The sequence below is a fragment of the Arthrobacter sp. genome, assembly GCF_030540645.1.
Lineage (GTDB): Bacteria > Actinomycetota > Actinomycetes > Actinomycetales > Micrococcaceae > Specibacter.
In genome coordinates, this window is record NZ_JAUNVV010000020.1 from 1 (window position 1) to 45,906 (window position 45,906).

At 62.4% G+C, this 45,906-nt stretch carries 43 protein-coding genes and 1 pseudogene; 10 read left to right on the forward strand and 34 right to left on the reverse strand.

What is annotated here, in order from left to right:
• Positions 1 to 45 precede the first annotated feature (45 nt).
• The 3 genes from Q4P21_RS05770 to Q4P21_RS05780 form a co-directional block, all read right to left on the reverse strand.
• Entirely contained in the window at positions 46 to 741 is a 696-nt protein-coding gene (locus tag Q4P21_RS05770; RefSeq protein ID WP_303387857.1) for a histidine phosphatase family protein, read from the reverse strand.
• A 90-nt stretch (positions 742 to 831) separates the two neighbouring features.
• Positions 832 to 1,698, reverse strand: a complete 867-nt coding sequence (htpX, locus tag Q4P21_RS05775) for a zinc metalloprotease HtpX (protein WP_303387858.1) — start codon at positions 1,696 to 1,698, stop codon at positions 832 to 834.
• A gap of 79 nt (positions 1,699 to 1,777) precedes the next feature.
• A complete protein-coding gene (locus Q4P21_RS05780; protein ID WP_303387859.1) occupies positions 1,778 to 3,064 on the reverse strand; it encodes an MFS transporter in 1,287 nt (428 codons plus the stop codon).
• Between the two features lie 83 nt (positions 3,065 to 3,147).
• Between Q4P21_RS05780 and Q4P21_RS05785 the strand changes: the two genes are divergently transcribed.
• Together Q4P21_RS05785 and Q4P21_RS05790 are read left to right on the forward strand one after the other, a co-directional pair.
• Positions 3,148 to 4,050: a hypothetical protein gene (locus Q4P21_RS05785; RefSeq protein ID WP_303387860.1), complete on the forward strand. Its 903-nt coding sequence runs from the start codon at positions 3,148 to 3,150 to the stop codon at positions 4,048 to 4,050.
• A complete protein-coding gene (locus tag Q4P21_RS05790; RefSeq protein WP_303387861.1) occupies positions 4,047 to 4,433 on the forward strand; it encodes an ankyrin repeat domain-containing protein in 387 nt (128 codons plus the stop codon). Before Q4P21_RS05785 ends, Q4P21_RS05790 begins: the two co-directional genes overlap by 4 nt.
• Positions 4,434 to 4,563: 130 nt before the next feature.
• On the opposite strand, the gene Q4P21_RS05795 is transcribed toward Q4P21_RS05790, so the two are convergent.
• Together Q4P21_RS05795 and Q4P21_RS05800 are read right to left on the reverse strand one after the other, a co-directional pair.
• Entirely contained in the window at positions 4,564 to 6,033 is a 1,470-nt protein-coding gene (locus Q4P21_RS05795) for a catalase (RefSeq protein WP_303387862.1), read from the reverse strand.
• Between the two features lie 5 nt (positions 6,034 to 6,038).
• Positions 6,039 to 6,503, reverse strand: a complete 465-nt coding sequence (locus tag Q4P21_RS05800) for a Fur family transcriptional regulator (RefSeq protein WP_303387863.1) — start codon at positions 6,501 to 6,503, stop codon at positions 6,039 to 6,041.
• Between the two features lie 152 nt (positions 6,504 to 6,655).
• On the opposite strand from Q4P21_RS05800, the gene Q4P21_RS05805 reads away from it, so the two are divergent.
• Positions 6,656 to 7,291: a DUF2461 domain-containing protein gene (locus tag Q4P21_RS05805; RefSeq protein ID WP_303387864.1), complete on the forward strand. Its 636-nt coding sequence runs from the start codon at positions 6,656 to 6,658 to the stop codon at positions 7,289 to 7,291.
• Between the two features lie 17 nt (positions 7,292 to 7,308).
• On the opposite strand, the gene Q4P21_RS05810 is transcribed toward Q4P21_RS05805, so the two are convergent.
• Together Q4P21_RS05810 and Q4P21_RS05815 are read right to left on the reverse strand one after the other, a co-directional pair.
• The gene (locus Q4P21_RS05810) at positions 7,309 to 8,097 is read right to left on the reverse strand and encodes an oxygenase MpaB family protein (protein ID WP_303387865.1); all 789 of its coding nucleotides are present in this window, start codon (positions 8,095 to 8,097) and stop codon (positions 7,309 to 7,311) included.
• A 77-nt stretch (positions 8,098 to 8,174) separates the two neighbouring features.
• Entirely contained in the window at positions 8,175 to 9,590 is a 1,416-nt protein-coding gene (locus tag Q4P21_RS05815) for an FAD-dependent oxidoreductase (RefSeq protein ID WP_303387866.1), read from the reverse strand.
• Positions 9,591 to 9,815: 225 nt separating this feature from the next.
• Here Q4P21_RS05815 and rarD point away from each other — a divergent pair, with 225 nt between their 5' ends.
• Positions 9,816 to 10,778, forward strand: a complete 963-nt coding sequence (rarD, locus tag Q4P21_RS05820; protein ID WP_303387867.1) for an EamA family transporter RarD — start codon at positions 9,816 to 9,818, stop codon at positions 10,776 to 10,778.
• A gap of 15 nt (positions 10,779 to 10,793) precedes the next feature.
• On the opposite strand, the gene Q4P21_RS05825 is transcribed toward rarD, so the two are convergent.
• The 4 genes from Q4P21_RS05825 to Q4P21_RS05840 all read right to left on the reverse strand — a co-directional run bounded on the left by Q4P21_RS05825 (position 10,794) and on the right by Q4P21_RS05840 (position 15,865).
• Positions 10,794 to 11,615 carry a universal stress protein gene (locus Q4P21_RS05825; RefSeq protein WP_303387868.1) on the reverse strand — a complete coding sequence of 274 codons (822 nt, stop codon included), beginning with the start codon at positions 11,613 to 11,615 and terminating at the stop codon, positions 10,794 to 10,796.
• Between the two features lie 80 nt (positions 11,616 to 11,695).
• Positions 11,696 to 12,622, reverse strand: coding sequence for a hypothetical protein (locus tag Q4P21_RS05830; RefSeq protein WP_303387869.1), 927 nt, complete (start codon positions 12,620 to 12,622; stop codon positions 11,696 to 11,698).
• Between the two features lie 394 nt (positions 12,623 to 13,016).
• Positions 13,017 to 14,378, reverse strand: a complete 1,362-nt coding sequence (gene gabT, locus Q4P21_RS05835) for a 4-aminobutyrate--2-oxoglutarate transaminase (protein WP_303387870.1) — start codon at positions 14,376 to 14,378, stop codon at positions 13,017 to 13,019.
• Positions 14,379 to 14,434: 56 nt separating this feature from the next.
• Positions 14,435 to 15,865 carry a gamma-aminobutyraldehyde dehydrogenase gene (locus Q4P21_RS05840; RefSeq protein ID WP_303387871.1) on the reverse strand — a complete coding sequence of 477 codons (1,431 nt, stop codon included), beginning with the start codon at positions 15,863 to 15,865 and terminating at the stop codon, positions 14,435 to 14,437.
• 141 nt (positions 15,866 to 16,006) lie between these two features.
• Here Q4P21_RS05840 and Q4P21_RS05845 point away from each other — a divergent pair, with 141 nt between their 5' ends.
• Positions 16,007 to 17,455 (forward strand): PucR family transcriptional regulator, encoded by a 1,449-nt coding sequence (locus Q4P21_RS05845; RefSeq protein ID WP_303387872.1) that lies wholly within the window; start codon positions 16,007 to 16,009, stop codon positions 17,453 to 17,455.
• Between the two features lie 62 nt (positions 17,456 to 17,517).
• Here the strand turns inward: Q4P21_RS05845 and Q4P21_RS05850 are convergent, their stop codons facing one another.
• The 20 genes and pseudogenes from Q4P21_RS05850 to Q4P21_RS05945 all read right to left on the reverse strand — a co-directional run bounded on the left by Q4P21_RS05850 (position 17,518) and on the right by Q4P21_RS05945 (position 39,269).
• Positions 17,518 to 18,966: an FAD-dependent oxidoreductase gene (locus tag Q4P21_RS05850; protein WP_303387896.1), complete on the reverse strand. Its 1,449-nt coding sequence runs from the start codon at positions 18,964 to 18,966 to the stop codon at positions 17,518 to 17,520.
• A gap of 43 nt (positions 18,967 to 19,009) precedes the next feature.
• Positions 19,010 to 20,299 carry a uroporphyrinogen-III C-methyltransferase gene (gene cobA, locus Q4P21_RS05855; protein ID WP_303387873.1) on the reverse strand — a complete coding sequence of 430 codons (1,290 nt, stop codon included), beginning with the start codon at positions 20,297 to 20,299 and terminating at the stop codon, positions 19,010 to 19,012.
• A gap of 96 nt (positions 20,300 to 20,395) precedes the next feature.
• Positions 20,396 to 21,292, reverse strand: coding sequence for an ABC transporter permease (locus Q4P21_RS05860; protein ID WP_303387874.1), 897 nt, complete (start codon positions 21,290 to 21,292; stop codon positions 20,396 to 20,398).
• Positions 21,285 to 22,076, reverse strand: a complete 792-nt coding sequence (locus Q4P21_RS05865; protein ID WP_303387875.1) for an ABC transporter ATP-binding protein — start codon at positions 22,074 to 22,076, stop codon at positions 21,285 to 21,287. The genes Q4P21_RS05860 and Q4P21_RS05865 overlap by 8 nt, the downstream gene beginning before the upstream one ends.
• Complete coding sequence (locus Q4P21_RS05870; protein WP_303387897.1) at positions 22,073 to 23,131, reverse strand: ABC transporter substrate-binding protein; 1,059 nt, start codon at positions 23,129 to 23,131, stop codon at positions 22,073 to 22,075. Before Q4P21_RS05870 ends, Q4P21_RS05865 begins: the two co-directional genes overlap by 4 nt.
• Before the next feature lie 233 nt (positions 23,132 to 23,364).
• Positions 23,365 to 24,351, reverse strand: coding sequence for a GTP pyrophosphokinase family protein (locus Q4P21_RS05875; protein WP_303387876.1), 987 nt, complete (start codon positions 24,349 to 24,351; stop codon positions 23,365 to 23,367).
• Positions 24,352 to 24,487: 136 nt separating this feature from the next.
• Positions 24,488 to 25,225: an NUDIX hydrolase gene (locus Q4P21_RS05880; RefSeq protein ID WP_303387877.1), complete on the reverse strand. Its 738-nt coding sequence runs from the start codon at positions 25,223 to 25,225 to the stop codon at positions 24,488 to 24,490.
• Positions 25,226 to 25,230: 5 nt separating this feature from the next.
• Complete coding sequence (locus Q4P21_RS05885; RefSeq protein WP_303387878.1) at positions 25,231 to 26,337, reverse strand: AAA family ATPase; 1,107 nt, start codon at positions 26,335 to 26,337, stop codon at positions 25,231 to 25,233.
• A 1-nt stretch (position 26,338) separates the two neighbouring features.
• A pseudogene (locus tag Q4P21_RS05890) lies at positions 26,339 to 26,727 on the reverse strand (nicotinamide riboside transporter PnuC).
• 84 nt (positions 26,728 to 26,811) lie between these two features.
• Positions 26,812 to 27,741, reverse strand: a complete 930-nt coding sequence (locus tag Q4P21_RS05895) for an urea transporter (protein ID WP_303387879.1) — start codon at positions 27,739 to 27,741, stop codon at positions 26,812 to 26,814.
• A gap of 174 nt (positions 27,742 to 27,915) precedes the next feature.
• Positions 27,916 to 29,292: a sulfate adenylyltransferase subunit 1 gene (locus tag Q4P21_RS05900; protein ID WP_303387880.1), complete on the reverse strand. Its 1,377-nt coding sequence runs from the start codon at positions 29,290 to 29,292 to the stop codon at positions 27,916 to 27,918.
• On the reverse strand, positions 29,292 to 30,245 hold the full coding sequence (gene cysD / locus Q4P21_RS05905; RefSeq protein ID WP_303387881.1) for a sulfate adenylyltransferase subunit CysD: 954 nt from the start codon (positions 30,243 to 30,245) through the stop codon (positions 29,292 to 29,294). The genes Q4P21_RS05900 and cysD overlap by 1 nt, the downstream gene beginning before the upstream one ends.
• Positions 30,242 to 30,955, reverse strand: a complete 714-nt coding sequence (locus tag Q4P21_RS05910) for a phosphoadenylyl-sulfate reductase (RefSeq protein ID WP_303387882.1) — start codon at positions 30,953 to 30,955, stop codon at positions 30,242 to 30,244. Before Q4P21_RS05910 ends, cysD begins: the two co-directional genes overlap by 4 nt.
• Entirely contained in the window at positions 30,952 to 32,703 is a 1,752-nt protein-coding gene (locus Q4P21_RS05915; protein ID WP_303387883.1) for a nitrite/sulfite reductase, read from the reverse strand. The genes Q4P21_RS05910 and Q4P21_RS05915 overlap by 4 nt, the downstream gene beginning before the upstream one ends.
• A gap of 266 nt (positions 32,704 to 32,969) precedes the next feature.
• A complete protein-coding gene (locus Q4P21_RS05920) occupies positions 32,970 to 33,692 on the reverse strand; it encodes a sirohydrochlorin chelatase (protein ID WP_303387884.1) in 723 nt (240 codons plus the stop codon).
• A 93-nt stretch (positions 33,693 to 33,785) separates the two neighbouring features.
• Positions 33,786 to 35,090: a dihydrolipoamide acetyltransferase family protein gene (locus Q4P21_RS05925; RefSeq protein ID WP_303387885.1), complete on the reverse strand. Its 1,305-nt coding sequence runs from the start codon at positions 35,088 to 35,090 to the stop codon at positions 33,786 to 33,788.
• Positions 35,091 to 35,099: 9 nt separating this feature from the next.
• Positions 35,100 to 36,113: an alpha-ketoacid dehydrogenase subunit beta gene (locus Q4P21_RS05930; RefSeq protein ID WP_207343316.1), complete on the reverse strand. Its 1,014-nt coding sequence runs from the start codon at positions 36,111 to 36,113 to the stop codon at positions 35,100 to 35,102.
• On the reverse strand, positions 36,110 to 37,150 hold the full coding sequence (pdhA, locus tag Q4P21_RS05935; RefSeq protein ID WP_303387886.1) for a pyruvate dehydrogenase (acetyl-transferring) E1 component subunit alpha: 1,041 nt from the start codon (positions 37,148 to 37,150) through the stop codon (positions 36,110 to 36,112). The genes Q4P21_RS05930 and pdhA overlap by 4 nt, the downstream gene beginning before the upstream one ends.
• A gap of 83 nt (positions 37,151 to 37,233) precedes the next feature.
• Positions 37,234 to 37,719, reverse strand: a complete 486-nt coding sequence (locus Q4P21_RS05940; protein WP_303387887.1) for a CBS domain-containing protein — start codon at positions 37,717 to 37,719, stop codon at positions 37,234 to 37,236.
• Between the two features lie 8 nt (positions 37,720 to 37,727).
• Entirely contained in the window at positions 37,728 to 39,269 is a 1,542-nt protein-coding gene (locus tag Q4P21_RS05945; RefSeq protein WP_303387888.1) for an MFS transporter, read from the reverse strand.
• A gap of 247 nt (positions 39,270 to 39,516) precedes the next feature.
• Here Q4P21_RS05945 and Q4P21_RS05950 point away from each other — a divergent pair, with 247 nt between their 5' ends.
• A complete protein-coding gene (locus Q4P21_RS05950) occupies positions 39,517 to 40,863 on the forward strand; it encodes an NAD(P)/FAD-dependent oxidoreductase (RefSeq protein ID WP_303387889.1) in 1,347 nt (448 codons plus the stop codon).
• 5 nt (positions 40,864 to 40,868) lie between these two features.
• Here the strand turns inward: Q4P21_RS05950 and Q4P21_RS05955 are convergent, their stop codons facing one another.
• The 3 genes from Q4P21_RS05955 to Q4P21_RS05965 all read right to left on the reverse strand — a co-directional run bounded on the left by Q4P21_RS05955 (position 40,869) and on the right by Q4P21_RS05965 (position 43,652).
• Positions 40,869 to 42,089, reverse strand: a complete 1,221-nt coding sequence (locus Q4P21_RS05955; RefSeq protein WP_303387890.1) for an ABC transporter permease — start codon at positions 42,087 to 42,089, stop codon at positions 40,869 to 40,871.
• 1 nt (position 42,090) lies between these two features.
• On the reverse strand, positions 42,091 to 43,050 hold the full coding sequence (locus Q4P21_RS05960; RefSeq protein ID WP_303387891.1) for an ABC transporter ATP-binding protein: 960 nt from the start codon (positions 43,048 to 43,050) through the stop codon (positions 42,091 to 42,093).
• Positions 43,051 to 43,223: 173 nt separating this feature from the next.
• Positions 43,224 to 43,652, reverse strand: a complete 429-nt coding sequence (locus tag Q4P21_RS05965; protein WP_207343322.1) for an Hsp20/alpha crystallin family protein — start codon at positions 43,650 to 43,652, stop codon at positions 43,224 to 43,226.
• Positions 43,653 to 43,864: 212 nt separating this feature from the next.
• Between Q4P21_RS05965 and Q4P21_RS05970 the strand changes: the two genes are divergently transcribed.
• The 4 genes from Q4P21_RS05970 to Q4P21_RS05985 form a co-directional block, all read left to right on the forward strand.
• A complete protein-coding gene (locus Q4P21_RS05970) occupies positions 43,865 to 44,170 on the forward strand; it encodes a MerR family transcriptional regulator (protein WP_303387892.1) in 306 nt (101 codons plus the stop codon).
• Positions 44,171 to 44,241: 71 nt separating this feature from the next.
• Positions 44,242 to 44,886: a trimeric intracellular cation channel family protein gene (locus tag Q4P21_RS05975; RefSeq protein WP_303387893.1), complete on the forward strand. Its 645-nt coding sequence runs from the start codon at positions 44,242 to 44,244 to the stop codon at positions 44,884 to 44,886.
• A gap of 42 nt (positions 44,887 to 44,928) precedes the next feature.
• Complete coding sequence (locus tag Q4P21_RS05980; protein ID WP_303387894.1) at positions 44,929 to 45,348, forward strand: hypothetical protein; 420 nt, start codon at positions 44,929 to 44,931, stop codon at positions 45,346 to 45,348.
• A 79-nt stretch (positions 45,349 to 45,427) separates the two neighbouring features.
• On the forward strand, positions 45,428 to 45,906 hold a 479-nt coding region (locus Q4P21_RS05985), incomplete at its 3' end, for a hypothetical protein (RefSeq protein ID WP_303387895.1).

Below are 45,906 nucleotides of genomic sequence, written 5' to 3' on the forward strand. Positions count from 1 at the left end.
ATGTCAGACGCAGCAATGTCTGACGCAGTGGCGGCGCCTGTGCCCTTAGCCGTTTTCATGTCGGTCGACGAGTGCTTCCGTCGTCAGTTCCGCAGTGGGACCGTCCGCATCCAAGCCGGTCAGGCCACCTGCCGGGGCACCGGACCATTGTTGAATCTGCCAGCCTCCGGGTGCCACGCTGCCTTTTGGTTCTCCGTCGAGCACCACAAAACCGGTGTTGGAGAGGTCGTGGAACTGAGTGGACGCCCAGTCCATGTTCATCCCCCGGTGCCCTGCCCAGAAGCGGATCATTGCCCCGTGGCTGACCATGGCTACGGCTTGATGAGCTTGGGCGGCCTCTTCAACCACGGCGTCAAAGCGTTCAAGCACGTCATATCCGGTGTCAGCTCCTGGCATCCGTACCGACAAGTCGCCCGTCAGCCAGGACTTCAGTGCTGCAAGGTACGCCTCGATCGAGGGGATGTCACCCTTCATTTCAAGCTCGCCGGCACTGATCTCGCGCAGCCCGTCCCGCACCAGCGGGTCAAGGCCGCGGGCGGCTGCCAGCGGGGCAGCGGTCAGTGCCGTGCGGGTGAGGTTGGAGATGTAGAGAGCGTCGATGCTCTGCTCGGCAACAGCATTGGGCACCGCAGCGGCCTGCAGTTCGCCCAGCCGGGTCAAACCGGGTCCCGGGACCGCGGTGTCCAGGAGGCTGTGGACGTTGTTGGGTGTCTGGCCGTGCCGGATCAAAATCAGTCGCATGCTTCCATTCTGTCCTATCGGGCTGGGGGCTGCGCGGGAATTGGGGGCCGGTGTGGCGGTTCAAGCGGGGTGCCTCGTCCTGCCGGACAGTCAGGACAGGGTCCTGCCAGCCATCTTTTCCAAGCGTGCAATACGCTGTTCCATCGGCGGATGCGTGGAAAAGAGCTTGGCCGCTCCTGCACCCTTGAACGGGTTGGCGATCATCAGGTGGCTGCTGTTGACCAGGTTTTGCTCTTGCGGCAGGGGTGCCCGCTGAACCCCAAGTTCCAGCTTCCGCAACGCGGAGGCCAAGGCCAGGGGGTCGTCGGTCAGGTGGGCACCGTCCTCGTCCGCATCATATTCACGGGTGCGGCTGATGGCCAGCTGGATCAGGGAGGCAGCCATCGGTGCCAGCAGCGCCATGGCGATCATGGCCAGCGGGTTGGCGTTGCGGCGGTCTCCTCCAAAGAACAGCATCATTTGAGCCACCGAGGTGATGATGCCGGCCACGGCTGCCGCCACGGAGGAGGTGAGGATGTCCCTGTTGTAGACGTGCATGAGTTCGTGCCCCAGCACACCGCGCAGTTCACGCTCATCCAGGAGGTTCAAGATGCCTTCGGTGCAGCACACGGCGGCATTTTTGGGGTTGCGGCCGGTGGCAAAGGCGTTGGGCGCCTGGGTGGGTGAGATGTAGATGGAGGGCATGGGCTGGTTCGCTTTGACGGAGAGTTCACGGACAATCCTGTAGATGCCTGGCGCCTGTGTTTCCGTGACGGGGTAGGCCTGCATGGAGCGGATGGCTATCTTCCCGCTGTTCCAATACCCATAGGCAGTGGTGGCCACGCCAATGAGGGCAAAAATCCACAGTGGCGCGGCACTACCGCTGCCCGCCGCGATGACCGCCCCGATGCCCAACAGCACGGCCCACAAAACGCCAAAGAGTCCCACCGTCTTGAGTCCGTTGTAATGCCTGCGCACTTTCGTGTCCTTTCACTGGCTGCCTGCACACCTTTAAACGCGTCCGCGCGAGTGCTTGTTCCCACCCAGGCTCTCCGGTTCAGGGTTGTGGGTTGCGTGCGTCGTAGCGTAGGAAGCCGCGCTGCCACGATGCAAGCGCCCAGACGGCTGCTATACACAGCAGCCCACCTGCCACGGCGGCCCAGCCTTCGCCCAGCCAGGATCCGGTGGTCCCGGAAAACACATCACCCAGGCGAGGCCCGCCGGTGACCACCACAACAAAAATTCCCTGCAACCGCCCGCGCAGGTGGTCGGGAGTGGCGGATTGCAGGATGGTGGAGCGGAACACGGCACTGACGGTGTCCGCCACGCCTGCTACCACCAGTGCGGCGACGGCGCCAACAAGCCATGGCGAGATCCCGCCGTCGTGCGTGTGGCCGCCCGCTAAAACCGTGCCGCCCAAACCAACAATGGCGGCACCCCACAGCGTGATGGACCAGACCACGGCCAGGCCCTGGCGCCGAATCCCGCCCAGCGGTCCGGAGAACATGGCGGCCAAAAAAGATCCTGCCGCAATGGAGGCCAACAGCAGTCCGGCCGTTTGCTCGCCGCCGCCGAGCCACACCGCGCCGATAGCCGGAAGCAGCGCCCGCGGAAGGGCAAACACCATGGCGCACATGTCCACCAAAAACGTCATGCGCAGGTTCTTCCGGGAGCCCAGGAACGCGAAGCCCTCCAGCACCGACTTGAAGCCGGCGCGTTGCACCGTGCCGCCGTCCGTCCGCGCCAAGGGTGGCAGTGGTGGGAGCTTGAACAGCGCCCACAGCGATGCCGTAAACGTGAGGACGTCGATGGTGTAAGTCCAGCCGTAGCCCACGTTGGCCACTAAAACACCTGCCATCAGGGGCCCAATGGTGGTTCCCAGCCCCATGACGATCATGCTCAGCGCATTGGCCGAGGGCAGCAGCTCAAGGCGCACCAGCCGCGGCACAATGGCACTGCGCGCCGAACCGTTCACTCCGGCCGCCCCGGACTGCACGGCGATGAGCCCGTACAGTAGCCAGACGTTGCCCAGCCCCAGCCAGGCCTGCAGCGCAATGCAGATGGTGACCAGCCACAGGACCGTGGAGGAGCTCAGTGCCACCTTACGGCGATCGTGGGTGTCGGCGATGGCACCGCCGTACAGTCCGGCAAACACCAGCGGCCCCAGCGCGGCCAGTCCCAGCATGCCCACTGACAAGGTGGAGCCGGTGAGGTCATAAACTTCAAGGCTCACGGCCACAACGGTCAGCTGCGTGCCGATGGAGGAGAGCCCGTTGCCCAGCCACAGCCGCCTGAATGCCGGGCTCTCCCGCAGCGGGGTGATGTCGGCAAGGATTCGTGGCACGGATACAGCCTAGTCCGGCCGGGGAATCATCTCCGTTATGCTGGCAACGAAGTCATTGGGCAAGCAGAAATTGGGGGACGCCGATGCCACAGCCACGCAGCCACCTGTGTTCCTCCACGTTCTGGAGTGTTCGGCGCCCCAAATCCACCTTGACGCAGGGCCACTTTGTGCTTCGGCTCAACGACCCCTCACTCGCCTTTGCCGTCGAATCCGCCACTGATCTGCTGCGCTGCTATGGCCATTTGCGCCGTGCCCTGATCGAGCTGAGGGGAGCCACTGCCGCGCAGCTCTACCTGGCTTTGAATTGGCAGCCAGTGGGCGACGCGTTGGGAGAACCTGTCGCGGAGACCTCCACCCCGTCCCTCCACGTCTTCTTCACCTTGCCTGCAAGCACGACGGCGGCCTCCGCACTCTCGCGCCCTGCCCACGAGCGTCCGGCGGTGGGGAACACCGAAGAACTTGACGAGCAGCTCCGCCGCTGGCATGACGGCAGGGTCGCATCCACGCCCAGCCATGGCAAAACTTCTGAACCGGAACAGGGGCCCAAACAGCGTCACGAACTGGAGCAACCTTCTGCCGCGATGCAGGAGCAACACCCGCTGGCGCTTGCCTGGGACTCGCGCGCATTCCACGTCGAACCCTCACGCCAGGCACCCGGCACGCCGTTCCGGGGAGGCCACTGGACGGGCGTCCCACGACAGCCCGTTGCAAGCCTCGATGAGACCTCACCTGCCGCCTTGCTGGAACTGGCTCAAGGGATGGCCGTTCTTGCCTCCCACGCCCAGCCCGCCTTCGCCGGCGTGACCGTGTGGGTCTGCGACGACTGGGTTTCGGCGGCACCGCAAACCTTCCACATCTTCGGCCGCCGGCACGGCGATGCCACACACCAGCTCGCTGCCTTTGTGACGGGCGGTGGCTTGAATGTGCCACTTCCGGAGCCCTGGCACGGAAAAAGCGACGGGCCATCGCCTATTGTGGAGAAATGACCAATAACGCATCCCTCAACGAAGAGCAGACTGCCAAGGTCCTCGCCCTGGCCATGGACCTTGCCCGTGACGGCAAAACCACGGAGCTGGCCGAATTCCTCGACCACGGGCTGGCAATCGATGTCCAGGACCCCGAGGGCAACACCTTGCTGATGCTCGCCGCCTACAAGGGGAAGGCTGAAACCGTGGCCGAGCTGCTGGAGCGCGGCGCCAACGTGGACATCCGCAACGGCCGCGACCAGTCCCCGCTGGCCGGTGCCTTGTTCAAGGGCGAGGACGCCGTCTCCGCTCTCCTGATCGCCGCAGGTGCCGACCTCGACGCCGGAACCCCCTCCGCGCGAGCCGCAGCGGCCATGTTTGGCCGCGAACACCTGCTGGGATAGTACCTGCTCCCCGCCACTCCCTCTCCCCCAACCCCATTCGGGGCTTAACGAACGACGGCGGCACCCGGCCCACGCTGAACGCGTGAGTCGGGTGCCGCCGTCGTACTTGGCAGTGGTACTTGTCTAAGGACTAGGCCTTGGACGCCTGGTGGGCTTCGATGGCCGCACGTACACCGGCACCGTAGGCCGGATCAGCCTGGGTGCAGTTGAAGATGTGGCGCTCGATGGTGGCCTGTGAAGCTCCGTCGATGGCGCGCGCGGTGTTCTCGAAGAGCACCTGGCGCTGGGCGTCGTCCATCTTCTCGCGGAACAGGATGCCGGGCTGCTCGAAGTAGTTGGCATCGTCTTCGCGGAAGTTGAAACGGTCTGCAGTGGCACCAATGGCCAACGCCGGATCGGCGTACGCAGGCTGCTCGGCCCAACGGCCGTAGGAGTTCGGCTCGATGCCGGGGGTGCGGCCCTGGTTGCCATCAACGCGGCCCTGACCGTCACGGTGGTATGTGTTGGCAGTGGGGTTCTTCGGTGCGTTCACCGGGATCTGGTGGTGGTTCACACCGAGGCGGTAACGCTGGGCGTCACCGTAGGAGAACAGGCGGCCCTGGAGCATGCGGTCCGGGGAGAAGCTGATGCCCGGAACCACGTTGGCGGGTGCGAAAGCAGCCTGCTCGACGTCGGCATGGTAGTTCTCAGCGTTGCGGTTCAGTTCCCACTCGCCAACCTCGATCAGCGGGTAGTCTTCCTTGCTCCAGATCTTGGTGAGGTCGAACGGGTGGTACTTGTAGGTCTCTGCATCTGCTTCGGGCATGATCTGAACCATGAGCTTCCACTTGGGGAAGTCGCCGTTCTCGATCGAGTCGAAGAGGTCGCGCTGATGTGACTCGCGGTCCGAACCAACCAGTGCAGCCGATTCTGCGTCAGTCAGGTTCTTGATGCCCTGCTGGGTGCGGTGGTGGAACTTGACCCAGAAACGCTCACCTTCGGCGTTGATCAGGGAGAAGGTGTGTGAGCCGAAGCCGTGCATGTGGCGGTAGCTGGCCGGGATGCCGCGGTCGGACATGACGATCGTGACCTGGTGCAGGGACTCGGGGAGGTTGGTCCAGAAGTCCCAGTTGTTCTCGGCGCTGCGCATGTTGGTGCGCGGGTCGCGCTTGACGGCGCGGTTCAGGTCGGGGAACTTCAACGGGTCGCGGAAGAAGAACACGGGGGTGTTGTTGCCCACCAGGTCCCAGTTGCCCTCATCGGTATAGAACTTCAGCGAGAAGCCGCGGATGTCGCGCTCGGCGTCGGCTGCGCCGCGCTCGCCGGCGACCGTGGAGAAACGAGCAAACATTTCAGTCTGCTTGCCGACCTCGGAGAAGATGTTCGCCTTGGTGTACTTGGAGATGTCATTGGTGACCGTGAACGTTCCGAAGGCGCCTGAGCCCTTGGCGTGCATGCGGCGCTCGGGGATGACCTCGCGGCTGAAGTGAGCCAGCTTCTCAAGGAACCAGACATCCTGCAACAGCAGCGGACCACGGGGTCCGGCGGTGAGGCTGTCCTGGTTGTTGGCAACTGGTGCGCCTGCGGCGGTGGTCAGCGGCGCGGTGTTTTCGATAGTCATGTTTACTATTCGCTCCTTGCGGTAGTGAGATCTTGTTCGTTCAGAAGTCTTTTGCTTGCGCAGTCCGGGCAAGTGCCCCAGTAGATGACCTCGGCTTCATCAATGCTGAAACCGTGGTTGTTGGAGGCGCGCAGACAGGGTGCGTGGCCGACAGCGCAGTCGACGTCGGCAATGTCCCCACAGGTTCGGCACACAACGTGGTGGTGGTTGTCTCCCACCCTCGTTTCAAAGCGTGCCGGTGATCCTGCTGGTTCAATGCGGTGCACCAAGTTTGCCTCGACAAGTGCTGCCAAGACGTCATAGACGGCCTGCTTGGAAACGCTGCCCAACTCATTGCGCACCGCACCAATAATGGTGTCGGCATCGGCATGGGGATTGGAGCTGACCGTGTCCAGAACGGCAAGCCGGGGTCGCGTCACGCGCAGTGACACTGCCCGCAACATCTCTTCCGACCGCTGTTTGGTGACCATGTGTCAATTATGCAGGGTTTTCTGGACTCAGTCCAATTAGGCGGACCTAAGCGGACGTGCTCCGTCCTGCACAGGTGGGCCGCTGCGGCTACTTGCCCACAGATGTTGTCGCGGCCGTAGCGGCTGTTTCATCATGTCCCTAGGCTCAAGCCATGAACACGTTTACCGGGATTCCACCCGCGGCCCTCGAGTTCTATGCCGCTTTGGAACAGCACAACAACAAGGACTGGTGGCTGGGGCACAGGGACGCGTACGACGCCGATGTGCGCCTGCCGCTGTTGGCCCTTCAAAGCAGTTTGCTGCCCAGGTTTGGGCCAGGCAAGCTCTTCCGGCCCCACCGGGATGTGCGGTTCGCTGCGAACAAGGCGCCGTACAAAACCGCACAGGGCATGTTCTGCTCAAACTATGGGGAGGTGGGGTTCTACCTGCAGCTAGATGCTTCTGGGCTACTGCTGGGCGGCGGCTGCCATTCCTTCCCTCCTGCACAGCTGTCCCGGTACCGTGCCGCCGTGGATGCCGCTGCAAGCGGATTGGCACTGGCGTCCATCGTTGCGGAGCTGGCTGGTACCGGATTCAGCGTTGAGGGTCAAGCCCTGAAGACCGTGCCGAGCTACTTCTCCAAGGACCACCCGCGTGCCGAACTTCTGAAGCACAAGACGCTGAGTGCCTCAATCCGGTTGGAGCACTCCGAATGGTTGCATACCGTGGAAGCGTCGGAGCGAATCTCCGTGCAGTGGGAGCTGCTGCGCCCGCTCGTCGATTGGTTGCTGCGTTACGCCGCCCCGTAGTGAGACGGGTATGCGAGTTAGGCGGGAATGTGCTTGAGGTAGTAGTGCATGGGCGCATGACGCACCTTCTCGGGCACGAGGGGAACCAGTTTTGCGGCACTTCCGAAGAAGAGTCGCAGGAGCCAGTCGCTGCGTGGAGACCATGTCAGGGCGTACATCTGGCGCACGTGAGGCGGGAGCATGCCTGCAGTCAAAAACCGTGCAAGCGGCATGGCAGCCCTGATCCACCAAGGTGCGGCTCTGGCCGCCAGCAGTTCAGCGGCCACCGCCCGGACGGTGTCATCCACGTGCAACCGTGCCAGCTGATCTTCCCAATACACGGCAAAGTCGGCTCGTGACTCGGGCCAGAGTTCCGCCGGCATGCCCAGCGCCGTTCCCAGCACCGCGTAGCTGCGATACACGGATTCCGCGTCGCTCTCGGAAAGTGCGGGGAACACGACGTCGTACGTCTGACAGGCTGATTCGTAAAGTGTCGCAGCCACCCACAGTTGAAGGTGCGGGTCGGCGGCACTATAGGCAGGCACGTCGCCTGACGCTGCCGCCTTGACAGGCAGATGGGATCGTTGCACCTGCCGTTGCACTGTTTTCCGCTGCCCTGCGGTGCCGTTGCTCAGCGCATAGATGTAGGCCAGTGTGCCATGGAAACGCTTAAGCGGATCGCTGGCAAAGTTTGAATGCCGCGCCACCCCGTGCCCCACGGCAGGGTGGGCAAGCTGTAGCAGAATGGCACGGCCGGCCCCGGCGAGCAGCACCGATTCCGGTGCCACGTCCGCCAGGGTCATGGGTGTTGCCTTGTTCGCGTTCACGCTGCCAAGAATCTCATGTCGGAGGAGTTGAGCCGGCACAGCTCACTTTTCACGCTCTGCATGCCGCCCAACCTGGACTACTTTTTGGAGATGTTCACCATTTGCTCGCGCTCCACAACCTTGATGCGCTCGCGGTTGACCTCAATACCGGGTTTCGGCTCGTAGCTAGCACCCAAATGCTTCTCGTGGGCGTCGAGCTTGTTCCAGCCCTCCCACGTGGTGAATTCAATGCCACGCGATTCGAGCAGCTCGAGGATTTCGCCCTCACCAGGATGTTCCGGGACGGGCAGGTTGAGCCTGTCCTCAAGCAGGCACCCGATGGTCTCCAGCGCATCCCCTTTGGTGCTGCCAATCAAACCGATCGGCCCCCGCTTGATCCAGCCCGTCGCGTAGAGGCCCGGCACCTGGGTGCCGTCAACGCCCAGCACGCGTCCGCCGTCGTTCGGGATGATGCCGCGGCGGGCATCAAAATGCACCTCCGGCAATTCCGAACCCAGGTATCCGACCGCGCGGTACACGGCCTGGACGGGATAGTCGATGAACTCACCAGTGCCGCGCGCATTGCCCGTGCCGTCGAGTTTGTTGCGTTCAAAGCGAATGCCGGAGACGTGCCCGTCAGTTCCGGTGATTTCCACGGGCGTGTGCAGGAAGTGCAGGTGAAGGCGGCGGGACGCGGCAACCCGGTTGGGGTCATGCTCTTCGGCCAGCCAGTTGGTGAGCGTATTGACCATGATCTTGACCTGGTTGTTGCTCTTGACCGCGGCATCGGAGGCCTCATCAAAGTCAAAGTCGTCGTCGTAGAGGACAATGTCCACATCGCGAGACTGGCTTAGTTCACGCAGCTCCAGCGGTGTGAACTTGACCTGAGCGGGCCCGCGGCGGCCAAAGATGTGCACATCCGTCACCGGGGAAGATTTCAGGCACGCATACACGTTCTCCGGAATCTCGGTCGAGAGCAGGTCATCGGCGTGCTTGGACAACACGCGTGCCACGTCCAGCGCCACATTGCCGTTTCCAATGACAGCCACTTCCTTGGCTTCCAACGGCCATTCCCGCGGCACGTCAGGGTGGCCGTCGTACCAGGAGACAAAGTCGGCTCCTCCGTATGACCCTTCCAACTCAATACCGGGGATGTCCAGCTCCGCGTCCTTCGTGGCCCCTGTGGCAAAAATGACGGCATCGTAGAACGAGCGGAGATCGGCCAGGGCAACGTCCCTGCCATAGGTGACATTGCCGAAGAAGCGGATGTCCCCGCGGTCCAGCACCTTGTGAAGAGCGTTGACAATGCCCTTGATGCGGGGGTGGTCAGGCGCCACGCCATAGCGGATCAAGCCGTAGGGTGCCGGTTGAGACTCGAAGATGTCGATGCGGACTTGAACCTCACCGCCGGCGACTTCCTGGGACTTCGTTAAAATGTCTGCTGCATAGACACCTGCCGGGCCGGACCCAATAATGGCGACACGGAAGGGACGGGCAACGCTCGAGTTAGCCAAGAAGAGGGTCCTTTCGAACGGTGAACCGCAACATCATGGAACGATCGTTGCGTGCGGGACGCGAATTAAGCACTGTTTTCATAGTCTAATTGGCAACCCGCTGCACGGGTAAGGGCCCGCGATTGAAAGTGACGAATCACTCACCGCGGCCAGACAGCGGCACTACCGTGGCTTTTAACCTACATCAGTGTTGTTATGGAGTTTGTGACACTTCGCAAACCTCGAATGAATAGTGCCTCCGGCAAGCAAAAGAAGGCACCAAAGCCGGCCCGATCCACTGCCGCCTCCGGTGTGCTCTATGGGGTGGGAGCCTACGGTATTTGGGGCATGCTGCCCATCTATTTCATCTTGCTCGCACCCGCAAACAGTGTGGAAATTGTTGCCAACCGTGTGGTGTGGTCAGTGATTTTCTGTGCCCTCATCATCACCGCCGGCAAGGGGTGGCGGAAATTCGCCACAGCGGTGCGCAACCGGCGCATCGTGTCCACCTTGGCCGTCGCCGGCGTGCTCATCGTCATCAACTGGCTCACATACGTGTTTGCCGTGACCACCGGCAGCGCGATCGAAGCGGCCCTTGGCTACTTCATCAACCCGCTGGTCTCCGTACTCATCGGCGTGGTGGTCCTCAAGGAAAAACTGCGCCCCCTCCAATGGATGGCCGTGAGTGTTGGTTTTGTTGCCGTTGTCGTGTTGACGGTCAGTTACGGCAAACTGCCCTGGATTGCCTTGGTGCTGGCTCTCAGTTTCGGCAGCTACGGCTTCGTCAAGAACCGGATGGGTGGCAAGGTTGACGCCATCACCAGCCTGAGCATTGAGACGGCCGTGCTCACCCCCTTCGCCATCACCGCGATGTTGGTGCTGGCCGCGATCGGCCAGACAACATTGACCGGCATGGGAGCCGGCCACTTTTGGCTGCTTGCCGCCTCCGGCATCATTACGGCCGTCCCCTTGCTGTTCTTCGGCGCTTCCGCCAGCAGGCTCTCCATGACGGGGATCGGGCTGCTGCAGTTCATGACTCCGCTGATCCAGTTCGTCGTGGCCATAGTCGTTCTTGGTGAACACATGGGCCTGGAGCGCTGGATTGGATTCGCCATAGTTTGGTTGGCGCTGGCCATCCTCATCACAGACATGTTGTGGAATTTCCGGCGCAACGTTCGGCTGCGGAAGTTTGTCCTTCTCCAAGACTAAGAGAAGGGCACCACCCTAGATCCCCTGCCGTTGGAAGTCTCGTGGGACAACCACCATGGGCACCGGTAGGGCACGCAGAATCTTGTTGGCGGTGGACCCTAGGAAGATCTTCCTGTTTTCCGCCAACCTGCTGGAGCCGACAACAACGAGTTCGCCGGATTTCCAACCAATCCCGTCGATGGCTTCCTCAATATTGCGTCCGTGAGCGAGCGTGACGGTGACCTTTGTGTCTGGCAGTTTCGCCGCTGCCTTCGCCAAGACCGTGTTCGCGTGTTGCTTGGCCGGGCTCAAGGCATTGTCCAAATCAAAGTCGGACTGTTCCGTCTGGTCAATTTCGACCACCGAAACCAGCCGCAGCGGAACATTGCGTCTGCCCGCAGCCGTGGTGCCCACGTCAAGGACGGCCTGCCACCCCTCCCGCATTCCCGTCATGACCGTGAGCCGGGTCAGCGGATCCCTGCGGTTGTATCCCCGGGGGGCCAAGGCCACCGGAACCGGGGAGGCATGCAAAAGCCCATTGGCCACTGAACCGACGGTAAACCGTTTGAAAAGACCGTTGCTGGCAGCACCCACCACAATCAGGGCCGCTTGATCCTCCTTGGCCGCGGCGATGAGGCCATGCACAAAGGAATCTGCGACTCTTGTGGAAAATGTGGCCGTCACATCGTCGGGCACCATTAGCAGCGCCTGCTTCTGCATTTCTGCGTCCGGCGACTTGCTGCCGTGAACAACATGGACAAGATGCAGCTCAGCGCCTTGGGTCCTGGCCACGACACCGGCGAGTGCAACGGCGTCGGCGCCTCGCTCATCGGGGCGGTATCCAACGATGTATTTCATGCTTTCAACCCTTCTTTGGGTGGCACGGCGTGCCGGATTCCCCGGTTATCCGCTTGTACCACTGACTGTACAGCCCGTCCCTACTGCCGAACAGGGGCCGGTGAGCGCTGTTTCACAACCGTTGCCTGCTCCCTGGAATCCATGGCAAATTCAGATTCAAGGTCATCCTCAAAATCGCCACGAACCCGTGGTTGAGCCACGATTCGAGCCACTGCTGCACACAAAAGCGCAGCCGCAGCCACGGTGAGTAGCTGCGGTGAGGCTTGGTTCCAATATTGCATCCAGGACTGCAGCTGGATCTGCTGGTCTCCCTGCATGATGACGTCCGGCTGGCCTGTCGCCGGAAACAGCTGCATCGAAAATGTGCCCAGCAGGCCCGCAACCAGCAGAACTGCGGCCGCACCCAGTGCCGCTGCACCCGAAGTTCTCCCGTTCGGGCGCACCACCACCAAGGCAGCGAGGATACCCAATGCAAGCAGGATCAGCGGATTGATGGACATGTTGAGAATGTATGGCCATTCAATAACAAACTCAGCGTCGTTGGACTGTTGGCTCTGCGAGTAGAACTGGTCCACAAAGATGCGTGTTGATGCGAGAGCAAGCCACGCCAGCGCACTCGCAACCAAACCCAGCACCAGAACTACCGCACGCAGCCAGTGCGACCACCGCGTATAGTGCCGGGCACCCATCAGCAGCAGAAAGGAGAGCGCGGCAGCTCCGGGAACCAAGATCCACACCCCGTTGCCCACGAGGGCAATGCCCCAAGGCACCACCATCGGACCATGAAACTCATCCGAGGCAGTCGTTCTTGCCGTGGGCAACAGGAACTGCGCCGTCCAGCAGAACAGGCCGGCCGCAATGACCAGCACGGACGCTGCAAGTCCCTGCCGCCACGCCCTTCCGTTCCAATGCCGCACGGGGTCAGTGCCTGCGGTTGAGTTCGCCACAACTCTGTCTGAACTCCGCTGCTTGTCTGAAATCGACGGCCGGTTTGTCTCAACGCTCATTGCCACAGAGCCTTGAGAATCTCCTTCCGGTGCCGGCGCATGCTCGGGCGTCTCCAATGCGGCGGATACAGCTTCCGCCGCGAGTTTCGAATCTCCTTCAACGGGAAGCCCGTCTCCCCCTGGCTGAAACATTGCAGGGTACCGCTTATCAAATTCCAAGTTGCCCATCCCACCGTGCTGTCCGGTCCAAGAGAATATTGCTCCCAGCCTACCCAGCACTGCATCCAAGCCGCGTCTGCATGGCTTGGGAGCGGCACCTCCAATATCCCAACGCCAATACCCACCGTTCTCGGCAGTGAAGGGGCCACCTTGCCACCTGACCGCGAAGAAACGCCGTCATGGCAAGGTGGCCCCTTCATCAAGAAACCAAGGCTCTTTGAACCCGCAACAAGTGCTAGACGGCGGTGCGGATTGCCTCACACAGGACGTCGAGGCCGTCTGCGAGCAGTTCCTCGCTGATGACCAGCGGCGGAAGCAGCCGGATCACGTTGCCGTAGGTGCCGCAGGTCAGGATGATGACCCCAGCCTGAAGACAGGCGGCTGCGATCGCCTTGGCAGCCTCGGCGTTGACTTCCTTGGTGGTATTGGCGGTGCCGGGCTTCACCAGTTCAATGGCCATCATGGCTCCGCGGCCGCGGATGTCACCGATGATGCTTGCCTCGCCCATTTCCGTAACGAGTGCCTCGAAACGGTCTGTCACGATCTTCTCGATGGTCTGGGCACGGCCGTTGAGGTCGTACTCCTTCATCGACTTGATCGCAGCCAGCGATGCAGCGCAGGCGAGCGGGTTGCCACCGTAGGTTCCACCAAGGCCACCGGGGTGCACGGCGTCCATGAGGTCGGCGCGGCCGGTGATGGCGGAGAGCGGCAGTCCTCCAGCGATGCCCTTGGCCATGGTGATAATGTCCGGGACCACTCCTTCGTGCTGGCTGGCGAACCATTCGCCCGTACGGCAGAAACCGGACTGGACCTCATCGGCGATGAAGACGACACCGTTTTCCTTGGCCCAGTTGGCCAGCGTCGGCAGGAAGCCGTCCGCAGGGACAATGAAGCCGCCTTCGCCCTGGATGGGTTCGATCAGGATGGCGGCCACGGAGGCGGCACCGATCTGTTTTTCAATCATGCTGATGGCGCGGCGTGCGGCATCCTGGCCCTTGATCTCTGATTCCTCGCGGTACGGGTAGCTCATCGGCACGCGGTAGATCTCAGGGGCGAACGGGCCGAAGTTCGTCTTGTACGGCATGGCTTTGGCGGTCAGCGCCATAGTCAGGTTTGTGCGGCCGTGGTAGGCGTGGTCGAAGGCGACAATGGCATCGCGGCCAGTGGCCAGACGCGCCACCTTCACGGCGTTCTCCACCGCTTCGGCGCCAGAGTTGAACAGCACGGTGCGCTTCTCATGCGTGCCGGGGGTGAGAGCGTTCAGCTCTTCGGCGACTGCCACGTAGCTTTCGTAGGGGGTGACCATGAAGCACGTGTGGGTGAAGTGGCCCACCTGCTCACGGACTGCTTCCACCACGTTGGCGTCGGAGGCGCCCACTGAGGTGACGGCGATGCCTGAGCCCAGGTCGATGAAGGAGTTGCCATCCACATCGGTGATGATGCCGCCGTCGGCGTCGGCAACGTACACCGGGACGCTGGAGGCCACACCGCCTGCCACAACTGCCTTGCGGCGGGCATCGAGTTCCACGGACTTCGGACCCGGGAAGGTCCCCAAAATCTGGCGCTTTTGGGCAAGGCGGTACTGAATATCTGTCATGATATTCCTTTCAACGTGGTCAAAATGGGAACTGCGAAGTGGCAAGCCGAGGCGTTTTAGGCCTCCAGATTGCTCATGACATGCTTGATGCGCGTGTAGTCTTCGACGCCGTAGATGGACAGGTCCTTGCCGTAGCCGGACTGCTTGAACCCGCCGTGCGGCATCTCTGCGGTGAGCATGATGTGGGTGTTGATCCACACGGCACCGAAATCCAGGTCGCGGGAGACGCGCATGGCAACACCGTGATTTGAGGTCCACACACTGGAAGCAAGGGCATACTCGACGTCGTTGGCCATCTCGACCGCTTCTTCTTCCGTCTTGAAGCTTTGGACTGTGATGACGGGACCAAACGTTTCCTGCTGCACAATGTCATCGGTCTGCTTCACGCCATCAACCACCGTGGCTTCAAAGAAGAAGCCTTTGTCGCCCACACGCTTGCCACCGGTCACAACGGTTGCGTAGTCGGGGATGTTCTCCACAACCTTCACCACCTGGTTGAAGTGGTTCACGTTGTTCAGCGGGCCGAAGTAGTTCTTGGTGTCGTCCTCAAGGCCGGTTTCCAGCCCCTTGGTCGCCGTGGCCAGGGCCGAGACGAACTCGTCGTGGGCTGACTCTTCCACCAGTACGCGGGTGATGGCGGTGCAGTCCTGGCCGGCGTTGAAGAAGGAGTACTCGGCGATTTCCTGGGCCGTCTTGCCCAGGTTGGCGTCGGCGAAAACAATGGCCGGAGCCTTGCCCCCAAGTTCCAGGTGTGCGCGCTTGAGTCCCTTGGCTGCACCTGTGGCAACGGCAATGCCTGCCCGGACCGATCCGGTGATGGAGACCATGGCAGGAGTTTTGTGTTCAACCATGGCAGCGCCCGTGCCACCGTTGCCCAACACGAAGTTCAGCACCCCGGCAGGGACAATGCCCTTGGTGATGTCGGCAAACACCAGCGTGCTTTCCGGCGTGGTGTCACTTGGTTTGAGCACCACGGTGTTGCCTGCGGCCAGAGCTGGGCCGATCTTCCAGATGAGCATGAGGAACGGGTAGTTCCACGGCGTCACCTGGGCAATGACGCCCACAGGTTCACGACGCACGTACGAGGTGAAGTTTTCCATGTACTCACCGGCGGAGCGGCCCTCCATGAGGCGTGCCGCACCGGCAAAGAAGCGGAGTTGGTCGGCGCCTGCAGCCACTTCTTCGGAGGCGATCATGGCCTTGACTTGGCCGGTGTTGCGGTGCTGGGCCTCGACGAGTTCATCGCTGCGAGCCTCCACGGCGTCGGCAAGTTTGAGCAGCACGCTTTGGCGCTGGCTCGGTGTGGCATGCTTCCACGTCTTGAACGCAGTGGCCGCGGCTTCCATGGCAGCATCCACGTCGGCTTGGCTGGAGATGGGCGCCTTCGCCACAATCTCGCCATTGCTGGGATTGACCAGGTCAAGGGAATTTGTCCCCGTAACGGGAACGAACTCACCATTGATGAAGTTCTGCAAGGTTTGGACCACGGTGTTCAACCTCTTTAGCTCGATGTGGGCGCCGCGGATTCAACGCCGTATATGGGCCAGCCTAAGCCAGCATGCATAGCAAAGAGAATGGCCAAGTGCACCATGGCCATTGTGCGCATAGTGCGTTTGTATAGTTATGGCATGGCACTTTCCTTGGCAGACCTGCTTGTCACTCCCGGCTTGTCCCTGAAGAACATGGGATCGGTGCGGACTCCGCTCACGACCGCGATCGACTGGGTCGCCGTCACCGAGCTGGAGAATCCGCAATCGTTCCTCAGCGGTGGGGAGCTCGTGCTGACCACCGGAGCCCGGCAGGGCACCGCCGACGCACAGCGTTCCTTCGTTCGGCAGATCAAGCGTGCGGGCGCCGTCGGTATTGGTTTTGGCATTGGGTTCGAGCATGATTCAGTGCCGGCAGCCCTGCTGGCCGAGGCAAACCGTTGGGCGGTTCCGGTGGTGGAGGTCCCATACAGCACCCCTTTTATCGCCATTGGCAAGCTCGTTGCCGACGCCCGGTCATCGGATCACTTCACCAAGCTCGAGCGGTTGCTGCGCGAGCACCAGCTGCTGGCGCGGGCGCTGCTCACCGGCGGTGGGCTGCCGGCCTTGCTGAAAAAACTGGCCGCCATGGTTGCAGCAGATCTTGTGGTCACCCAGTATGGTGCCGAAGTTGCTGCCACAGCTCCGGGCGCTACCCCGGACGACGGCGATTGGCATGCAGTTGCGCTGGCCACGGGCAAGCGCGACTCCAGCACGTTGTGGCTGCGCAAGCCCTTCCACGACGACGGGATTCTCGACTACGCACGCGGGCTTATCAGCATTGAACTGAACAACTTGGTGCAACGCAGGCAAAGTGCACGGCAGATCGCCGGCCAGGCCATCTCCGACATCATCCGCGGCACGCTGGACGCCGCAGACTCCGCTGCACGCCTGGAAAATCTTGGCATTGCCCCGGCTGCCAAGAATTTTGTGCTGCTGGTAGGCACCGACGAAGGAAAGTTTGCCACCATCTCCTCCATGCCGCTGCCGGCAGGGTTGGATTCAGCAGTAGCCGCCACAACCCACACGGAAGGCCGGCAGGAACTGCTGCTTGTAGTACCCACCCAGGCCGGTGACCCCGCCAGTCTGGGCCGGGCGTTGAGCCACCAGATGCACAATGTTGGCGTTTCAGCACCGGTGGGGATTGGCGGCTCGTATTCCCAAGCCAACGGCCTGCGTTGGAGCTACTTTGAGGCACGGGAGGCTGCCACACGGGGCTTGGAGGTCAATGTTCCGGAAAGGCTGAGCCTGACATCGCTGCTGTTGGCCAGCGAGGACGTGCCCATGGCTGATATGGCCGCTGAAGCCTTGGGTCCGCTCATCACCTTCGATGCAACCCACGGCGCCGACTTGGTTGACACCTTGGAAACGTACTTACGGCTCAATGGTTCAGTGGCAGCCGTGGCAGAAGCCCTGGCCCTGCACCGAAACACGGTCCGCTACCGGCTGACCCAAATTGCGGAACTCACCGGATACGATCCGGCGCTGACGCCTGACCGCGTGCAGTTGTGGCTTGCCTTGGCCGTGCGTAGATTGTCACCGCCAGCCTGAGCCACAAAGAAAAGAGGGCCGCAGCATCGTCGTGATGCTGCGGCCCTGTCATTGGAGCAAACTCAGGCCCCTACGTTGGCTCCTCGGGAGACACTGACCATGTCTTCACGTGGCACTACCTTGACGCGTTCGCGTTGCACAGTGCCGGCCTCGGACGCGGCAGCACCCAAAGCCTTTTCGTGGGCGTCCAGTTCAAGCCAGCCTTCCCAGGGGGTGAATTCAACACCGCGGGAATCGAGCAGCTCCACGACTGCCTCCGGCGCCGCCTCGGCGGCCAGGGGCAGCTGGTGGCGGTCAGCCAACAGGTGGGTGATGGTCTCCAGGGCATCGCCCTTGGTGCTGCCGATCAAGCCCACCGGACCACGCTTGATCCAACCCGTCGCATAAATGCCCGGCACGTGGGCGCCGTCGGCACCCAACACGCGTCCGGCGTCGTTCGTGACAACACCGCGCCGGTGGTCGAACTCAACCTCGGGCAGGGCGGAGCCAAAGTAGCCCACGGAACGGTATACGGCCTGGACCGGGTAGTCGATGAACTCCCCGGTGCCCCGCACATTGCCGGTGCCATCCAGCTCAGTGCGCTCAAACTTGATGCCGGTGACCTTCCCGTTGGTGCCGGTGATTTCCACCGGGTTGTGCAGGAAGTGCAGGTGCAGGCGGCGGGAGGCACCCGTGGTGGGGTCGGCGGCGTCGTCCTCCTGCTCCACCAACCAGTTGGTCAGGGTGTTGACCATGGTCTTGATCTGGTTGCTGGACTTCACGGCGGCGTCGGAGGCCTCGTCAAAGTCGAAGTCCTCCTCGTACAGGACAATGTCCACGTCACGGGAGTGGCTCAGCTCGCGCAGTTCCATCGGCGTGAACTTCACCTGGGCGGGGCCGCGTCGGCCAAAAATGTGCACGTCGGTCACGGGCGAGGACTTCAGCCCCTGGTAGACGTTGTCCGGAATTTCGGTGACCAGCAAGTCATCCGCGTGCTTGGACAGCACCCGGGCCACGTCAAGGGCCACGTTGCCATTGCCAATGACGGCGATCTCCTTGGCGGTCAGCGGCCATTCACGCGACACGTCGGGGTGGCCGTCGTACCAGGAGACGAAGTCGGCGCCGCCGTGCGAACCTTCCAGCTCGATGCCGGGGATGTTCAGGTCCGCGTCCTTGATGGCGCCGGTGGCGAAGATCACGGCGTCGTAGTGCTTTTGCAGGTCCCCCAGCACCAAGTCGGTGCCGTATTCCACGTTGCCGAAGAAGCGGATGTCGCCTCGGTCCAGCACCTTGTGCAGGGCGTTCACAATGCCCTTGATGCGGGGATGGTCCGGTGCAACGCCGTAGCGGATCAGACCGTACGGCGCCGGATAGCGGTCGAAGAGGTCAATGCTGACCACCAGGCCTGCACGTACTTCTTCGCTTTTCGTCAGCATGTCTGCTGCATAAACACCCGCGGGGCCTGAGCCAATGACGGCGATGCGCAGAGGGCGCTCCGGGGTTCCAGGCGCTGCTGGGGAGTTTGATGACACAGCTGTGCTCGTTTCTTCGATGTTCAAGGGCTTGTAGGTAAGTCTAAGAGATGGTGCTGATAGTTTCCCGCGTACCGTAATGGGCGGTAGCGAGTTCTGCAGGTGCCAGCGGGCTCACGCGCACGACGTCACCGACGACGACGACCGCCGGGTTGCGTACTTTGCCCGCCTGGGCGAGGGCGACGATGGTGCCGAGGGTGCCGATGGTGGTGCGTTGGTCCTTGCCGAAGCCGTTTTCAATGATGGCCACGGGGCAGTCGCTGCCGCGGCCGGCGGCGGCCAGGACCGGAACGGAACGGTTCAGCGTGCCGACCCCCATCAGCAGCACCACAGTGTGATCGCTGCCGTGGGGTACATTTTCCAAATCTTCGTGGCCGCTGATCATGGTGAAGGCCTTGGCCAGTCCGCGGTGCGTGACGGGTATGCCGGCGGCTGCAGGGACGCTCACCGCGCTGGTGACACCCGGCACCACTTCCACGTCTACTCCGTTTTCGCGGCAGGCGATGGCTTCCTCGCCGCCGCGGCCCAGCACGTACGGGTCCCCGCCCTTGAGCCTGACGACCCTGTTCCCAGCCAGTGCTTCACGGACCAGGATCGCGTTGATTTCAGTTTGCGGCACGGGGTGATGGCCGGGGGTTTTGCCGACCTCGATGATTTTCACATCCTCGCCCAGCGTTTCAAGCAAGCCACGCGGGCCAAGCCTGTCAGCCACGACCACGTCTGCTTCGGCCAGGAGCCTGCGCCCCCGCACCGTAATGAGGTCCTCGGCACCGGGTCCTCCGCCAACGAGCGCCACGGATCCCCGGTGCTCCAGCGTGCCGAGACCGCGGCGCTCAAGCCGGTCCGCTCCCCTGCGGTAGACGTCCAGCGGGAGGTCGCCGCTTTCGAGTGCGGCGGCGATCGCGTTGCGGATGGCTGCGGCGCGCAGCGGGTCTCCCCCGGCGTTGACGGCCACCTTGATGTCCTCCACAGTGGCTACTGCCGGCGTCCACGCTGCGGAGTCCTGCGCGTTGGAGTGGTTCACGCACCAAATGCGGTTATCCTCAGCATCGCTGGCTACCTGGGCATCGACCAAGGTGTTGTTGCTGGCGGCCACCACATACCAGACGTTGGCCATGTCGGCGCTTTCGTAGCTGCGGGCGTGCCAGGTGAGCAGACCCGCGTCGGCCAGCGCCCGTGCCGGGGCGCTGAGAACGGGAGCCACCAGCGTGACGTGCGCTCCGGCGTCGAGCAGGGCCTTGGCACGACGTGCTGCAACGGTGCCGCCGCCGACCACTAGGACGGGACGGCCCAGCAGCCTCAATGAGGTGGGGAAGAGATCAACAATTGCCATGAGATGACCTTAGGGAAGGAGGATATTTGCGTACAAGCGGGGCGTTACACCCGTTCACGCAAGGTCACGGGGGGACATATTCCAGCCGGTTGGCCCCTAGCGGGTGCTGCCGGCGAGGAGGCCGCGCCCGCGCAGCAGCCGCTTCTCCACGGGGGCAAACACCAGCAGTTCAACGGCGATGCCCACGAACAGGATGATCAGGATTGCGGACATCACGATGCCCATGTCGGAGAGCTGCCTGCCTTGTTCCAGCAGCGAGCCCAGTCCGAAGCCCAGGCTGCCGCCCATCGCAATGATTTCCGCCGCCATGAGGGAGCGCCAGGAGAAGGCCCAGCCCTGCTTCAGCCCACCGACGTAGCCGGGCAGTGCGGCCGGGAGCACCACGTTTACTGCCATTTCCCACCGCGATGCGCCAAGGATCTGGCCCATGCGGCGGAACTGCGGCGGGATCTGGTCCACCCCGGCGATGAGGCCGTTGATGATGGAGGGAATGGCCCCCATGAACATGACGAAGTACACGGTGGCATCGGTCAGGCCAAACCAGATGATGGCGGCTGGAACCCACGCCACGGAAGGCAGCACCTGCAGGCCTGAAATGAGCGGACCGAACGCCCGGCGCAACAGGCGCACCTGGGAAAGCAGCAGCCCGATCGGCGTGGCCACCACAATGCTGATGGCGAAGCCGGAGAGGCCTCGCTGCAGCGAAGTCCACACGGCTTCCTGCGCTGTGCCCTCCCCCCAAAGCGTCCCCAGCGAACCGAACACATCCAGCGGACCCGGCACCAGGTCGCGGCGGCGCAGCCCCAGCGATACATAGAACTGCCACGCGAGCAGCAGCACTATGAACGCGGCAAGTGGCAGCAACAGCCGGGACCAATCGATGCCCCGGCGCTCAACGGACTCGGATTGCAGCGAGTCCAGCCCGGCTTCCAGAGAGCGCATTTCCTCGGCACTGCCGCTCTTGAGCAGCGGCGACGTTATTGTTTCAGGCATGTCGGCGGATCTCCTCGCGCAATCGGGCGGTGATGTCGCCTGTCAGTTTTCCGGCGGCGCCGGCGTTCGTTCGGTGTTCTTCACAGACGTTCCATTCGGCCACCACGCGCCCGGGCCGGGAAGAGAGCAGCAGCACGCGCTGCCCAAGCCGCACGGCCTCGCGCACGTTGTGGGTGACGAAAATGATGGTTCGCCCGGTTTCCTTCCACACCCGTTCCAGCTCGTTGTGCAGCAGGTCCCGGGTGATGGCATCCAGTGCGGCAAACGGCTCATCCATGAGTAGCAGCGGCTTGTCCTGCGCCAGCGCCCTGGCCAACGCCACCCGCTGGCGCATGCCTCCGGACAGCTCGTGCGGACGTTTGCCTGCCGAGTGGCCCAGATTCACCAGGTCCAGCAGTTCGGTGGCGCGCAGCTTGCGTTCGGCCCGGCCCACACCGCGCAGCTTCAACGCCATTTCGACGTTTCCGCGTGCACTGAGCCAGGGGAACAGGGTCGAGTCCTGAAACATGAACGCGGCACCGTCTTCCGGGACTTCCAAGGCGCCGGCGGTGGGCACGTCCAGGCCTGAAATGATGTTCAGCAGCGTTGATTTGCCACAGCCCGAGGCGCCCAGCAGGGCCACGAACTCGCCCTGCCTGACCACGGCGTTCACGTCGTCCAGCACCGGAGGCCCGGCTCCAAAGCGCTTGCCCAGGTTTTCAAGGACGACGGCGGGTTCCCGGCCGTCGCCGTCGGCCTCCCCTTCCGCTGCGAGCAAAGGCTCGACTGTCAGCAGGTCAGTCATTCCGTCCCCAATCCCGCGGCTGAGACGGGTTTTTCGCCTGCCGCTTTCAGTACGTTGTTAAGCAACGTCAGGTCAAAGAGCCCGTTGAGGTCCGCCGGTTTGGAAACACCGGCGCTGACACCGTGGGCAAGCAGCGTGGGGAACGTGGCTGCCAGCGGGTCCGAGGTGAATTTCAGCTCGGACAGTGACCGGGCAATCACATCCTCTTCCAGCGGCTTCCCAATGGCCACTTTCAGGGCCTCGTTGATCACTGTTGCGGCGTCATCCGGGTTTTTATCCAGCCAGTCCACCGACTCAACGTGGCCCTTCAACAGGGCCTGAACGGTTTGGGGGTGCTCATCGAGAAAGCTCTTGTTGACGGCCAGAACCGTGGTGCTGAATTCTCCTTTGTCCCAGAGGTCGGCCTCGTTGACAAGGACTTTCGCCCCTGCCTGGAGCACCAGACGGGACGTCCACGGCTCGGCGACCCAGGCGCCGTCGATCTTTCCGTCTTGGAACAACCGCAGGGTCTGGGCATTCGTGGTGGGTGTGATGGTGACGTCGCCGCCGCCGGAGGTGTTGGTGACCAGTCCGCGATCGGCCAGCCATTTGCGCAGTGCCACGTCTTGCGTGCCGCCCAGCTGTGGGGTGGCAATGGTCTTGCCCCGGAGATCTTCAGCGTTGGTGATGGAGGGCCGGACCACAAATTGCGCTCCGCCGGAGGCAACCCCGGCGATGATCCGGATGGACTCGCCGCCGCTTTTCACAAAGGAATTCAGGGCGGGGTTGGGGCCCAGGTAGGCGGCATCGATGGCGCCGGCGTTGAGCGCCTCAACAGTTGCCGGTCCGGTGGTGAAGACCTGGGTTTCCAATGCGGTTGCCCCGAGGTCCTTGGCGAAGATGCCCTTTTCCACGCCAGCGAGTGCGGGGCCATGGGTGATGTTGCCAAAGTAGCCAAGTTTGAGGACGGCGGCCGGGGCGGTATCCGCGGCAACGGTTTCTTGACTGCCTTGGGAGTTCACACTGGCCACGGCCGCGCCTGCCCCAATGAGGGCTACAAGTGTGGTGAGCACCATGATTTCCAGCCCGCGTCTGGTGCGTTTGGGCTTTTCGCCGGCAACGATGCGAATTCTTTTCAACGGTGGTTGAACGGCAGCCTGCGGTGTCGGCTGCGGGTCGGCCGCGGTTCCCCTTGTAGTCATGGATTAAACGGTAGGGAACGCGCCCGGGCCTGTTCAATGAAGCGGACTCGCTAGGTCACAAGGCGACACGCAGCGTCACATCGGCTTAACGGTGAAGTTGCCGTGCGTTATTCGTCGTCCTGGACTGCGCGGAGCTTGCTCAACCGCGAGCGCAGCTTTGTTTCCCGGTTGCTGTCGTTGCCCAGTTCCTTCGTTGCCTGCACGTAGGACTCCCCGAAGGATTGCAGCAACAAGTCATCCGCCACGCGAACCTGACCCGGGGAGAACCGGTATTGCATGATTTTCGCCATTTTTTCCGGGTCAAGGACCTTGAACCAGTCGTCGGCGGCGCTGACAGTGTCGATGCCGTTGGCGGCGAGAACGTTGACCATCCAGCTGTATTGATTTTCCTTGCTGCTGGGGTACCCGGGGAAGGCTCGGGCCAGCACTCCTTGGAGGGACCCGGCGTCGAGCTTCTGCGTTTCATGCTCGGTGGCAGCTTCGGACTGGATTCGTTTCAAGATGTCGCTGATGTTCACAAACTGCTGGTCGGCCAGTTCAATGAGGGTGGAGGCCATGGTGAAGGCCCTGCTGATTTCTGCGTTGCCACCGCTTGAGCCCTTGAAGCGGATGTCGTGTTCAAATTCTGCCCATGCGTGCTGGAGGACAGTGCGGATCTGCACCTCGAAGCGCCGGCCCGTGAAGTCCCTGCAGCCGCGGGGCGTGTTGGCCGCCGGAACTTCCAAGGTCAGGTGCCGTCCGGCGTAGCCAATGCCGCCGTTTTTGCGCATCATCGCGGTCTTGTCTTCATCCTCATGGCAAATGAACTGGCTCGAGAGCGCAATGGCCACGGCTTCAATGTCCGACTCCACGAACAAAATGACGCGCACACCGATCAAGTCATCGAGGTGGTCCAGACCTCCCGGGTACTTCAGCCGTCCATCTGTGCAGCGGCGTGTGAGTTTCTCGGCAACCGATGTTGGTGACTTGACCCGAAACTGCACGTCGTGGTGGTTGAGCCCGTCGTCGTGGAGCCTGCTGACGATCGCGTTGCGGATTGCCTGCGCCGCATCGTTCAAGGCCTGCTGTTGGAAACGATCCTGCTCCACTGCCATTTCCGCATCCTTCACGGCCTTCATCACGTTGGTGTCCCCCTGACCACGTCCGGCCGGGCTATGCGCCCGGTCCTTGTCTCAAATTCTCCCACCTTCGCGTGGCTTGTCCAGCTCTATTTCCACACCCTCCGACTCTTCAGCGACACGGCCTGGCGAACGGTGGGCTGATCCAGTCACTGCCCACCGTGAAGAGCGACGCCGGAGCCCCCACCCCCTGCACCTTGACTCCCGTCGGGGTCAGCGAAGGGCGTATTTTCCGGGTGAAGTTTCCAGCCGGAAGTTCCACCTGCCAGACGGCGCTGTAGACATCCCGCAACGCCGAGATAGTGAATTGCGCGGGCAGAAGGCGTGCGCCAATGGTGGTGTATTCCATTTTTCCCGCCAGCCGCTCCAGCCCTTGTTGCAGAATCTCACCGTGGTCAAAGGCGAGCGCTGACGTATCCAGGGTGTGAACAGGCACCCACTGCGCGTGGGCTGCGTCGCTGCCGGCAGACAGCGGCGGGAGGATCCCTCCTTCGGCTGCCAGCAGCACCAGGTGCGCCACCGAGACCACTCGCATTCTCGGGTCCCGCCCTGGATCGCTGAACGTTGCCAGTTGCTCCACAAACACACTGTGGGAGCCCAGGTTCAGTCCGGTTTTCTCCTCCAGTTCTCTGTGTGCGGCGGCCAACGCGTTTTCGGTAGGGCCCACAAACCCGCCCGGCAGCGCCCAGCTGCCAAGGAGGGGATGGGCGCCGCGTTCCACCAGTGCGATGTGCAGCACCTTGTGCCGCACGGCGAATACCACCAGGTCAACCGTGAGTGCCACCGGCAGGAAATCCGACGGGTTGTAGCTGGCAAGGAAACCGGCTTCGTCGGGCATTGAGTTGCTCATGGTGTTCATTCGGTGGTTGCCATGCTGGTGCGGCCGGCCCACCCAGGCGAAGTGAAGGCTGCTTGTTGGGCCAGCATGGAGTCAATGACTGCGGTGGCGGTGGCCATGCGGCGTTCGTGGCTGCCCGTGAGTAGAATCCACGAGTGGCCCGCCTCTACGAGTGACTCCTTGAACCATTCGGTCATCTCGGCACGGCGGTGTTCGCCTTCGCGCCACCCGTCGTCTTCAAAGTCGACGCCGTTGTGGTCGGTCAGCAGGTAGATGTCGCGGCGGGGCAGCTGGCCGACGGCGGCGAAGGATCCGTAGCTGCCCTCCCCGAGATAATAACGCTCCCACAGCGTCGTGGCCAGTGCGTCGGTGTCGGCGATGACCAGCGGTGAGGCTTCCGCTGCGGCCTGCTCAAGTTGTGTCTGCCGCTCTGCGATCAAGCCGAAATCAGCGGCAGTCCAGACCAGATCCTCAACGCCTGTCTGCGGCGCGGAGGCTTGGCGGGCGGCAAGTTTTTCATACGTGAACTGGCGGCCGTATTCCACCACGTCGTGCAACTGCGGAAACCGCCGACGATAGTGGGCGCTGAGCGCTTCACTCAAGGTGGTGGTGCCAGTTGATTCGGCTCCCACCACAATGATGCGCACGGCCATTCCGCGACGGGCAGCCGGCACCAGCAGGGGCCACGCGGCGGCGAGGTTCTCGCGGCACATGGTCCCGCTGACGGGGTACGCGCTGCGCCGCGGGTCCACGGGGATGTGAACTGCCGTAAACGCTTGTGCGAGACGCTCGCCGTAGCTCTCTGAGCTGAAGAGGACATCGATGCTCTCCACACCACGCATTTTCAAGGCGAGGCGCATGTTTTCCAGCTGCGCCGTCCAGATCTCGTCGCTGAAAAAGTCTTCCGGGCAGTCGTTGCGCACAGCAATGACGGTCACATTCCCGACGGCTGCGAATTCCTCAGCCAGCCAGTCAGCGCGCTGCTGCACCGTGAGTGATTCAAAGCGGCTGCCCTGCACAAGCACCCATACAGAGCGGGCGCCTGCAGCTGCTGTTTCAATCAGGTGGCGGTGGCCCGCGTGCGGCGGGTAGAACTTACCAATGACGAGTGCGTTCTCAAACATCTCAGACTCTTTCCAGTACAGGTTCAGTAGTCGCGTAGCGGAGGTGTTTCCAGCCCACTAGGCCATAGACGCACAGGGCCAGGAAACCGATATACAAAATGGCTGTCAGTGCCAAGCCACGGCTGAAGTAGAGCGGAATCGAAACCAGGTCAATCACAATCCACACATACCAGTGTTGGAAGATCTTCTTGGCTTGAGCGTACGTTGCCACCAGTGACGCCGCCAACACGAATGCGTCGGGGACAGGAACTTGCGAATCAGGAGGTCGTTGCTGCCGGCATTGCCGCTGGCGCCGCGCGACCACTTGATCCACCCATAGACCCCTATGGCCGCGAAACAGATCTGCAGTAACGTTTCGCCATACAGTCCTGCGCCGAGGAACCCTTCCATGATTCCTCCGTGTCGCGTTCGTTGTTATTATCAAGTTGATAATAACTGTAACACGGCTTTGTCTTGGGCTCCTTTTACAGCGGATCAGCTGCGTTTGATGCCAGGGATGAAATGACCCACGGACAGCAGTATCCACGTGGTGAGCACAAATGGCCAGGTGTAGACGCCGTCCCAATCTTGAATGGGTATCCGTACAACGCCCACCAGCAAGGTTCCCGCGATGGCCATGACCCATGGCTGCCACGTCCCTTTCAGGAACACGGCAGCGAGTGCGATGGACACCAGAACTTCGGAGTAGCCCAGCATTCCGTGCCCCAGCAGCAACTGGTCTTTTCCGGTTGAGACAGCCAAAACGCTCAGCACCACACTGCCCAGCAGGGCAGCCAGTCCCACCTTCCAATGAGAGAGGAACAACGCCAGCAGGATCAGCACCCCGACAACGACGCTATCGACGAGTACCACCTGGGACACGTTGCTCAGGATGGAGCGGAAGAACAGCGATGTCAGGCTCTCATTCAAGACCACGGGCTCGCGTGAAACGTGGTGGCCGGAGGTGGCAAAAAACATCACGCTGGCCACGATGCAAAATGGTGCCGTCAGGTACGGCAGCCGCAATGCTTTCAGCGGTGCAGAACTGAAGGCCTTCACCAGCAACCACGTGATGGGCCCGCACAGCAGTCCGCCGATCACGGTAGCAGCTACGCCCAACCATCCACTGCCCAGGGCGGCGAACGCTGCGGCTCCCACCAAGGCGCCGCAAAATCCGTGGTGGCCTGTGCGCACCGTGCTGGGCGGAAACCGCAGCAGCACCCCGGCAACGGAATTGCTTGCCGCACCCAAGAGGACAAGGAGCGCCATCCGCCAGTCGGCAATGACGAAGGCGATGAGGATAAGCAGCCCGGGGATGACTTTCGCTTGAAAGAAGATCTGAGACATGCCCAGCAACAACACCGTTGCGGCGTTGCGAGGACCGGTCCATCCAGACCGGCGCACAGGCAGTTGATTTAGTTGCACAGGGCGATAGTATCCTGCCGCCGGTGATCGGTGGCTGCGTCGAGACTCTGGGGCTGTCTATATGGGACATAATGCGGGTGCCCGGCTCAATTACCCGCGTTAGCTGTCATATAGATGGTGGTGGTCGAAGCTGCCGAGATGTGGATCTCGACAGGCTCGACCACCACGAGCCCGTTAGATGCTGTACCGCTCGTCCTCATGATCCCCAGGATGGTCTCTGACCAGTCCGGCAGCCAGAGTATTGCCGTCCTGCGGATCGATCACCAGGAACGCGCCGGTGCGGCGGTGCCGGGCGTACGTTTCGATCGGCAACGCCGACGACAGCCGGATTTGAGCCGTGCCAATGTCATTCAGTTCCAGCCCGGACGCCGCTTCATACGCGAACGACTCCAGGTCCAGCTTGCCTGTCACTGCACGGATCAGACCCTGCACCGTCTTGCTGCCGTGCTTGATCAGCACCTTGGACCCTTCACGCAGCGGCTTCGTGGAGAGCCAGCACAGTTCCGCATACAGGTCTTGGCGCGCCTCACCAAAGGTGCCGGTTTGCGCGATCACGTCGCCGCGGGCAATGTCGATCTCCTCGCTCAGGCGCAGTGACACCGACTGCGGCGCCACCGCCCGATCCAGCGATCGCCCGGCAAAGTCAATGCCCACCACTGTTGCAGTGCGCCCCGAGGGCAGTACGGTGATGTCATCCCCCACGGACACCGACCCCGAAGCCACTTGCCCCGCATAGGCGCGGTAGTCGCGGAAGGAGGCTCCGGCGTCGTCCGCGTCAGCGAGCTCAGGCGCCAGCGCACCCTGGGGGCGGACCACCAACTGCACCGGGAAGCGGAATGGTTCCAGCCCGCGCTCCAGCTCATCGGTGCTGGGCAGCGTCTCCAAGATGTCCAGCAGACTGGGGCCGGTGTACCAGGGCGTGTGCGTGGACGGCTCCACCACATTGTCGCCTTCAAGGGCGGAAACCGGCACCACCACCACGTCGCTAAGGCCAATTTCCGCGGCCACCTTGTGCAGATCAGTCTCAATGGCGCGGAAGATGTCCTCGCGGAAATCGACCAGGTCAATCTTGTTCACAGCCACCAGCACGTTCGGCACCCGCAGCAGGCGCAGCACCGACAAGTGCCGACGCGTCTGCTCCAGGACACCCTTACGGGCGTCGATAAGAACGACGACGGCATCCGCAGTGGACGCGCCCGTCACCGTGTTCTTGGTGTACTGCACGTGCCCGGGGCAGTCGGCCAGGATGAAGCTGCGCCGGTCCGTGGCGAAGTATCGGTAGGCCACGTCAATGGTGATGCCCTGCTCGCGTTCGGCGCGCAGGCCGTCAGTGAGCAGCGCCAGATCGATCTTCTGCGTGCTGCCGTTCTCCCCGCCAAAGCCGCGGTCCGCCGAGGTGCGGGTGACGGCGTCGAGCGTGTCAGCCAGAATGGCCTTGGAGTCGTGGAGCAGGCGGCCCACGAGGGTGGACTTGCCGTCGTCCACGGAACCGGCCGTGGCGAAACGGAAAAGTGTTGACTGCGCGAGGGGCGCTTCGGTGATGGTGCTCATTAGAAGTAGCCGTCTTTCTTGCGGTCTTCCATGGCTGCCTCGGAGATGCGGTCATCGGCCCGGGTGGCGCCACGTTCGGTCAGGGTGGAGGCGGCAACTTCACGCACCACGTCGTGGACGGTGGTGGCGTCGGAGGCCACGGCGCCGGTGCAGGACATGTCCCCCACCGTGCGGTAGCGGACCTGCTTGAGCACGACTTCCTCCGTGGGGCGCGGCTTGGAAACCTCGCCCACCGCCCGCCACATGCCGTCGCGTTCAAACACTTCCCGTTCATGGGCGTAGTACAGGCCCGGTAGCTCGATGTTCTCGCGGGCGATGTAGCGCCACACATCCAGTTCGGTCCAGTTACTGATGGGGAACGCGCGCACATGCTGGCCCACCGTGTGGCGGCCGTTGTACAGGTTCCACAGTTCCGGGCGCTGGTTGCGCGGATCCCACTGGCCAAACTCGTCGCGCAGGGACAGGATACGTTCCTTGGCCCGGGCCTTATCCTCATCACGGCGACCACCACCAAAGACGGCGTCAAAGCGGTTCCGGGCAATGGCGTCCAGCAGCGGCACGGTCTGCAACGGGTTGCGGGTTCCATCAGCCCGTTCAGCCAGTTCGCCGCTGTCGATAAAGTGCTGCACCGAACCCACTTCCAGGCGCAGGCCCAGGCGTTCCACGGTACGGTCACGGAACTCAATGACCTCCGGGAAGTTGTGGCCAGTGTCCACGTGCAACACCGGGAATGGGACCTTGCCCGGCCAGAATGCCTTCGTGGCCAGGTGCAGCATCAGGACGGAGTCCTTGCCGCCGGAGAACAGCAGCGCCGGACGCTCAAACTCGGCCACCACCTCACGGATGATGTGGATGGCCTCCGATTCAAGCAGGTCCAGGGAATTCAAGGTGGGGGCTTCGAGGGTCTCGAGCGCTTCAACCGCCGGAGGGGTTTCAGTAATTTGGGTGCTCATACGTGTAGTCCGCATTCTGTCTTGGAGGTTCCGGCCCAGCGTCCGGACCTGGGGTCGGCGCCGGGGGCCACTTTGTTGGTGCACGGAGCACAGCCAATGGACGGGTAGCCCTGGCTGAGCAATGGATTCACGGGCAAAAGGTTGTCATTGGAGTAGCGCAGCAGTTCTTCATAGCTCCACGTGGCGACCGGGTTGACCTTGATCAGCCCGTTCTTTTCATCCCACACCACCAAGGGCGTGTTGGTGCGGGTGGGGGCTTCGTCGCGGCGCACTCCGGTGAACCACAATTCGTAGTCTTGGAGTGAGCGGTGCAGCGGTTCTACCTTGCGAAGCGCACAGCAGGTGGCGGGATCCGCGGCAAAGAGGTCCTTGCCCAGCAGTGAATCCTGGTCGGCGACGGTGTGCACCGGCTTGACGTCCACCACGTTGACGCGCAGGTTCTTCGCCACCTCATCCCGCGTGGCGTAGGTTTCTTCGAAGTGGTAGCCGGTGTCCAGGAACAAGACGTCCACTCCTGGCAGTTGCTCGGCCACCAAGGCTGGCAGCACGGCGTCGGCCATGGAACAGGCGACGGCGGATGCTTGCGTTGTGAAGTTCCGCGCCACCCAGGCGATGACTTCCTGCGCGGCCGCGTCCCACGGCAGTTCCGCTGCGCCGGATTCGGCCAGGGCTTGGAGCTCGGCCTGTGATCGGAGCGTTGTCACAGTCATTTGAGTAACTCCTCATCAACCCGGTGGGCGAACTCGGCAAAGGTCTCTTCGGCCAACTTGTTGGCCACGTAACTGCGAATGACTCGCTCCACGTAGTCGGGCAGGTCGGGGATGGCCACCTTGAGTCCACGAACGGTGCGGCCCAGTCCGGCCTCCTCACGGTTGTGCGAGGACAAGCCGCCACCCAGGTGGACCTGAAAACCTCCTGTTGTGCCGCCGTCGGCCGTGGGAACAATGATGCCTTTCAGGCCAATGTCCGCCGTCTGGATCCGGGCACACGAGTTGGGGCAGCCGTTGAGGTACAGCGTGAGCGGCTCATCAAGTTCCCCGGCGTCCACGAGGTCAGCCAGCCGCTCCTCGAGCTCGCCAATGATGTTGATGGCCGTGTCCTTCGTGTTCACGATGGCCAGCTTGCAAAACTCGACACCGGTGCACGCCATGGTGTTGCGGCGGAAGACGGACGGCCGGGCGGACAACCCGATCTCATCCAGCCCGGAAATCACTGCCTCAATGTGGTCCTTGGGAATATCCAGGGCGATGATTTTCTGCAGCGGGGTGGTGCGCACACGGTGGGATCCGTGCGCTTCCAGCAGATCAGCCAGGGCCAGCATTCCGGTACCGGAGAAACGTCCCACGCACGGGGCTGCGCCGATGAAGAAGTTGCCGTCCTTTTGCTCGTGGACCCCAACATGGTCACCGTTGACTTTCGCCTTGGGCGGGACCACGCCGTCGGGCAGCTGGTGGCCCAGGTATTCATCCTCGAGGACCTGACGGAACTTCTCCGCACCCCAGTCCTCCATCAGGAACTTCAGGCGGGCCTTGTTGCGCATGCGCCGGTAACCATAATCACGGAAGATGCTGGTGACGCCCTCCCACACTGCGGGGCCTTCTTCCGGCGGCACAAACACGCCAACACGCTGGGCCAGCCGGGGTGCGGTGGAGAGCCCGCCGCCCACCCACAGGTCGTAACCGGGACCGAATTCCGGATGCCGCACGCCAACAAAGGAGATGTCGTTGATTTCGTGGATGGTGTCATGGTCCGGGTAGCCGGTGATGGAAGTCTTGTACTTGCGCGGCAGGTTGGAAAACTGCGGGTTGCCAATGAACCGCTCGCGCAGTTCCAGTAGGAAATCGGTGGGGTCAATGATCTCCGCTTTAGCGATGCCCGCCACGGGTGAGCCAAGCATGCCGCGGGGCACATCACCGCAGGCCTCGGTGGTTTGCAGTCCGGCGGCTTCGAGGCGGCGCCAGATCTCAGGAACGTTCTCGACCTCGATCCAGTGGAACTGGATGTTCTGGCGGTTGGTCAAATCCGCCGTGTTGCGCGCAAAGTCAATGGAAATCTGGCCAATGACGCGCAACTGCTCGGTGGTGAGCTTTCCGCCGTCGGTCCGCACCCGCATCATGAAGTAGCTGTCCTCGAGCTCATGCGGTTCCAGCGAGGCCGTCTTGCCGCCGTCGATCCCCTGCTTGCGCTGCGTGTACAGCCCCCACCAGCGGAAACGGCCGTGCAGATCATCGTCGGCGATCGAGTCAAAGCCCTGCTTGGAGTAGATGGTCTCAATGCGGTGGCGCACGGACAGTCCGTCGTCCTCCTGCTTGAAGACCTCCACCGGGTTCAGCGGCGCCTTACCATCCACCTTCCACTGTCCGTGCGGCTTGGCGGCCGGGCGTGCGCGGACCGGACGCGTGGCGGGGGTCGGTTTAGTGTCTGGGGAGGTGGCTCCGGCTAGAGCTGTCTGTGTCATGAAACGAGCGTAGGTTGCCACCAGGCCCGCGCCAATCACGATTGCAACGCGGGTTCACCTTGGGCAATATTTCGTCACACGCACCATTTACCGCGGCTCTGTGCTTGCCCGGCGGAGCGGCTTTTCCTGCCACGCACGACGCCGGGCCTCCCCTGACGCGCAGGACTATCAGCTTCTGCGCGGCGCTGGGCTCTAACCATGCGCATGAAGGCGCATGCGCATGGTTGGAGCCGGGGCGTGCGCAGAAGCCGACAGCTCCGCGCTAATCAGGCCCTCGATGCTGCGGAAATGGCTGCGTCGAAGTGCTCCAAGGCCAACTCGGCCAGCAGTTGCGAGGGCAGCAGCGGTTCAGACACCAGGTCGGCTCCCGCGTTGGCCAGTTGGTCGTGGAAATAGCCCGGTGCCAATAGATAGGACGCCACGGCAACCCCGGCCGCACCCTCGGCGCGCAGCTGTGCGACCGCTTCCGGTATCGATGGGCGCGCGCTTGCACCGTACGCCGCCACGATCCGCTCCGGGCGGCGCACAGCCAAATCAGCAGCCAGCACTTCAATCTGCTCGGCAGCTTCCGGGCGTGAGGACCCGGCAGCGGCCAACACAATCCCCCAGCCATGCGGTAGTTTCCCGAGCCGCTCATCCAGCAGTTTGGCCAGGCGGGGATCAGGCCCCAGCGGTGCGGCGGCCACCGTGTCCGAACGGCTGGCAACGGCTTCGGCAATGTCCACCTGCACATGGAATCCCACCGTGAGCAGCAGCGGCACGACGACGGCCCGCACCCCTGGCGCCACGCTCGCCACCACGTCGGGGAGCGCGGGCTCTTGAACGTCAACGTATGCCTCAAGGACCCGCAAACCCGGCCGAAGTTCAGCAATTTCGGCCCTGACCTGATTGATGCGCTGTTGGCCCTCAGCGTTGTTGGTGCCGTGGGCGCACGCGATCATGAAAGTGTCCACGCTTGGTGGGGCTGCATCGACTCGTGACGTGTTCATGGGCAAACTCCTTCTGGCCGGGCTGCCGGCGTGCGGGCTGATCTTGCTGCCAATGTACGTTAGTTGGAAGCCTCGCTGCCGGCCGGTGTGGCTTTAGAGTACTATCCGCATCGGGTCCTCCAAGATCTGCTTGAGGTTCTGCAGGAACGCGGCCGCTGTGGCACCATCGAGAACCCGGTGGTCCACCGTCAGGGTGAGTTTGAGTACTTTCCGTGTGGTGAGTTCACCGTCGCGCACCACCGGCTCCTCCGACGTTGCACCCACGGCGAGGATCGCCGCTTCGGGCGGGTTGATGATGGCCGTGAAATTGTCGATCCCGAACATGCCCAAGTTGCTGACCGTAAACGTCCCGCCGCTGAACTGCTGCAGCGTCAAGGTCCCTTCCCTGGCCTTGCTGGCCAAGTCCCGTGTTTCCGTGGCGATCTCCGCCAGGCCCTTCCTGTCCGCATCCCGCACCACAGGCACAATCAGGCCGTCCGGCACCGCAACGGCCAGGCCCACGTTGACGTGCCGATGCTGATAGATCTTGTCACCGGCCCACGACGAATTCACCACCGGGTGTGCCCGCAGCGCCACCGCACAGGCGCGCACCAGCAGGTCGGTGACGCTCGCCTTGACCCCCACATCCGCAAACCTCGCATTGATTCCACTGCGGAACTCCAGCAGCGCATCCATCTGAACCACGGCCGTCAGGAAGAAGTGCGGCACCGCAGAGCTCTCGGTCAGCCGTTTGGCCACGACCTTGCGCATCTGCGTCAACGGGATCTCAACCGAGTCCTCCTGTGCAGCAGGTGAAGAGCCAGTCGCAGGTGCAGGCGTGGACGACGGCGAGGGGGCCTTCTCATTTCGGCTGGCAGCAGCACCGTGGTCGCCGGCGGCATGGTCGCCAGGGGCGTGTTCCCCTGCGGCCAGAACGTCTGCTCTGACCACCCGGCCACCGGGACCGGTGCCCTTAATATCCGCAGGATCAAGGCCCCGTTCCACCGCCATCTTGCGCGCCAACGGAGATGCGAACACCCTGCCATCGGCATGACCGTGGGCGTCGGCATCGGAGTGGGCAGCACTTTTCGGGGCCAGGCCCTCGCTTGCGGGCGAGGCCACCTCTGCCGAACCGCCGCCTTCCGGAGCAGCGGCGTCAGGAGCAGAACCAGCGCCGGTACCACTGCCGTCACCAATGAATGCGACAGGCTGGCCGATGGCCACAGTGGCGCCCTCGGCCACCAGCAGACGCTCCAGCACGCCGTCGTCAAACGCCTCCAAGTCCATCGTGGCCTTGTCCGTTTCAATCTCACCGATAACGTCGCCGGCCTTGACTGTGTCGCCTTCGTGCTTGAGCCAACGACCCAGAATCCCTTCCTCCATGGTGTCGGAAAGGCGGGGCATAATTACCTCTGGCATGGGGTCCTCCTAGCTTTCGAAACTTGTGTCATCGAGCAGTTCAAGGATCACGCGGCGCAGGTCCCCGGCATCGGGCAGGGCACGGCGTTCCAAGGGTTTCGCGTACGGGAGCGGGACTTCGGCCGCCGCCACCCTGCGCACGGGCGCGTCCAGGTAGTCGAACGCACCCTCCATCAAAGTGGCCGAGATCTCCGCACCGATCCCGTAGCTGAGCCAGTCGTCCTCCAGCACCACCGCCCGGCCAGTCTTGCGCACGGAGGCACAGATGGTGGGACGGTCAAGGGGGCGCAGGCTGCGCAAGTCCACGACCTCCACGGAGATACCTTCCTCCGCCATCTGGCGAGCCACCTCAACAGCGATGGTCGTGGCCCGCGAGTACGCGATGACCGTCAGGTCGGTACCCTCCTTGACGACGGCGGCCCGGCCAATTTCCGCCGGCACGTCACCTGCGGGGACCTCGCCCTTCGTGTTGTACAGGGCCAGGTTCTCCAGAAAGATGACGGGGTCGTCGTCCCTGATGGCCGCCAGCAGCAAGGCCTTGGCGTCGGCGGGGGTGGAGGGTGCCACCACCTTGAGCCCGGGTACGTGCGCGTACCAGACCTCCAGGTTTTGTGAGTGTGTGGCAGCCAGCTGCTGCCCGCCGCCGCCTGGCATCCTAATCACCATGGGCACGCTTTGCTGCCCACCGAACATGCCGTAGATCTTCGCTGCGTGGTTCACGATCTGGTCGATGGCGATCAGGCTGAAGTTCAGTGTCATGATCTCCACCACCGGGCGCATGCCCAGCATCGCGGCACCGATGGCCGCCCCCACGAAGCCCTCCTCCGCGATGGGAGTATCCCTGACTCGTTCCGGGCCGAATTCGGTCAACAGCCCTGCCGTGATTTTGTAGGAACCTTCAAAGATGCCGATTTCCTCACCTACGAGGATCACCTTGTCATCGCGGCTCATCTCGCTCCGGAGGGCGTCGTTCAGGGCCTGCCGGTAAGTGACCAGCGTTGTCTTGTCTGCTTCTGTGCTCATGGCAGCACCACCATCCTTTCGCCGGGAAGTGCCGTGGGCGCATTGGGTACCGGGGTTGCATACGCGTAGTCGAAGAGTTGATCAGGGGTGGGGTCAGGCCCCGCATCCGCGAACGCCACGGCCGCCGCCACCTCACCATCCACTTTGGTTTCAATGGCCGCTGTCTGCTTTTCGGTGAGCGTGCCATCGGCAATCAGCCGGGCACGCAATGCCGGCACCGGATCCGCCTCTTGGGCAGTTTCAACATCCGCCGCTGAACGGTACCGTGCCGGGTCAACCACGGAGTGGCCGCGCAACCGGTAGCTCATCAATTCCAGCAAGGCTGGCCGGCGCTCAGTCCGGGCTTGGTCCAGTGCTTCGGTGGCTGCTTGGCGCACAGCCAGGACGTCCCCGCCGTCGGCCCTGACCCCGGGAATCCGGTAAGAGGCGCCACGCTTGTACAGTTCCGGCTCCCCTGCCGCCATCTCCACGGTGGTGCCCATGCCAAGCCTGTTGTTAATGACCACGTAGACAATGGGCAGCGACCACACGGCCGCCAGGTTCAGCGATTCGTGGAAGGCGCCAATATTAGTGGTCCCGTCCCCCATCTGGCACATGACGGCCTCAGCATCCGGTCCCGGTGCACCCCGGTACGTCAATGCCAGCGCCGCGCCAGTCGCCGGGGGGATCTGGCCGCCCACAATCCCATAGCCGCCGAGCATCCGCTTCTCAGTGTCGAACAAGTGCATGGACCCGCCACGTCCTTTGGAGACGCCGGTGGTCTTGCCAAAAAGTTCAGCCATGACCTTGCCGGTGTCCATGCCACGCATCAGGGCGTAGCCATGGTCGCGGTAGTTGGTGAAAAGGTAGTCAGTGGGCCGCAATGCGTCCATCAGCCCCACCACTGACGCCTCTTCGCCCAGGTTCAAGTGGCAATAGCCGCCGACCTTGGCCCGTTTGTACATCTGGTCCGCGCTCAATTCGAACTTGCGGATGAGTACCATCCGCCGGTAAAACTCCACCAACTGCTCGGCTTCCGCCGTCCTCGACTGTTTCATTGTGGTTCTCCTTCAAGCCTGCGTAGCTCTGGCAGTGCTGTGCTGAGTGGTGCCCGGTTGCCGGGCCTGCTGTGAGGGGACTGTCAGGTCCCGGGCGACTGTTCATGAAGTTCAAACCGGCTGCCGTCGGCCTGGCAACGGGGGCATTTGTCCGGCGGGGTGGGCCCGCGTACGGGTTCCCCACACACCGCACACACCCATTCCGTGGCAAGCAGCGAGACAATGTCTCCACGGCTCACGATTCCCACGACTCGGCCGTCCTCCAGAACCGGGAGCCGCCGGACTCGTTTTTCGATCAGCAGGTGCCGCAGATCTGCGATCCTGGTTCCCGCGCTGACGGAGATGACGGCGGTGGTCATGAGGGATGCTGCCGTTGCCCCCTCTTTCGCGAGCAGGTCAAATTCGCTGACCAATCCGAGGACGTGGCCCGAGTCGTCCACGACGGGCACGCCGCTGATCCTGTTGGCGCGGAGCAAATCCGCGATCTCGGCCACTGCCGTGTCCCCGGGGATGGCTATCACCGGGCTGCTCATGATGTCTGCCGCCGTAGCGGGGATTCTGGCGTCCATGGTTTCTCCTAATGTGCTTGTAACGGTCCGTGGCGGCCGGATCTGTGTCCGGCCGCCCCAAATTTTGCGGCATATTGTCCTTTGCGCGGCTGCCCGAAGCCGCTCTGTCCGGACCCGGCGGCGACGGCTCCGGGAGTGGTCTTGTCCTGGCAGCAGGCAGCCGATTCGTCGGGTATGAAGCCACCGGCGTCCTTGTTGGTAATTCCGACGGCGGAGATGGCCCCTCCGATCACCAGCAGAACAGCAACCACCGCCATGATGCGCCGGAACGAGTCAATATCCAGCGCTGTACCAACGATGATCCCGGCCAAGGCGATGGCGACCAGGCCCGCCACCCGGGAGACTGCGTTATTCACTGCCGAACCAATGCCGCTTTGCAGCGGAGGGACCGCACTGAGGATCGCCGAGGTCAGCGGCGCCACAGTCACGGCAAGGCCAAGGCCGTACAGAACCATGCCCGGAAGCATCTGCAGCCAGAAGTTAAACGGCTCACCGGCTGTCATCATCAACAAAAAGCCGATCCCGGCTACAACCGGGCCCACCGCCATGAACAGTCGCGGGCCGTACCGCCCGGACAACCCTCCGAACACACCTGCAAGGAACATGGAAAGCACCGCCACCGGCAGTGTTGCCAGCCCAGCCTGCGCGGCCGTGAATCCGGCAACCTCCTGCAGGAAGATCACCACCATGAGCGGGCCCAGCGACACTCCCGCATAGACAAAGGCCGTGGCCAGATTGCCAACACCAAAATTGCGGGCCCGGAACAGGACCAGAGGCATCATGGGGTGCCGTGCCTTGGCTTCCCAGAGCAGGAACGCAGTCAGCAGCAGGATCCCCATTACGAACGGGAGAAAGACGGCGGGGTTCTGCCAGCCGAGGCGTTGCTGCTCAATCAAGGCAAACACTGTGCCGGCCAGTCCCACCGCCGCCAGGACGGCGCCGACGACGTCGACCGGCGGGTGTCCTTTCCCGGCGTCGAATGCTCCGGCAGCCGGCCGGGTTCGCCCCAGTCCCATAAGGAGCACTAACGTGACGGCGATGGGAATGACGTTGATCGCAAACACCAGCCGCCAACTGATGTACTCCACCAGCACCCCTCCAAGCAGCGGGCCGGCGACGAAAGCGGTTCCCGTCCAGGCGGTCCACGTTCCGATGGCCTTGGCCCTGCCCGGACCGTTGAAAATGGAGGTGATCAGGGCCAGCGAGCTGGGCACCAGGAGTGCGGCCCCGGCACCCTGAACGGCACGGGCAGCAATGAGTAGCCCCCCGGTAGGTGCCACCGCGCAGGCCAGCGATGCGATACCAAAAATGGCCAACCCCAGACGAAGTATGCGGATCCTGCCAAAGTTGTCGGAGAGTGAACCTGCCAGGAGAATCAAGGCTCCCAGGGTCAGCAGGTAGGCATCAACCACCCATTGTTGAGTTGGCAGGCCACCACCGAGATCATCTTCGATGGCCGGAAGTGCCACATTGACAATGGCACCGTCAAGAAACGCCACAAAAGATGCGAGGATGGCCACCCACAGGACCCGGCGCTGCAACGGCGCCATCAGAGGACGTGCCGGAGGGCCGGAAACTGGCAGGATGGAGGCCGCGCGGGCCGATTCTCCCCTGCGCGGCCGGTCCGTTGGACCGTCACCTTTGCGCTGCCTCCCCATGTGGCCATTAGAGCCCTGTGAGGCCAGCGCGTCAAGGGCACGGCACGGCCGGTCATTGACGTCCGTGCCCAACAGGGCGATCGTGGAAGGGAAGGCAGCCGAACGGCTACGGTGAACAGTCAGCAATCCAGGAGCGGTCATGACACCCAAGCAGTCCCCTCACATCCTTATTCTTGGCGGCGGATACGTCGGCCTCTACACCGCCTGGGGGCTGCGCCGCGCACTTCCCCCAGGCAAGGCGCGAGTCACGGTGGTTGAACCCAACCCGTACATGACGTACCAGCCTCTGCTGCCGGAGGTGGCTGGGGGCGAGCTTGACGCCCGCAGCGTTGCGGTGGATCTGACCCGTGCACTGAAGGGCATGGACCTGTTTCGCGGACGGCTCCTCTCGCTGGACGTGGCAGGACGCACTGCCCGCCTTGAATCACTCAGCGGCGAAACCTCCACAGTGGCTTTTGACCACGTAGTCCTTGCCATGGGCGCAGTCAGCAGGACTTTTCCCACGCCGGGTTTGGCCGATCACGGCATCGGTTTCAAGACCCTTGCGGAGGCCGTCCACGTCCGCAACCAAGTGTTGGGAAACATTGCCCTTGCAGCATCCTCCACCGACCCGGAAGTGCGGGCGAAGGCCTTGACGTTTGTTTTCGTGGGTGGCGGCTACACGGGGGTGGAAGCCCTGTGCGAGCTCAGTGACCTGGCCAAGCTCGCAGTGGATGAACGCCCGTCACTGAACCGTAGCGAACTGCGTTGGGTGCTGGTGGAAGCCTTGGACCGGGTGGCACCGGAGGTGGGCCCTAAACTCTCAAAGTTCACTCTTGCCCAGCTGCGTGAGCGCGGTATCGACGTTCGTCTGGAGACCACGATGAAGTCCTGCGTGGATTCGCAGGTAGTCCTCAGCGACGGCAGCACCTTCGCCGCGAACACCATTGTCTGGACGGCGGGGGTCAAGCCAAACCCTGTATTGGATGACACCGACGTACCCCGCGGCCCCAAGGGGCATGTCAGTGCCAATGCCAAGCTTCAGGTCATCGACGACGACGGCGTGCCCGTGCCAGGCGTCTGGGCGGCTGGCGACAACGCCCAAGTCCCCGACGCGACTGCCGAAAAGCAGCCAGCCTTCTACGCACCCAACGCCCAAAACGCCGTGCGCCAGGCGAAAGTGCTGGCGCAGAACATTGCGGCTGCCTTGGAAGGCAAGCCTCCTGCAGAATTCAAGCACAAGTCCCTGGGTACCTTGGCGAGCTATGGGGTTGGCCGGGGTGCCGCCGTCGTGCTGGGTATTGAACTTAAAAACAGGCCCGCCTGGATCGTCGACAGGATGTACCACGGTCTTGCCGTGCCAACCTTCAACCGCAAATGGCATGTGTTTTCGGCGTGGATTGTCGGCGCCTTCAGCAAGCGCGACCTCACCGCGCTGCCGGGCATTGAACACCCCCGCCGGGCGTTCCTGGAGACGTTCGAGAAGAAAGACAAGAAGAAGGATTAGGACGCTCAGCCCTTTTTCGTGAAGGCCCTGCGCAGCGAGAGCTTGCGGGAATACTCGATGGAGCCGTAGCGGAACAAGTGCACGGCAACGCGCAAGGCCAGCAGGCCGAACACGAATAGTTCCGCAATCACAATGGCCGCCGAGACGCCGTTGAGTGAGCCAAACGCGTTGCGCAGAATGGCGGTGATGGGCGCCGTGAAGGGGAAGAACGTGAAGACTTGCACAATCAAGGAGCCGGGGTCGCTGACCACCAGGGTCACAATGTAAAACGGGACGAACATCATGATCATGACCGGGGCAAACACGGCAGCCGCATCCTTGGCCGTGGGCATGACGGCCCCAATGCCCACCAGTACGCCGGTAAAGAGGATGAAACCGCCAATAAACAGCAGCGCGCCCACCATCATCGGTAGGAACTGGAATTGCAGCGCGGAAAGGTCAAAGTCCGGGATGGCCAGCTGCCCGCGGAAGAACACATAGCCCAGCAGCATGGGCGTGGAAAACACCAGCGCCTGCACCGCACCGACAAGGAACAACGAAATCACCTTGCCCACCACCAGCGTTGTCGGGTCAAGGGTAGTCAGGATCATTTCGGTGACCCGGTTCTCCTTCTCCTCCAGCGTTGACGCCAGCATTTGATTGGCCAGCAGGATGATCACCACATAGAACAGCACCAGGAACAGCAGCGGCGGCACCACGGTTTCCAAGCCGCCGGAGGGTTGGCCGTCCTTGAACGTTTGCGCTTCGGTGCTGAAATTTCCCTGCACGGCGGCCGTCAGTTCAGCCGAGCCCACCTTTTCCTGGGCCGAAAGAATGACCAGCTGCTTGGCCACGGCGTCGTACGTGCCGTTCTTGAAAATGCCCTGATCCATGCCATAGACCAGCACCGGTTCCTTCGTGATGCTGGCCGGGAAACTGAAATAGGCATTGAGTTTGCCTTCCTTCACACGTTCGACGGCGGTGCCCGGGCTGGTCTCGATGCGCCCACCCATCGCTGTGGCAATGGCCGGATCAATGAGCTGCGAAGCGTCGGAATAGCTGAAGTCGAGGCTCTGGTTTTTTTGTTGTTCGGTGCGGTCCTGTGCTGAAGAAGTGCTGACAAAGACCAGCACGAAGACAATGGCCAGCAGCACCGGAATGGCCAGTGTGGCAATCCAGAAGCGACGTTTTTTCACGGTCCTGGTGAACTCGAATTGAACTACCGTGCCCAGGTTATGGCGGGCCATGTCACTTCACCTGCCCGTGGCTGTTGCCGGCGGGTGCGGTGCCGGTGCTTCCGGATGCCACGTCTTCGCCGTAGATCTGGATGAAGATGTCATCCAGGCTGCGTTTGGCTGCCACAAATCCGCGCACCACCACGCCGGCCAGCACCAGTTCCTTGAGTATCTGCGCCTCGTCGATGCTCTCATCCACGGACAGCTCCGCATAGTTCGTTTCATGCAAAGCCACCTTGTAGTGCGGCGAGGTTGGCAGGTTCCCGGAGTATTTGAGTTTGATGGTGCGCCCGCCAAATTGATTCTGCACCTCATCGATGGTTCCGTAGGCCTCGGCCCTGCCGTCCTTGAGGAGGATGATCCGGTCACACAACCGCTCCACCTCCTCCATTTGGTGGGTGACCATCATGACCGTGGCACCGGCTTCCTTGCGCTCTTCGATGATGTCCATCAGGAGCCGCCTGTTGACAGGGTCAAAGCCCTTGGTGGGTTCATCGAGAATGAGGAGTTCGGGTTCGTTCATGATGGTCACACCCAGCTGGATCTTTTGCTGTTCCCCGCCGGAAAGCTTGTCCACGCGCACATCGGCCTTGTTCGCCAGATCCACCCTGTCCAGGTACTGCCGGGAAAATACCTGCGCGTTCTGTTTCGACAGCCCCTTGAGCCGGCCGAAGTAGGTCATGACGTCAAGCACCGACTCTTTTTTATACAGCCCCCGCTCCTCCGGCAGGTACCCAAGCCGGGAGCCGAAGTCGTCACTGAACACCTTCCCGTTGATCTCAAGGGTTCCCGAGGTGGGACGGTAGATGCCCAGCAGGGCACGGATCGTCGTCGTCTTTCCACTGCCGTTGCTGCCCAGGAACCCGAAGGTCTCACCTCGGGCAACGTCAAAGCTCAGCCCCTCAATGACCTTCTTGGAGCCAAAGTGCATGTGGAAGTCATGGATGTGGATGAGCGGCGGTGCAGCATTCATACCGCCACACTAGTCCTTCGGGTTTCGATGGGTTAGTAGTCCGGAACGAGCAGCGGTCCCCGGCCGTGGATCTGGCCGGGGACCGCTGAATTTTCGTCGCAGTTAAGCAAGGTTCAGAGAAACCGCCTTTCTATCAGTTCCTGTTCTTACTCCGTGGTTGCGAGTTGTAGTGATCAGGCATTGATGGCTTGACGTTCCCCCTCCTTCTGCTGCGTGGTGATGGCGATCTTGCGCGGTTTGGCCTTTTCTGCCACCGGAATGCGCAGTCGCAGCACACCGGTGTCATAGCTTGCTTGGATATTCTCCGTGTCCAGGTTCTCCCCCAGGACCAACTGGCGGTTGAATACCCCGCGCGGCCGCTCGGCGGCCAACATTTCCCTGTCCCCGTCCAGACCCTCGCGTTCGGCCCTGACGGTGACCACGTTGCGTTCCACATCCAGGTTGATCGACTCCGGGCTCACTCCAGGCAGGTCGAACTCCACCTCAAAAGTGTCACCTTGACGCCAAGCGTCCATCGGCATCGCCGCTGGACGGGCTGCAGTGCCGAGTACCTGCTGGGCAAGACGGTCAAGTTCACGGAACGGGTCTGTACGCATCAACATGGCAATTCACTCCTTTTCAACGCCACTGGATCTCAGTGGAACTTGGTGCCATTTTCACTTGTTGGTCCCCTCCACGATCTGTGGTGGAAGGTATAGATTTTTTATAACATAGATGAAACATTGGTGCAAGAAGTTCTTCCGAAACTTCGTGACGAAATTAAGATAGAACGCAGACGCAACATAGTCAAGGCAACGCAAGGAGCTGGCTACTGGTGGGAAATGAGAGTCCACAGGATCGCGGCGCGTACGCCATCTCAGTTGCGGCTGAACTCCTCGGGATCGGTCAGCAAAACCTGCGGCTTTACGAACGCAGGGGCCTTGTGCAGCCGGAGCGCACCGTTGGAGGAACCCGCCGCTACAGTGAGACGGATCTGATGGTTCTGGCGCGAATCACTGAGCTCCTGTCCGCGGGGCTCAACCTCGCGGGCATCCGGCTGGTGCTGGATCTGGAAACTGAAAACATGCAGCTGAAGGCAGCACTGGCCAGCAAGCGCCCCGTCCAAGTCCCGGAGGATTAGCCGCATATCTGCGGCGCCGCGTAGGCTTGATGCGGCCTCCCCCATTTCGCCACCCCCTATCGAATGCACCCATGACCTTTGACCTTCCGCTCATGCTCGACCTTCTGGGCGTCTTCTTCTTCGCTGTTTCCGGTTGCCTGCTCGCAGCCCGCAAAGGCTTCGACCTCGTGGGCTCGGTGCTGCTTGGTTCCATGGTTGGTTTGGGTGGCGGGGTGGTCAGGGACATCATTCTTGATCAGGGCCCGCCAGCCGCGTTTACCAACCAGCTGTACTTGGTGCCTCCCGTGGCTGCCGCCCTCCTGGTCTATTTCACCGTCAAGAACGTCAAGCGCAGCGGCCGCCCCCTGTTCATGTTCGACGCCGGAGGGTTGGCTCTGTTTTGTATCACCGGCACGCTGAAGGCGCTGGAGGCCGGGATGAACCCCGTTGCCTCGATCCTATTGGGCGTCACCACTGCTGTGGGCGGTGGCATCCTGCGTGACATCACAGCCAATGACGTACCGAAGGTCTTTGACCCCAAGGATCTTTATGCCATCCCCGCCTTTGCCGGTGCCGCCCTGGCCACTGTCCTGTGGCATGTGGGATGGCTGAACCTGGCAACCGGAACCGTTGCCGCCGTCGTCGTTTTCGCGTTCCGGCTGCTCAGCCTCCGGTATGGCTGGCACGCTCCCTTAGCGGCCCGGAGTTGGGCGGCACGGCGTCCCCGCCGCAGCTAGAATTGTCCTTGGAGCAGTGCACGCCAATTTTCGGAGATTTGAATGTCTGACATGTTCGTAGAGAAGTTCCGCGGCCTGGTGCCGTTGTACCTGGCGGAGCCGTGGCAGGAGGCTGACGGCATCACGCTGGTGGACCTTGACACGGTCTTTAAGGAATTGCAGATCAAGGTGCCGCTGGTGCTGCGTGAATTTCTGCACGCCTTGGGCAATTGTGAAGAGCTCATGGAGGCGTACTACTACTTCTGGGATCCCGAGGAGCTTGAAATTGAGGACGGCTACCTGCTGTTCCTAGAAGACGAGGACGAGGCCTACACCTGGGGCATGCTGGTGGATCAGGCCGATGTCCCGGATCCCATCGTGTGGCGACGGAATAATGCCACTGGCGCATGGGTCAACGAAGAAGGCACGTTCAGCGAGTTTGTGTTTGACATGCTCGACTGGGTCTTCACCGACGAGGACTAGTCCAGGGCAACCGGATGCACGGATAACTATAAGGTTGCGGCTATGGGAATATTCCTCCGGTGGCGGTAGCGTTGCGTTTATGGACGCACAGCAGCCTTTGACAACGTTGGTTCCCGATCCCGCCGAGATTGTGGGGCTCATCGAAAGGATGGTCGACGGCAGGTGGCCGCGCTCTGAATTCGACAGAAAGACGTTGTTCTTGGATCTAGGCTTCACCTCCGGGGCCAGCTGGGACGATGCCGCCACTGCGACAGAGACGCATCACTACTCACTGGGCATCGGGGAGAAGCCGCGTGAGATTATGTCGTCTTGGACCTCCCACAACGGGCGCTTCGTGGGTATCAGTATGCACCTCTACTCCTCCATGGACACGGACAACCCCTCCACCCGCCAAGGCTTTGAGGACTTTCACCGCCAGTTGACGGCGCTTTATGGCGAGCCGACCAACCCCTGGCATGATCCTGTAGTGCCGGCATGTGTGTGGAATGTGAACGGCCGCCGGATTGTGATCCGCTTCTTCAACCTCCAGCACAGCAGCATGATGCTCAGTGTTGAGGA

What these genes read in the sequence shown, in the direction of transcription:
- Q4P21_RS05955 (WP_303387890.1), bottom strand. Translation starts at nt 42,089, where the DNA reads ATGGCCCGCCATAACCTGGGCACGGTAGTTCAATTCGAGTTCACCAGG.
- Q4P21_RS05790 (WP_303387861.1), top strand. Translation starts at nt 4,047, where the DNA reads ATGACCAATAACGCATCCCTCAACGAAGAGCAGACTGCCAAGGTCCTC.
- Q4P21_RS05830 (WP_303387869.1), bottom strand. Translation starts at nt 12,622, where the DNA reads ATGAGCGTTGAGACAAACCGGCCGTCGATTTCAGACAAGCAGCGGAGT.
- Q4P21_RS05785 (WP_303387860.1), top strand. Translation starts at nt 3,148, where the DNA reads ATGCCACAGCCACGCAGCCACCTGTGTTCCTCCACGTTCTGGAGTGTT.
- Q4P21_RS05945 (WP_303387888.1), bottom strand. Translation starts at nt 39,269, where the DNA reads ATGGCGCCGTTGCAGCGCCGGGTCCTGTGGGTGGCCATCCTCGCATCT.
- Q4P21_RS05900 (WP_303387880.1), bottom strand. Translation starts at nt 29,292, where the DNA reads ATGAGCACCATCACCGAAGCGCCCCTCGCGCAGTCAACACTTTTCCGT.
- Q4P21_RS05920 (WP_303387884.1), bottom strand. Translation starts at nt 33,692, where the DNA reads ATGAACACGTCACGAGTCGATGCAGCCCCACCAAGCGTGGACACTTTC.
- Q4P21_RS05800 (WP_303387863.1), bottom strand. Translation starts at nt 6,503, where the DNA reads ATGGTCACCAAACAGCGGTCGGAAGAGATGTTGCGGGCAGTGTCACTG.
- Q4P21_RS05960 (WP_303387891.1), bottom strand. Translation starts at nt 43,050, where the DNA reads ATGAATGCTGCACCGCCGCTCATCCACATCCATGACTTCCACATGCAC.
- Q4P21_RS05870 (WP_303387897.1), bottom strand. Translation starts at nt 23,131, where the DNA reads ATGGTGCTCACCACACTTGTAGCCCTCATTGGGGCAGGCGCGGCCGTG.
- Q4P21_RS05980 (WP_303387894.1), top strand. Translation starts at nt 44,929, where the DNA reads ATGTCTGACATGTTCGTAGAGAAGTTCCGCGGCCTGGTGCCGTTGTAC.
- Q4P21_RS05950 (WP_303387889.1), top strand. Translation starts at nt 39,517, where the DNA reads ATGACACCCAAGCAGTCCCCTCACATCCTTATTCTTGGCGGCGGATAC.
- Q4P21_RS05940 (WP_303387887.1), bottom strand. Translation starts at nt 37,719, where the DNA reads ATGGACGCCAGAATCCCCGCTACGGCGGCAGACATCATGAGCAGCCCG.
- Q4P21_RS05845 (WP_303387872.1), top strand. Translation starts at nt 16,007, where the DNA reads ATGGCACTTTCCTTGGCAGACCTGCTTGTCACTCCCGGCTTGTCCCTG.
- Q4P21_RS05795 (WP_303387862.1), bottom strand. Translation starts at nt 6,033, where the DNA reads ATGACTATCGAAAACACCGCGCCGCTGACCACCGCCGCAGGCGCACCA.
- Q4P21_RS05965 (WP_207343322.1), bottom strand. Translation starts at nt 43,652, where the DNA reads ATGTTGATGCGTACAGACCCGTTCCGTGAACTTGACCGTCTTGCCCAG.
- pdhA (WP_303387886.1), bottom strand. Translation starts at nt 37,150, where the DNA reads ATGAAACAGTCGAGGACGGCGGAAGCCGAGCAGTTGGTGGAGTTTTAC.
- rarD (WP_303387867.1), top strand. Translation starts at nt 9,816, where the DNA reads ATGAATAGTGCCTCCGGCAAGCAAAAGAAGGCACCAAAGCCGGCCCGA.
- Q4P21_RS05930 (WP_207343316.1), bottom strand. Translation starts at nt 36,113, where the DNA reads ATGAGCACAGAAGCAGACAAGACAACGCTGGTCACTTACCGGCAGGCC.
- Q4P21_RS05925 (WP_303387885.1), bottom strand. Translation starts at nt 35,090, where the DNA reads ATGCCAGAGGTAATTATGCCCCGCCTTTCCGACACCATGGAGGAAGGG.
- Q4P21_RS05825 (WP_303387868.1), bottom strand. Translation starts at nt 11,615, where the DNA reads ATGAAATACATCGTTGGATACCGCCCCGATGAGCGAGGCGCCGACGCC.
- cobA (WP_303387873.1), bottom strand. Translation starts at nt 20,299, where the DNA reads ATGGCAATTGTTGATCTCTTCCCCACCTCATTGAGGCTGCTGGGCCGT.
- Q4P21_RS05910 (WP_303387882.1), bottom strand. Translation starts at nt 30,955, where the DNA reads ATGACTGTGACAACGCTCCGATCACAGGCCGAGCTCCAAGCCCTGGCC.
- Q4P21_RS05885 (WP_303387878.1), bottom strand. Translation starts at nt 26,337, where the DNA reads ATGTTTGAGAACGCACTCGTCATTGGTAAGTTCTACCCGCCGCACGCG.
- cysD (WP_303387881.1), bottom strand. Translation starts at nt 30,245, where the DNA reads ATGAGCACCCAAATTACTGAAACCCCTCCGGCGGTTGAAGCGCTCGAG.
- Q4P21_RS05975 (WP_303387893.1), top strand. Translation starts at nt 44,242, where the DNA reads ATGACCTTTGACCTTCCGCTCATGCTCGACCTTCTGGGCGTCTTCTTC.
- Q4P21_RS05865 (WP_303387875.1), bottom strand. Translation starts at nt 22,076, where the DNA reads ATGACTGACCTGCTGACAGTCGAGCCTTTGCTCGCAGCGGAAGGGGAG.
- Q4P21_RS05860 (WP_303387874.1), bottom strand. Translation starts at nt 21,292, where the DNA reads ATGCCTGAAACAATAACGTCGCCGCTGCTCAAGAGCGGCAGTGCCGAG.
- Q4P21_RS05805 (WP_303387864.1), top strand. Translation starts at nt 6,656, where the DNA reads ATGAACACGTTTACCGGGATTCCACCCGCGGCCCTCGAGTTCTATGCC.
- Q4P21_RS05875 (WP_303387876.1), bottom strand. Translation starts at nt 24,351, where the DNA reads ATGGCAGTGGAGCAGGATCGTTTCCAACAGCAGGCCTTGAACGATGCG.
- Q4P21_RS05915 (WP_303387883.1), bottom strand. Translation starts at nt 32,703, where the DNA reads ATGACACAGACAGCTCTAGCCGGAGCCACCTCCCCAGACACTAAACCG.
- Q4P21_RS05880 (WP_303387877.1), bottom strand. Translation starts at nt 25,225, where the DNA reads ATGAGCAACTCAATGCCCGACGAAGCCGGTTTCCTTGCCAGCTACAAC.
- Q4P21_RS05770 (WP_303387857.1), bottom strand. Translation starts at nt 741, where the DNA reads ATGCGACTGATTTTGATCCGGCACGGCCAGACACCCAACAACGTCCAC.
- gabT (WP_303387870.1), bottom strand. Translation starts at nt 14,378, where the DNA reads ATGACAGATATTCAGTACCGCCTTGCCCAAAAGCGCCAGATTTTGGGG.